Here is a 57,671-nt window from a genome sequence, read left to right on the forward strand (position 1 = left end):
GCCTACCTGCGCACCAACAACTTCATCGAAGACAGCAAACTCGCCCTGAGCAGCAACCGCCTCAGCGAAGCCCAATTCGGCATCAACCATGGCCGGCGTATTGGCGGCTCGTTCCTCAACATCGACCTGGGCATGCAGGACGGCATCGGCGCGTTCGACGCCCAGGCCAATCACAACCCACGCCCCGGCCAGGCCGATGCGCGCTACCGAAAATACACCGCCACAGTGAGCTACCTGTACCCGTTCAAAGCGTGGGGCGAGTCGTTCAGCTTCAGCAGCCTGATGACCGGCCAACGTAGCGAAGACGTGCTATTCAGCCCGCAGCGCATGAGCCTGGGCGGGCAATCTTCGATACGCGGTTACAAGGATCAAAGTCTGTCCGGCGACAGCGGCGGCTACTGGCGCAACGACCTGCGCTGGAGTAGGCCGGTGACCCTCGCGTGGTTGCAGCCAGTGTTCGCCGAGTACGGCACCAGCCTCGGCTATGACCAGGGCGTGATCCGCCGCGACCGCTACAACGCCGAACAGCACGGGCGCATGACCAGCAACTCCTTGGACCTGTTCGCGCGCGGCCAGAACGTCGCGGCCACGGTGACTTTTGCACACTCTTTGGAACGACCGGGGCCGATCACTGAGCGTGAAGCGCCGATCTATTTTCGACTGGATTTCTTTCTTTAAATTTTTACCGCCCCTCGGGCATCGAGACATGACATGGACGTTCGCCAGCTCGCCTTCCTTGCGCGCCAACCTTCTGCAGCCGTGAAAAGCCGTTCCAACTTCTTGGGCTTGCCCAAGCGCGGGCTTGCGTTGGTCTTGGCCAACGCCATGTTCTGGCAGCCATTGCTGGCCCAGGCGGACGGGATTGTGGTCAGTGCGCCGGGGACGACGCTCGGCCAGGCGGGCAACGGCGTGCCTATCGTCAACATTGCCGCGCCCAATGGCAGTGGGCTGTCGCATAACCAATTCCAGGATTACAACGTCGGTCAGCAGGGCGTGATCCTCAACAACGCGACCGGTCGGACCCAGTCGACCCAGTTGGGCGGGATCATCCTCGGTAACCAGAACCTCAATGGTACGGCTGCCAGCGTGATCCTCAACGAGGTCAACGGCGGCAGCCCCAGCCAGTTGCGCGGTTTCACCGAAGTGGCAGGGCAGTCGGCGCATGTCATCGTGGCCAACCCGTATGGGATTACCTGTAACGGCTGCGGGTTTATCAACACCCCGCAAGCCACGTTGACCACCGGTAAAGCGGTAATCGAAAACGGCCAGATCAGTCGCTACCAAGTCGATCAAGGCAGCGTGTCCATCGAAGGCGCAGGCCTGAACGCCAACAACATCGACCAGTTCGAAATCATCACCCGTTCGGCCAAGCTCAATGCCGAGATTCAAGCCAAGAACCTGACGATCATTGCCGGTGCCAACGACGTCGATGCCAAGACCCTCAAGGCCACCGCACGAGTGGCCGACCCAGCAACAGCCCCGCAACTGGCGATCGACTCTTCAGCCCTGGGCGGCATGTACGCCGGGGCGATCAAGCTGGTCAGCAGCGAAGCCGGTGTCGGGGTAAAACTCGATGGCAAGATGGCTGCCAGCGCAGGCGACATCCAGATCGACGCCAACGGCGACCTGACCGTTGCACAAGTCGCCGCCGACGGTGCAGTGAACATAGAGGCCGTCAGCGCCAACATCCAAGGGGCGGCATACGCCGGCACCACACTGGAGATGAAAACCCGAGGCGACCTGAGCAGCCAGAACAACCTTGTCGCCAAGGACCGCATAACCCTCACCAGCGGCGGCCAGTTGGTCAACAATGGCATCATCGAAAGCGGAGTCAATCCCGATAACACCCGCAACACCAACGCCGATATCAGCATCAGGGCGCAGAGCCTCAACAACGCCGGCAGGAACATCATTGCCAGCCGTGACCTCGACATCACCACCACCCAGACCCTGAACAACCAGGGCGGCACCCTCAGCGGACAGCGGCAGACCACCGTCACCGCCGGCACCTTCGACAACCAAAACAAGGGGCGGTTGCTCAGCACCGACCGTCTGACCTTGACCGCCGACAAGGCCGCGAACGACCGGGACGGTCTGATCTCCAGCAACGGCGACCTAGTGGTGAACGTCGGTGCATTGGGCAATCGCGGTGGGGAAATCTCCAGCCTGGCCGATGTCACCCTGAATGTCGCCAGCCTCGACAATACGTCCGGCTTGATCGCGGCTGACAGGGGGCTCAGCCTCACTGCCAGCGGCGCGATCAATAACCGTGACGGCACCTTGTCGGGTTCAACCCTGGCGACCTTGAAGGCCGTCAGCCTGGACAATACCCGCGGGCAGATTACCGGCGATCTGGGCTTGAGCATCGACCTCAGCGGTGCCTTGGATAACCATGCTGGGACCCTGGGTTCCGGCAAGGCCTTGACCCTGGCCGCCGCCAGCCTCGACAACCGCGCGGCGGGCACGGTGCTGGCGGCGGACGGCACGCTGAGTGCCACCGTTCACGGCGCGCTGGATAACCGCGAACAGGGCAAGCTGCGCGCCACGGGCAGCATCGAGCTGACCACCGGCAGCCTGGACAACCGCGGCGGCAGCCTGGCGGGCAAGGACCACCTGACCGTACGCGGAGGGTCGGCGGACAATCGTGGCGGCCTGATCCAGGCCGACAAAGACCTCAAGCTGCTGGTCGATCAACTGGACAACCGCGACAAGGGCAACCTTGTCGCCAAGGCGGCCGTCGGCTTCGAAGGCACCCGCCTGGACAATAGCGGTGGCCTGCTCAGCGCAGTCGGCCCGGTCAGTCTCAAGGCCAAGGAGGTTGCCAACACCCAGGGCCGTATTGCCGGCCAGGGTGACCTCGAAGCCAGCATCGACAGCCTCAGCCAGCAGGGCGGGGCGCTGGTGGCCCAGGGTTCCCTGCGGCTGACCGGCAAGAGCCTCGACAACCGCAATGGCGGCACGGTCGCCAGCACCCAGGGCCTGACCGTCAATGTCGAGCAGATCGACAACCGTACCGGCGAGCTGTCCAGCACCCACAGCAGCGTCAGTGTCAGCGGGCAGCGTCTGGACAACAGCGATGGCGGCAAGCTGCTGACCGAGACTGATCTTGGCGTCGCAGTGGCGCAAGTGATCAACCAGAACCAGGGCCGGCTGTTCGCCAGGGGCAGCGTCAACCTGAACGGCAAGACCCTGGATAACAGCGGCGGCAACATCTCCGCCCTGCAGGGCCTGGATATCCGCCTCGATGGCGCGCTGCTCAACAACACCGGCTCGCTCAGCAGCGAAGGTGCGCTGGGCCTTACGGTCGGCAGCCTGGACAACACGGCCGGCAAGCTCGGCAGTGCCGCCGACCTGTCGATCGACAGTCTCGGCGCGGTGCTCAACCAGGGCGGGTCGATCCTCACGGACCAGGGCCTGGTGCTTGCCAGCGGCAGTCTCGACAACAGCCAGAAAGGCCTGATCAGCGGCGAGGGTGCGACCCGCGTCACCACCGGCACCCTGGATAACCACCAGGGTGGCCGCCTGACCAGTGGCGACCGCCTTGACTTGACGGCAACCCAGGTCAACAACGGCGCTTCCGGGCGTATTGCCAGTGCCAAGGATCTGACGGCCAACGTCACCGGCCTCGACCAACAGGGCGGCGAACTGTTCAGCAAGACCCAACTGAACCTGGACCTGCACAACGGCCGCCTGGACAACAGTGGCGGCCTGATCAACGGCCCGCTGCTGGTGCTGAAGAACCTCGACGTGGTCGTCAACCAGGGCGGTGAAATCTCCAGTGCCCAAGCCTTTGCCCTGGCCGCGAAAAGCCTCGACAACAGCAACGGCAAGCTGCTGAGCAACCAGGGCCTGACCCTGCGTATCGATCAGGCGCTGGGCAACATTAAGGGCCTGGTGGCCGCGGCTTCTCTCGACAGTCGTAGCGCCAGCCTGGACAACAGCCAGGGCCTGATCAGCAGCCGCGGTGCGGTCGATCTCGGCGTAAGCGGGGCGTTCATCAACCAGGGCGGCACCCTGGTGGGCGATGGCGCTATCCTGTTGACGGCCAACAGCCTGGATAACAGCAACGGTGCCGTTTCCGGAAAAGCCGATGTCACAGCGAACATTGCTGCTCTGGATAACCGCAACGGCAAGCTGATCGCCAGCAGCGCGCTAGCCTTGAGCGGCGCCTCCGTGGATAACCGGCTGAACGGCCTGGTAGGGGCGACAAAAGCGCTGACACTCGATGTCGACGTTATCGACAACCGCGGCGGTGAACTCTCCAGCAGTGCCGATATTCGCCTGACCGGCAAGCGCCTGAACAACAGCGACAGCGGCAAGCTCCTTGCCGATACCACGCTGACCCTCGAAATGGCCGAAGTGCTCAACCGCAACCTGGGACTGCTCAAGGGCAAGACCGGCATCACGCTGGACGGCCAGGCCCTCGACAACACCGGCGGCCAACTATTCAGCGACCAGGACGCACGACTCACCCTCGGCGCTGACCTCGACAACAGCGCTGGCCTGATCAGCAGCGAAGGCCGGCTGGACGTCAGCAGCGTCGGGCTGACCAACACGGCCGGTAGTCTGTCGAGTGGCGGCGCGCTCAACGTCAAGGCCAACGGCACACTGGCCAACCAGGGTGGACGCCTGGTCAGCGACAGCAGCATCAACCTGAACAGTGCCAGTCTCGACAACACCCGGCTGGGAGTGATCAGCGGTAAAGGTGCGGTGACTGTCACTACCGGCGCCTACGACAATCGCACCGGCAGCCTGAGCAGCAGCGACAGCCTCGCCCTGACGGCAGGGCAGGTCAGCAACCAGAGCGGCCGCATCGGCAGCGACAAGGCCCTGGTCGCCAGCGTCACCGGCCTGGACCAGCAGGACGGCAAGCTCTTCAGCAACACGGCACTGACCCTGGACCTGAACAACGGCCAACTGAACAACCAGAACGGCCTGATCAACGCACCGTCATTGCGGCTCAACAACCTCAAGGGCGTGAACAACCAGGGCGGTGAAATCTCCAGTGCCCAGGCCTTCGTGCTGGCCGCCGACAGCCTGGACAACAGCAGCGGCAAACTGCTGAGCAACCAGGCCGTGACGCTGCGGATCAACCAGGCACTGAGCAACCTCAAGGGCCAGATCGCGGCCGCCGCGCTCGATATCCGCAGCGCCAGCCTCGACAACAGCGGCGGTACCGTCACCAGCCGGGGCGACCTCGACCTGACCACCAGCGGTCAACTGAACAACCGCGACCAGGGCCTGATAAACGCCGCCCAAGCCCTGAACGTCAGCGCCGCCGACCTCGACAACAGGGGCGGTACCCTGCTGGGTGCCAGCACCGTGACCCTCAACGCCATGGCCCTGAACAACAGCGCCAAGGGCCTGATCAACAGCCAGGCCGGCCTGACGATCAACGCCAGCCGCCTGGACTCCGGCAATGGCGGCGAAGTCTCGGCCAAGGGCGATATCGACCTGAGCCTCGGCGCCCTGGCCCAGAACGGCGGCCGCCTGCTCGGCGACCAAGCCATCCGCCTCGACCTGGCGGGGGGTGATCTCGACAACCGCAACGGCCTGCTCAAGGCCAAGGGCCCCCTGACCCTCAATCATCTGCGTGACCTGAACAACCAGGGCGGCGAGCTGTCCAGCAGCCAGAGCTTCAACCTCACCGCACGGACCCTGGACAATAGCGGCGGTAAGCTGATCAGCAGCAACCAGTTGGGCGTGGCCGGAGACAGCCTGGTCAACCAGGGCGGCCTGATTTCCGGCTGGCAGGGGCTGGCCGTCAACGGCGCGAGCCTGGACAACCGCAACAGCGGCACGCTGTCCAGTCGCAGCGGCAATCTTGATGTCAACGTCAGCGGTGCATTGCTCAACAGCAATGCCGGTGCGCTGGTCAGCCAGCAAGCCCTGACCGTCAACGCGGCCAGCCTCGACAACAGCGCCGGCATTCTTTCCAGTGGCGCGGCCCAGCGCCTGACCGTCAGCGGTTTGTTGAACAACGCCCAGGGCGGCTCCATCGACAGCGCCGCCACCCTGACACTGCAAGCTATGAGCCTGAACAACAGCGGCAGCATCAGCGCACAACAGGCCCTGGATTTCACCGGCACTACCCTGGACAACCGTAACGGTACCCTGAGCGGCAAGGCCGCAGTCAGCCTCGACCTGCTCGGCGCCTTGACCAACAGCAACGGCCAGCTCGCCAGCGGCGGACCACTGGTGATCAGCCGCAGCAGCCAGATCGACAACCAGGGCGGCCAACTCGTCAGCCAAGGGGGGCTGAGCCTGCTCACCGGCAGCCTGGATAACCGCAATCGCGGTACCGTCGCAGCCAATGACAACCTGGTGATCAGCAGCAGCGGTGCCGTGCAGAACAACAGTGACGGCCTGATCTACAGCCAGAACGCTGGCGTCCGCGTCGACGCCGCGAGCCTCGCCAACGGCAAGGGCTCCCTGCAAGGGCAAGGTGCACTCAACCTGACGGTCAGCGGCGATATCGACAACCAGAGCGGTAAGCTGATTAGCCAGAATGGCGACCTCAGTGTCAGCGCGGCCAGCCTCGACAACCGTGGCGGCACCCTGGCCAGCCTCAAGGGCGCTTTCGAAGCCCATGTCGTCGGCGTGCTGAAAAACGGCTATGACCTGGCCAACAATCGCCAGGGCGGCATCATCCAGGCCCAGCGCCTCAACCTCAGGGCCCTTGGCGGGATCGACAACTACGGTGGGCGGATCGCGGCGCAAAGCGGCGATGCCCTGATCACCACCGCCGACTTCGACAACCGCAACGGCGGCCTGTACGCCCAGGGCCTGGTACAGGTCAGCGGCAACAACTTCGACAACAGCGGCGACAACGACGGACAGATCGCAGGCCAGCGCATCGACCTCAGCCTCAACGGCGCGCTGAACAACCGCCTGGGCGTTATTGAAAGCGACAGCAGTTTGAGCGTGCGTGCGGCCAGCCTCGATAACCAGACCGGCCAGATCCGTGCACTGGGCTCCGGCGGCAAGACCGACTTCCAGATCGGCGGCCTGTTCGATAACCGCAACGGCAAGCTGGAAACCGCCAACAGCGACCTGACCCTCAATGCCAGCAGCTTCCAGAATATGGGCGGCAGTCTGCTGCATGTGGGTAACGGCACCTTTGATATCAGCACCGCCAATATCACCAACGCTGGCGGCAGCCTGTTAACCCGTGGCGGCCTGACCTTGACGGCGGACAACTGGACCAACAGCAGCGTGATCCAGGCCGGGCGCCTGACGGTGAACGTCAACACCCTCAACCAGACGGCGGGCGGACAACTGCTGGCCTCGGACAGCCTGACCGGCAACGGTGGCAATTGGAACAACGATGGGCTGATCGCCAGTGACGGCACGGCCAACCTGACCCTGGCCGGCACCTATGGTGGTAACGGGCGCTACAGCAGCGTCGGCACCCTGGGCTTGAGCGCGGCCCAGGTAACCCTGGGCACTGCCACGAGCATTGCCGGTGGCGGGGATACCACGATCAATGCCGGTGGCCTGAGCAACGCCGGGCGCCTGACGTCCGGCGGTTCCATGACGGTCACCGCCAATAGTATCGGCAACACCGGCACGCTGGGGGCGACCCAGGACCTGACGCTGAAGACGCCCACCCTGGTGAACGATCACGGCCTGATCTTCAGCGGCCGAAACATGGGCTTGCTGGTCAATGACTTCACCAACGACAACGGGGATGTCTACAGCATCGGCAACCTGAACATCTCGGGACTCAATGGCGGTCGCGCCAACAGCGCGACCAACCTGGCGTCCTCGATCAATGTCGACGGGGATTTCTCGCTGTCGGCGAACAGCTTCAACAACAAGACCGAAGGGGTTATCGGCAAAGAGCGGCTGGTGTCGGGCGATATCACGTTTAACGGCAGCACGTTCTATATCGCCGAAAACTACACCTCGGAGTCGACCATCAGCGGCACGCGAGCGAGCCTGGCGGTGGCCGGAAACATTGATGGCGATGTCGGCCGCTTTTCCAACACCGCCTCGACGATTTCTGCTGGCAAGAATATTCGCTTGAACGTGGATACCTTCGAGAACCTGGGGTTGGAGGCCGGCAACTTCGCCCGTAACCGGGTCTATACCGGCGTGCGCAATATCTTCACTAACAAAACTTACGCGAACGAAGCGCTGGACGCCTACGCGCGAAGATATTCCCAGTACGTCTACCGATACACCAAGACCGTGCATGAGCCCGACAAAGGCGGGACTCACACCGAGCTCAACGATTACGGCAAACAAAAAACCACAACCGTGAACACCAAATTCGGTCAGGGACCGGATGTGGCCATTCCCGCCGGCATCCTGGCCGGCACCCTGAGCAGCGATAACAAAGTGTTTACCGCCGGGGGTGGCAGTGTCGCTTCGGTGGTCCAGGCCGGGCAGGCGATACAGATCAACGCCAAGAACACCATCGACAACAGCAACCTGCACGCCAATACCCAGTTCTCCGGGACGACGAAGACCGGGACCGGTACCCAGGTCGGCAGCGCGGCCAAGCCGACGGTCGTCTACCTGAACCCACAACTGCCGCCGAACCTGTCCCAGCAGCGGGTGGACCCCGTGGCGTCGCGGGGTTTCAGCCTGCCGGACGGACAAAACGGTCTGTTCCGCCTGAGCGGCCAGGGCGGTTCTGCGGCCCAGGCAAGCCAAACCAGTGCCGGGCCACAGAGCTGGAGCATGGGCAGCGCGACAGTCAGCAGTGCCCAGCGCCAACAGGGCGCGGATGACGTCCAGGCGCGCAACCTGCAGTTCAGCGATGCGGCGCGGATCGCCGCGAGCACTCTTCAACTCGAACAAAGTACCCGCCAGGCCACGGGCGCTGGGGTGTCCGGCAGCGTGATCAGTGTCAGTGCGCCCGGCGATTCCGGCAGTGTCCAGTTGCCGGGGCAGGCGGGCGTGGTTTCCACGGTGGGCAGCCAGGTCATCAATCGCGTGCAGGGCCTGCCGGACACTTCGGGCAGGTCCAACCCGCAGAAGTACCTGATCGAAACCAACCCGGTACTGACCGACCTCAAGCAGTTCATGAGTTCGGACTACCTGCTGGCGAACCTCGGTTACAACCCCGATCAAAGCGCCAAACGCCTGGGCGACGGTTTCTATGAGCAGAAGCTGATCCAGCAGGCGGTGGTCGAGCGTACCGGGCAGCGTTTCATCGACGGCCAGACCTCCGACGAAGCGCTTTACAAGTACCTGATGGACAACGCCATCAAGAGCAAGCAGCAGCTTGACCTGTCGGTTGGGGTCAGCCTGACCTCCCAGCAGGTCGCGGCGCTGACCCACGATATCGTCTGGCTCGAAGAGCATGAAGTGAATGGTGAGAAAGTCCTGGTGCCGGTGCTCTACCTGGCCCAGGCGACCAATCGCCTGGCGCCGAACGGGGCGCTGATCCAGGGCGGGGATGTGACGCTGATTGCCGGTCAGGATCTGCAGAATGCCGGGACATTGCGTGCAACGAACAATCTGAGCGCGATGGCGGGTAACAATATCGTCAACAGCGGCCTTATCGAGGCCGGCAATCGTCTGGATCTGCTGGCCAGCAACAATATCGTCAACAAGGCCGGGGGGATCATCTCCGGTCGCGATGTCAGCATGGTCGCGATCGGCGGTGATGTGGTCAGTGAGCGCACTGCCTCGACCACGGGTTACAGCATCAAGGGATACACCCAGACCCAGGACTATGTCGACAGCGCTGCACGCATCGAGGCAGCAAACGACCTGAGCATCAGCGCCGGGCGTGATATCACCAGCGCCGGCAGCGTGATGTACAGCGGCCGTGATACGACCCTTACTGCCGGTCGTGACGTCAACATTGTCTCTGCCGAGCAACACCGTAGCGAAGCCGGCCGGGGACAAAGCAGCGGCGTTAGCCAATATGGCTCCGACCTGATGGTCGGCCGTGACGTATCGGTAAGCGCCGGTCGTGATATCTCGGTGATTGGCAGCGATATCGACGCCATGCGGGATATCAGCATGAAGGCCGCCGAGAACCTGACCTTGAGTTCTGCAGCTGACGAAAGCCATTCCTACTCCAAGTCCAAGAAGCTCAAGACGCAAGAGGATCACGTCAAGCAGATCGCCAGTAACGTGACGGCGGGTGGTGATGTCGTGTTCAGTGCGGGTAAGGACATGACGCTGGTATCCAGCCGGATCAATGCTGGAGACGAGGCGTATCTGGTAGCGGGTGGGCAACTGGATCTGCTCGCAGCACAGGACAGTGACTATTCGCTCTACGACAAGAAAAAGAAGGGCAGTTTCGGCAAATTGCAGACCCGCCACGATGAAGTGACCCAAGTGACAAATGTGGGGAGCGAGATCAAGACCGGGGGAGACCTGACGCTAAAGAGTGGAGATGACCAGCGTTACCAGGTTGCAAAGCTTGAGAGCGGTAAGAATCTCACGCTGGACAGTGGTGGCAGCATTACTTTCGAGGGGGTGAAGGACCTTCATGATGAGAGCCATACCAAAACCAACAACAATGCTTTCTGGAACTCATCCAAAGGTAAGGGCCATACCGACGAAACACTTCGCCAGAGCCAACTGACGGCGGCTGGAGCAATCACCATCAAGGCTGTCGAAGGCCTGAAAATCGATGTCAGGGAGGTCAATCAGCAGACGGTCAGTCAGACCATCGACGCGATGGTCAAGGCTGATCCGAAGTTGGCATGGCTCCAGGAAGCCGAGAAGCGCGGTGACGTGGATTGGCGGCAAGTGAAGGAGATTCACGAATCCTTCAAGTACAACACCTCGGGACTGGGGCCTGCATCGCAGTTGATCATCGCGATTGCGCTGGCTGCGGTGATGGGGCCGATGATGGCCGGCTGGAGCACCATGGCCCAGGCGGGCGCCGTCAGCGTTGCGACCAAGGCGACCGTCAGCACCATCGATAACCGGGGCAACCTCGGTGCGATTTTAAAGGATGTCACGTCCAAGGACAGCCTTAAGGGTTATGGCGTTTCGATCGCGACGGCGGGTGTGGCGCAAGGGCTCAACTACAGCCCCGGCAGCATGGGTTTCGATCTTCAAAGTGCACAGACTGTTGCCTTGAAGGTGACCGCGGATGCGGTGATCAAGACCGCGGTGTATGGCGGTAGCTTCCAGGACAACCTGGCCAGCTCGGCGATGGGTACTGCCGCCAGTATTGGTGGGGCAATCGGGGCCGGGAAAATCGGTGATCAGGGACTGCCCGAAGGTGGATTGGAAAAGATCCTGTTGCACGCGGGTCTTGGTGGCCTGCTGTCCAAGGCCATGGGCGGTGATTTCCGCACGGGTGCCATTGCCGGTGGCGCCAACGAGCTTTTAGTCGGGCTGTTGGGCGACCAGCTCCTGCCGGAAAACCTGGTAAAGGGCTCCCCTGAATATATCCGGGCCGAAGCGAACCTGATGGCGCTCTCGCAGATTGCCGGTGTGCTGGGGGCGGTAGCATCCGGTGGTGATTCCGCCATTGCGTCCTCGGTGGCTGCGAATGCCACCCAGTACAATTTCCTGGGAAATCATTCGCAAGCCGTGCGTGATCGAGCGCGTAACGAGTATGAGGAAACTGGAAGCCTCGACGCCGCCAGGAAGTTGTCCACGCTTGAGGGCGCTGATCATCGTAGCGATGATTTGCTGGCCAAGTTCCATAACGACCCCACCTCCCTATCCGCTGCGGAAACAAGTGAGCTGAAGGCCTATCTTCAAGTCTATGCCTACGAGACGCAGCTCAAGTATGGCCCTGAAGTTGCCGCGTCCAGCGTCAAGATGCTGATAGAGAATGGACCGGTTCCTATCCGTGATTATCCGTTTGCGGGCACGACCGAGGCGAAAATCGCCTATGCCGATGCGTTGCGTGCAGTGGACGGTGTCTCTGTACTGAATCCGTTCTGGAGCCGAGAGCAAACGGCCAACGAGATGGTGTACAGGGATGCGCAAGGTTATTTGCGCATCAGCAACGAACAGCAGGGCCTGGCAAACATCGGGACGCCGGCGATTTACGCACTGTCAGGTCCGTTGGGTTCGGCTATTCGTATCGCCGCAGCTGCCAATGGAGTATTGCAGGCGGGTTACGGGGGTAAACAGGTCATCGATGGCGATACCTGGAACGGTCTCGGGAACATCGTCGTCGGAGCCCTGGGGGCCGCGAGCGTCAAGTTTCCTGGTGGTGCGACCGGCGTTGCAAGCAACGAGCTCAAGGGCGTTGTGGCGAGCGAGCTGCGCGGTCCTTGCTGTTTCGCGGCAGGCACGATGGTTGCGACCCCGTCAGGGGATCGCGCCATCGATACGCTCAAGGTCGGCGAAATCGTCTGGAGTAAACCTGAACACGGCGGTGAACCGTTTGCCGCGGCCATCCTGGCAACCCATGTGCGCACGGATCAACCGATCTATCGCCTGAAGCTGGAGAGTATTCGTAAAGACGGTGCGGCGGAGGGCGAAACGCTGTTGGTGACCCCGTCGCACCCATTCTACGTTCCAGCCCAACACGATTTTGTCCCAGCCATCAATCTCAAGCCTGGCGACTTGCTGCAGTCGCTGGGAGACGGCGCCAGCGAAAACGTCTCGACTCGGGTCCAGTCCCTGGAGCTGTTCCAGCCGGTGGGTAAAACGTTCAACCTGACAGTTGATATCGGGCATACGTTCTATGTTGGCAAGCTGAAGACCTGGGTCCACAACACTGGGCCATGCAAATTGCCCCAGATTACCCTCAATCGCCAAAATGGCATTGAGTTTGAACGGCAAGTCATCAGTGCCTTTGATGATATGGGCGGGGTGAAAAATACCAGCCTGGTAACTGTCGAGCTGGCTAACGGCGCAAAAGTAACAACGATTCCTGATATGTGGGGGAAGAACGTAGGGGGGATGTTGGAGATCAAGAATGTACTCAATCTTTCAATGTCCAACCAGTTGCGTGCGCAGGTCAAGGTCGCACTCGATACCAGCCAACCCTTGAATATTGTGGTCAGCTCCAGAACAAATGGTATTTCGAGGGAGGTGATGCGCCAGGTGGAGAGCACGGGGGGGGAGGTTTATAGATACAATCCTGTCACGCGTGAATTGACGAGATTTTGAAGACATATGAAGCCTTACGTGCAGATCGCAATCAGGACGAAGTCTGAAACTATTGGATGGGGCGTTGGAGAGGCGTTCATTGCGTCGTTAAGCCGGGATGGGGGCGTACTGGTTCCAGAGCAGGTGTCGCACAACGCGGATAAGTTCGTGGAGTCTTTCATGGGCATGGCCGCGAGTGAGGCGTGCTGGGCGTCCAAGGCGGCCATACGGATTAATGGCGCATTGTCGGACTTCTACCAAGACTTTGCCTGGCGGAGAAAAAAAAAGGTTAAAGGCTCTGGGAGCGTTGTTCATACTGCGCGCAACGCCCGGGGGCAGGTGGTTCCAGGCGCAATCAGCTATCGCTCGGCCAGTAGCGAGAGAGTCGATTGGTATTCACTCTTCAAAACATGGTGTGAAATTTTTCCTCCTCAACTTGGAATGCTGCACCTTTTCAGTGAACCCGAACTCGGCCCTCATGAGAAAAATAATAGTTTTCAGATCGGCTCATTCAAGTCAGCTTTGAACCCGGACGTGCCGAATATGGGTTGGGCCATGTTCTACGGCGATGAGTTCGCTGAAGAGGTCGATTTTGAGCGGATTGCTGCAGCAGGCTTTCCTATTGAAAAGCTTAATAAGGGCTATCTTGTAACGGTCACAGAGAATATCCAGGATGTGGCAAGTAACTTCTCACTGTTCTCAAAACGTCGGGGTGAGCTTAAGCGTCTGTTTCGAGAAGATTTTTTCTTGATAAAAACTGAGCCATCCATTGATTGATCGCTGCGTGTCCGTTACGCAAAGCGGCACAACCAGCTGCTCAGGCTGCAGGTGAATGGGGCTCCATGGTTTGTAGAAAGGCTGATCAGACCAACAGCCTGCCCGACAACGCCTAAAGACTCTCAGGATCGCCAAAAAACATTTTTACTGGGCTCTAGGGCGGTAGTTACAGCCTGAAAAAAACGAATTATGCCCCCAGTTATGCCCCCATTCACACCGGGCGTACGAGCGATCGCGAACGGCGTTTGCCGACACGGACCTGGGTGGCCGTGGCTGGTATTCAGTGCGCCTCCATATACTGGATGAGCAACCCGAATGGGGCAAATCCGTGGTCGCTCGGAAGAGGGTTCTGAGTTGATATCCCTAAGCGGACTTTTCGGGTCTGTCTCTCTGCATCTATCCAGAAATTGGCTCGCGAGATGCTCATGCTCTGCGCGATGTTGCAATACGCGGTTGCCAGGGGGATCGATCCGCGTGTCCATCGCCACCAGGCGCCTAGACACGGAATCAGCATTGAGACGGTGCCGCTGATCTCCGATATTCGGAGGCGCTTTTACAGGCTGCTGTGGAGGGCGCAGGGACCATTCTGACGCCTGATTGGCAGGCCGGGGCGGCGGTGCGCGATGGCACGCTTGTACAAATATTGAGGCAATGGGAAGGCCCGGCACCGGGTGGGATCTATGCCGTGATGCCCCCGGGGCGATTGGTTCCGACGAAGACAAGGGTGTTTGTCGATCAAATTACCCATGCGATTCAGGCGGCCTGGGAGCAGTAAAAAGAGATCACCAATTAACAAAATAAAATTGTGTTTGTGAAAAATTTATATTGATTTTTTTTAGGTTGGTTCGGCTTTAGCATAAATCCACCTTCAAAAAACGTCGGGCAGCGACCACGGTGTCCGGCATCACAAACCAATAAAAATTGTTATCGGAGTCCTGATGAGTCTTTCTCCTTTCCACCTCGCAATCCCTGTGTATGACCTGGCAGCTACGCGCACCTTTTACGGTGAGGTATTCGGCCTTGCCGAAGGCCGCTCAAGCGACCAGTGGGTAGACTTCGATTTCTACGGCCATCAACTGGTCATCCATGAGCACCCTAAGACTGCTTCGCAGGAAAGCGTGCACAGCAACCCGGTAGACGGCCACGACGTACCGGTTCCGCACTTCGGCATCATCCTGGAGTGGGCACAATGGGAAGCCCTGGCCGAGCGCTTGAAAGCACGCGCAACCAAGTTTGTGATCGAACCCTACATTCGCTTTAAAGGCCAGGTCGGCGAGCAAGCCACCATGTTCCTGTTCGACCCGTGCGGCAACGCGCTGGAGTTCAAAGCGTTCAAGGATATGAGCCAGCTCTTCGCAAAATAATAAAAATCTGGAGCACGTTAAAGCGTGCTCCAGAAAACATAAATGAGCTGGAAGCTCATGAATCTAGCTACTGCCGTCACGCAGTCCTTTCATTCCAACAAAAAGGCTAGACATGAAACGTATCCCCTTAGTTTGGCAAATCGTTGCCGGGCTGTTGCTTGGCGTGCTCGTGGGTTGGTATTTCAATACCCACCCGGAAAATCAAGTTTGGGTCAGTACCGAAATCCTTAAACCGCTCGGTGATATCTTCATCAAGATGATGAAAATGGTCGTCGTGCCGATTGTTTTCTGCTGCATGATCCTCGGCATTGCTGGGGGCGGTGATAACAAATCGTTCGGTCGCATGGGCGCAAAGTCGTTGATCTACTTCTTTGCAATCACCAGCCTCGCCATCGTGCTCGGCTTGTGTTTCGCCAACATGTTCGAGCCGGGTAAAGGCACCGAAATCGCGGGCATCGCGCACAACGCAGCAGCCGTGCATATGGAGCCGTCGAAAGGCGCGCTGATCATCCTGCAGAACATCGTGCCCGATAACGTGATTGTCGCGATGTCGGAAGGGAAGTTGCTGTCGGTGCTGTTCTTTGCGGTGCTGCTGGGCATGGCGTTGAACACGTTGCCCAAAGCCAAAAGTGCGCCGGTTGTAGCGGTTGTGCAGGGCTTCTCCGACGCCATGTTCAAGGTGGTGTCGTTTGTCATGGCCTACGCACCGATCGGTGTATTCGGCATGATCGGCGCCACTGTAGCGACCTTCGGATTTGCGTCGTTGCTGCCGTTGCTCAAGTTGATCGGTGTGGTGTACCTGGCGCTGATTACCTTTGCCCTGGTGATGCTCGGCGGTATCTGCTACCTGATCGGCGAAAACGTCTTCAAGTTGATCAAGTACTTCCGCGATGAGCTGATTCTGGCCTTCTCCAGTGCAGCTTCTGCGGCGGTCATGCCGCAGTTGATGACCAAGCTGGAAGCCTACGGCGTGCCTCGGCGCATCGTCAGCTTCGTGGTGCCGGTGGGTTATGCGTTTAACCTGGACGGTGCTTCGATCTTCCTGGGTGTGGCGACGATCTTCATTGCCCAACTCTATGGCATCGATCTTTCGTTGACTCAGCAAATTCTGCTGGTGGTCACGATGGTGCTGACGTCAAAGGGCGCTGCGGGTGTACCTGGGTTCGCCATCATCATTCTGTCGGCTACTTTGGCGTCTGCCGGGCTGCCGCTGGAAGGGGTCGCGTTGATTGCCGGGATCTTCCGGATCATCGACAGCGGCACTACCACCTTGAACGTACTGGGTAATGCAATTGCACCCCTGGTTATCGCCAAGTGGGAGAAAGCACCCTTGGAGCGAAAAAGCGCTGTAGGGGGCGAACAGAACGCTTAATCAGTGACACACAAGAGCCTTCCACGTTAACCGCGTCGAGGGCTCTTTTTTTGACTGATAAACCAATAAGAAGATGTTGCGTATTCATTCTTTTCAGGCGCTGGGGTGCTCGGTTCAGATAACGAATCGCGCCCTGTTAGTTGCCACTGTGCTGCCATTATTTATAAAAAAAACAGGTGGTCTATGTGCAAGAAATCAGTGTTCTATCGGACGCGTCGCTGCGTTGCACTATGGATGGTGTTGCTATTTATGGGAACTTATCAACTGGCGGTCGCCAGCCCACGCACGGCATTGACGCATTCTGCGGTGGCCGTACCTGACCAATTTGCTGCGGACACGGCAAACGCAATCTTTGCCAAAGGCGGGAATGCCGTGGATGCGGCTGTCGCCGTTGCCTTTTCCCTGGCCGTGACCTACCCCGAAGCCGGGAATATCGGCGGCGGCGGTTTCATGACCGTCTACTTCAAGGGCAAACCCTACTTTCTCGATTACCGCGAGCGTGCGCCGCTGAAAGCGACGCGAGACATGTTCGTCGACAGCTCGGGTAAAAAAGTGATTGCTGCCGACCAACCGCAAGGCAGTGTGATCGGCCACCGGTCGGTGGGCGTGCCGGGGACGGTCGCCGGTCTGTGGGAAGCGCACAAACGTTTCGGCAAGCTCAAATGGACGCAGCTGATCGAACCAGCCATTCACTATGCGCACCATGGTTTCGTCGTCGATGAAGCACTGGCCAGTATCGCTACGAGCGAAAATGAAAAACGCTTTGCCGGTAAAACCAACTTCGCTGAACATTTCGGCAAGCTGCAGGCAGGCACTACCTTCAAGCAGCCTGAACTTGAGGCGGTTCTCAAGCGCATCGCCGCGCAGGGACCGAAAGGTTTTTACGCTGGTAAAACCGCTGCGCTGATCGTGACCGATATGAGTGCCAATGGCGGGCTGATCAGCACGCAGGACCTGGCCGACTACAAAGCCGTGTGGCGAGATCCCATACAAGCGAACTGGAATGGCTTTCAGATTGTCACCGCTCCACCGCCCAGCTCCGGCGGGGTCGCGCTCGTGCAACTGTTGAAGATGAAAGAGATGCGCCGCGAGGACTTCCAGGGCGTGCCGCTCAATTCCGCGCGCTATATGCACCTGGTGGCGGAGATCGAGAAGCGGGTGTTTGCCGATCGGGCGCAGTACCTGGGCGATCCCGATTTTTACACGGTGCCGGTGCATGAGTTGATCGACGAGCACTACCTGGCGGGTCGGGCGTCGCAGGTCAATTTGTCGGTCCCTTCGGACACCGATAAGGTCGTCGCCGGCCTGAATATTGAATCGCCGGAAAAACCCCAGACCACGCACTTCTCAATCGTCGATAAATGGGGCAATGCCGTTTCCAACACCTACACGCTCAATGGCTTTTTCGGCTCCGGTGTAGTCGCGGAAAAAACCGGCATTTTGCTCAATGACGAGATGGATGACTTTTCGGCACTGGCGGGGGTGCCCAATCAGATGGGCGTCGTGGGCACTGATACCAATGCTATCGAACCCGGAAAGCGGCCATTGTCTTCGATGACTCCGACGATTTTCCTGAAGGACGGCAAGGTCGCCCTGGTCATTGGTACACCGGGTGGTTCGCGGATTTTTACGTCTATCTTCCAAGTTGTCAGTAACGTGTATGACTTCCACCTGGGGCTGAAAGACGCGGTGGGTGCGATGCGTTTTCACCACCAACTACTGCCTGCCAACACGATCTTCTGGGAGCCCTACGCGCCGATTTCCGGGCAACTGGCGGCGGACCTTGACGTCGCTGGCTACTACCTGGCTAACCAGGGCTTCAACGGTGATATTCAGGCAATCCGCGTTGAGCATGGGGTGCCTGAACCCGTATCTGATCCCAGGGGGAGGGGCGTCACGTCCATCGCCAAGTAGCGGGTCAATCCGCTCGTCTGGCTTACGAGCATTTGGCCAGAGGCACTCGGTAAGGGGGGGCATCCAGGTGGATCGAGATCCACCGGAGCCCACGCCCCAGTGCTAGTTCTTTATCCTGCGCTGAGGCGTTCGCCTGCCTGACAAGAATCTAAAGTTGGGCGAGCGATTCAAATGAATTTGCATCAATCTCAGCGCGCCTGAATGCCAGGATTGCATGCTCATGCACCGCTCCCCACTCCCGCATCGCGCTGATCAGTGGGGCAAGCGTGTTGCCTAATGCTGTTAGGGAATACTCGACCTTGGGCGGGACCTCTCGATAGATTTCGCGATGGATAACCTTATCTGTCTCCAGCTCTCTGAGTTGTAGTGTGAGCATTCTCTGGGTCACATCTGGCATCAGCCGACGCAATTCGTTGAACCGCTTCGTTCCTGACATCAGATGGAACAGTATGAGCGATTTCCATTTGCCGCCGATGACATCCACCGTAAAGGCGACAGGACAGGCAAACGCTTCAACTTCACTCTGTGGGGTGCATTTCTTCAAAGGGATCTCCTAGGTATAAAAAATGTACCTACAGCACAAAAATGTGCGTACTTACGCGAATCGGATGTGCACATTATCATTATTCCATATCGATCACTATGGAATTAGTTAGATGAGTTTGCTGCTGTCCCCTCATGAAATTAAAGGCCTTGAACTGAAAAACCGCGTGGTCATGTCGCCCATGTGCATGCACATGGCTGCCGATGATGGCTTTGTCACTGAGTGGCACCGAGTGCATTACGGTGCTCGCGCCTTGGGCCAGGCGGGGCTGATTTTCCCAGAAACGCTGGCAGTCCATGCCGACGGTCGTATCGGGGCCGGTGACCTCGGTATCTGGAGCGACGCACACATCGTCGGCTTGAAAGCGCTGACCGAACTGCTTCACAGCTTTGGTGCAAAAGCCGGTGCTCAGATCGGCCATGCGGGGCGCAACGCTGACCTGCCCAATCTCATTCACATCGCGCCATCGGCTATCCCGTTCACGGAAACCAGCCCCGTGCCTCGCGCACTCGCGGCTGAGGAAATTCCGGGGTTGGTAAAGCTCTACGGCGATGCCGCACGACGTGCCAGTGAAGCGGGCTTTGATGTGCTTGAGATCCATGCCGCACATGGTTATTTGCTGAGTGAGTTCCTCTCACCACTCGCCAATACCCGCGACGACGAATATGGCGGTGATGCCAAGCGTCGCTATCGCTTCCTGCGCGAAGTACTGGAGGAAGTCAAAACCCATTGGGGCGATCGCCCTCTGTTTGTTCGTATCTCCAGCTCTGATTACGCCGAAGGCGGGAATACCCCCGAGTCGTTCCTTGAATACGGTCGCTGGATGAAAGAGCAGGGCGTCGATCTGATCGACTGCAGCTCCGGCGGGATCAAGATGATCAAGGTGCAGACCTATCCTGGTTACCAAGTCCCGGCCGCTGAGTTGCTGCGCAAAGAATTGCATATTGCGACGGGTGCGGTGGGTGTCATCCAGAGTGGTCGTCAGGCCGAAGACATCCTGCAAAACGGCCGAGCTGACTTGGTGTTTGTCGGCCGGCAAATGCTGCGTGATCCGTTCTGGGTGCGCACTGCAGCAGATGATTTGAAAGAAATCATTGAGATTCCTGCTGCCTACACGCGTTACGGCTCTGTATGGCTTGATACCAAAGCCTGAACTTGTCCACGTCGAACGCGCGCCGCTGGGGCGCGCTAATCCTCAATCCTATGAAGCAGGAGTCAACCATGAGCAAACCTACTTACGTACACGAATATCAAGCCGTCACCGAGGTGCTGAACCAGTACATCGAGGGCTGCAAGCAAGCAAAAAGCAGCCTCATGAAGCCAGCTTTCAATGAGCAAGCGACCATGTTTAGCGTCGATGGCGACGGTAAGCTGGCCGGTGGCGCAATTCCAATCCTGTTCAAGGGGATTGATGAGGGTTTTCGCCCCTCTCCAGATGCACCGGCAGCTATCGTCCGCATTGAGATTGTCGGTACGGCGGCCAGCGCGCGCATCGACGCCAACGACATGTCAGGCATTTCTTTCACCGACTTTTTCCATCTGCTGAAAGTCGATGGCAAGTGGACGGTCGTCAGCAAGATCTTTCACACCCACGTCGCGCCTTGAACCTCTGTCGTCCTTGAGTCTGCTGTAGCTGATTGCTTCCTGGCACTCAGCCATACAAATGGAACCGTCATGAAAACCCTTACCTCCGCTCTCGCTTTTACGGTCGTTACTCTTGCGCCGGGTAGTGCCTCCGCCACCACATACCCGGGAGTTGAGCACAACACGGCGAAACTCTTGCAATCGCTTGAAGGTGTGCCGACGCTCGATTCCATGAAGCCGGTCGATGCCCGTGCCGCGCTTGCGGGCGCCCAGGCTGCCCCTCAAGTGGCCTTGCCAGCAGCTGATGTCAGTGAGAAGACGATCCGCGTCAACGGCAGCGATCTGAAGTTGACCATCGTGCGCCCGGTCGGTAGCCAACAAAAGACGCTGCCCGCGTTCATGTATTTCCATGGCGGCGGCTGGGTGTTGGGCGACTTCCCGACCCACGAACGACTGGTGCGTGACCTGGTGGTAGGCTCGGGTGCGGTGGCGGTCTTCGTCAACTACAGCCTCTCGCCAGAGGCAGCATATGGCGTCGCCACCGAGCAAGCCTATGCCGCGACAAAATGGGTCGCTGAACATGGCGAAGATATCAAGGTAGACGGCACTCGCCTCGCCGTAGCCGGCAATAGTGCTGGGGGGGAACATTACCGCCGTAGTTGCCCTGATGGCGAACGAGAAGGGTGGACCTGCACTGCGCTCGCAAGTGTTGCTGTGCCCAGTGACAGATTCCAATTTTGACACGCCGTCGTACAAGGAGTTTGCCAACGGCTATTTCCTGACGAAGGACATGATGGCCTGGTTCTGGGACAATTACGCACCCGACGCCGAGACACGCAAACAGATTTACGCTTCTCCACTGCAGGCCACGACCGAACAGTTGAAGGGCTTGCCCCCGACGCTGATCCAGACAGCCGAATTCGATGTCCTACGCGATGAAGCTGAAGCTTACGGCCGCAAGCTCGACGCTGCGGGTGTGCCTGTGAAGATGGTTCGCTACAACGGCATGATTCACGATTTCGGTCTGTCGAACGGCTTCAGCCATCTGCCGACGCCGCGCAGCGCGATTGCGCAGGCTTCTCAGGAACTCAAGATCAACCTGAGCAAGTAATTTCAAAAACAAAGACCCCGCAGGTCACGGTGAAACTGCGGGCTTCGTCATTGAAAACATATCGTCATCTCATTGCGCGGCTGCCTGCGCACAGCAGATTCCATGAGCGTCTACTGGGGCTTTGCGGTTGAGCATATTTCAATAATTACACTCCTTGTGAAGAGCGACTACATGAAAATTATATCGATTAAACAGTTGTTTTTTGTCGGCTTGATTTCGAGTATTGGCGCGCTGGCTCACGCAGACAACTCACCGAGCAGTCCGCAAGTAGTCAGTAGTAAAACAGTCAGCAAAGCTACATATCTAGAAGACTATCAAGCTATCACTAAGGTGCTTAATACGTATATTGAAGGTTGCAAACAGGCCAAGAGCAGTATCATGAAACCCGCTTTCAATGAACATGCGACGATGTACAGCGTCGGCGCCGATGGCAAGCTGGAAGGCGGGGCGATTCCAATCCTGTTCGAGGGGATTGACAAGGGTTTCCGCCCATCTCCGGATGCGCAAGCTGCTATTACTCGTATTGAAATCGTCGGTAATGCCGCGAGTGCTCGCATTGACGCCACCGGCATGTCCGGCCTCTCTTTCACCGACTTCTTCCATCTGCTGAAAGTAGAGGGCAAGTGGACGGTTGTTAGCAAGGTTTTCCAAACGCATGAGACGCCTTAACGAGTAAGGGCCGTGCTGAAGTACGAGGTTGAAATCAAAGATGAACTTCACGAAGTACGCGTCAGCACTCATCTAGTTCTTTTTCACTGCATGCTCGATAATCAGTTGAGCCAGTAGTTTCACTGGATCAGTTAGGCCGCGGCGTGCGCGGTGCACCAAACCAATATCGCGATGGAATGTACGTTGTTTCAGATCGATTGCACGTATCTGCGGAGGCCATTCTTCATGGGTGGCCGTTTCTGGTACCAGAGCGACTCCGACACCGTTTGCAACCAGTTTGACGATTGCATCCAGCTCATCGAGTTCGCAGACTTCATGTAAAGAAAAATGAGTTTGTCGTAGAAATCGATCGACTTGACGTCCGCCGAAGGATGAACGGTCATAGCGGATAAAGGGTTGGGTTGATACCAACTCAGCCCAATCCTCGCCTGGCATATCAATCGGGACAATCAGCCGATACGGTTCGCGCGCCAGAGTTGTCCAGCGTAGATCGCTGTGAAGAGAGAAGGGTGGACGGATAATCGCCGCCATATCGATTTCACCTGAATCGACCTGGTTTACCAATTCCATTGACAGCCCGGGAAGGACTCTCGTCCTGCACTGTGGGGATCGTTGGTGAAATTCTGCCAAGGCTTCAGGTAAGAAGGAGCGCTGAACCGAGGCAATCGCGCCAATGGTCACCAAAACATTGGCGGGAAGGCCCACTGGTGTCGTGCCCAGATCCTTGAACTGACGTACCAGTTCCTGGCCCTGCAGCAAAACCTGTCGACCCATTTGGTTGAGTTGGGCGGAGCGTCCAATACGGTCGAACAACTCCACACCTAGCTCTGCCTCAAGGCGCTGCATTTGGGCGCTGACGGCGGCTTGGGTTAGGCCGATTTTGCTGCCGGCAGCGGCAAACGTACCTTCTCTCGCCACGGCGATAAGTGTTTTCAGTTCTTTTATCATCCACAAATAATAATTATGTTTCGCGGGTAAATACATTTATATTTTTGTGGCTCAAGCGTTGCGTAAATCTGCTTGCGGCACAGGTGTACAAGCGGCAGGCGCTGCACCAGGCGCCTGCCGCTTGAGCGTTTTTTTTGCTAGCATGCGCCGCATTATGAAGAAACCTGTCCAAGATATGCGCCAGCACATCATCGATGTCGCCAGGTCGCTGATGACCCAAAAAGGTTACACCGCCGTCGGCCTTACCGAGTTGCTCACGGCCGCGGGTGTACCGAAAGGGTCGTTCTACCACTACTTCCGATCCAAGGATGAGTTTGGCCAAGCGCTGCTCGAAGAGTACTTTGAGGAGTACCTCACCAGGGTCGATGTGCAACTGGCCAGTGAGGGCTCCGGCGCTGAACGTCTGCTGATCTATCTACGCTATTGGGCCGAGACTCAGGCGTTTGATCACACCGATCAAAAATGCCTGGTAGTCAAATTGGGTGCGGAAGTGTGCGACCTGTCCGAAAACATGCGCGGTGTGCTTGAGAAGGGTACCGCCCTGATCATCGAGCGGATGAGTCGTTGTGTTGAGCAGGGTAAAGCGGATGGCTCCATAAGAGCATCCGTTGATTCAGCAATACTGGCTGAAGCGCTTTACCAGATGTGGTTGGGCGCCTCGTTGCTGGTCAAAGTCAACAAAACACGTGAGCCTTTTGACGCTGCGCTTGATATGAGCCGACGCTTGTTGGCTTAGTGTCGATCGGCAGGCTTGGTCATGCTGCTCGATGGCACCACATGAATGCCAGGCTCCTGACTGATCGCGGCTTCAAGCAATGCCCGCGCAATCAGCGCCGGGGGATTGAGACGCCAGCGTTCAGGTAACAGCGGCGATGCAAGTTTGAGCATCCGGATCAGTGCACGCTCGGCATGGCGCACCTCCTCACGCTTGCCTCCGATGACACCCGGCCGCACATACGTCAGCGATTCAAACCCCACCCTCGCCAGATCCTGTTCCAGGCGGCCTTTGACCTGGTTATAGAAAAACGAAGATCCCGCATCTGCGCCGATAGCCGAATTGAGCACGTAGGTCGGCGTTCCATGCGCGCGTGCGAGCCTGGCCACTGCCAATGGATAGGTGTGGTCGACTCGCTCGAAGGCTGCCCTGGAGCCAGCTGTTTTAAGCGTGGTACCCAGCGTGCAGATCACAGCATCTGCTTGCCAGCGATCAGCCTGTTCGTCCAAGTGATCAAAATCGATGGGCGTGGCGATGAGTTTAGGGTGCGCCGCCAAAGTCTTGCGTGTTGGCGCGTAGACCTTGCCGACGCGCGGATCCGACAGGGCCAGATCCAGTACATGGCTGCCAACCAGCCCGCTTGCGCCGACCAGTAGCAGCTTGAATGTTGTGGGTTCGTTCATGCTTGAGTGCTATTCGGCACAAAACTCTGGATAGCCTCGTTGACCGGTGTGCTGCCTTGGGTCAGTTCGATAATGACGCGACTGACGCCGGGCTGTTCGATGATCTGCAACAAGGCTGCGGCGACATCGTCGCGCGGCACGTCGCCATAGGGGATAGCCAGGCCAGCGTGGACCTTGCCACTGCCGGGTGAGTCCAGCAAGGTGCCGGGGCGCAGAATGACCCAATCTAGATCGCTTGCGGCCAAGTGCACATCGGCGCGTTTTTTCACGGCCATGTAGTTTTCGAAGGTCTCGGAAACCGATTTGCCACGCGATGCCTCTGGAAACGCCGACACAAGAATAAAGCGCTGAATGCCCGCCAACTCAGCCGCGGCTACGGACAGCTCAAGGCCGTGACCGTCGATGGCATCCGTCATCTGCTCGCCGCCTTTGCCGCCGGCACCCGCCGCGAATACCACGGTATCACTGCCCGCCATCAGCTTGGCCAGAGCCTCTGTGTCGAGGTCAAGCAAGTTACCCGCCACGGGGATGGCGCCGAGTGCTTCGAGTCCCTCGGCCTGTTCCGCATGACGGTATAACGAATGTGGTTGATGGCCTCGGTCTGCCAGTTGTCGAGCAAGGCTTCGGGCCACTTTACCCGAACCACCGACGATAAAAACTGAGTGCATAGTTCCTCCAGATCAGGCGATGTTTCAAAAATGTCCCCCTCAAGCGAACCTGCAAACGCGCTCGGCGAATGCACGCTGAGGGTTATTCTATATTGGTCACTACAGAAACTGTCAAGCGCCTGGGAGATTTGGCCCCGGGCACGTGCCTTGTCTTCAATCGGCGCAAGAGGCCAAAAAAATCAGCCCGGAATAAACAAATAAAATTGATTTTTTGCATCCATATATATTGTTTTAATTGTCTGCTGGAGGCCGCTAGCATTGATGCACTATCAACAAAAGCTCAAAGAGTGGCCCCATGCAATTGCTCGGAAATTTGCTGAAAGCGGTTAAACCCTCGCCAACGCTGGTAATCACGCGCAAGGCGGCAGAGTTACGCCGCAATGGGGCCGATATCATCAGCCTGTCAACCGGCGAGCCGGACTTTCCAACCCCCGATCACATCAATGCGGCTGCCAAGGCGGCGATTGATGCAGGCCAGACCCGCTACACCGATGTAGACGGCACTCCAGAACTCAAAGCGGCGATCGTTCGAAAGTTTCAGCGTGAAAACGGCATCACCTACGCGAAAGACGAAATCAGCGTCGGCACCGGCGGGAAGCAAGTGCTGATCAATGCGCTGCAGGCCACCCTTAACCCCGGGGATGAAGTCATCATTCCTGCGCCTTACTGGGTGTCCTATCCGGACATGGTGCGCCTGGCGGGGGGCACGCCCGTGGAAATCCGCTGCGCGGCCCATCAGCATTTCAAGATCACCGCTGAGCAACTCCAGCAAGCCATCACGCCGCGTACCAAGTGGCTGATTTTGAATTCGCCAAGCAACCCGACGGGTGCGGGTTATAGCGCGGCAGAGCTTGATCGGTTGGGCGCCGTATTGTTGGAGCATCCGCAGGTCTACGTGCTGACGGATGATATGTACGAGCACCTGTGTTACGACGGTTGGGTGTTTTCCACGCTGGCTTCGCAGGTGCCGGCGTTACATGGTCGCGTGCTGACCGTGAATGGCGTTTCAAAGGCCTATTCTATGACGGGCTGGCGCATTGGTTATGCGGGCGGTCCTAAACCTTTAATTGCTGCCATGGCCACCATTCAATCGCAGACCACGAGCAACCCCTGCGCAATATCCCAGGCGGCTGCCGTGGCAGCGCTGGACGGGCCTATCGATTTTCTGGCTGAGCGCAATGAAGTGTTTCGTCAGCGCAGGGATCTTTGTCTGGACGCTTTTAACACCACTCCCGGCCTGGTATGTCGCCGTCCGGAGGGCGCTTTTTATCTCTTCCCTTCATGCTCGGGGCTGTACGGGCGCAAAACGCCTGCAGGAGCGGTGCTGACTAATGACGTGGATGTCTGCCAGTACCTGCTCGAAGCCGCACAGGTGGCGGTGGTACCGGGGAGTGCGTTTGGGTTGGAGGGTTATTTCCGCATCTCCTTTGCGACCTCCACGGTGCTGCTGGAGCAGGCATGCGCGCGCATCAAGGCTGCGTGTAAACAGCTTGCTTGAATGCAGCGCGTGGTTTGGCGGAGTTGGTTCCAGTCAAGCTGACAGGGAAGGGCTCAGCATCGCTACGGCTGTTGCGCCTATGCCTTGCAGGTCTTCCCTGCTGGCAGCGTCATGTGCCTGCAGGGACATGCCTTCGAGCAATGTATTCAAGGCAGCGGCGAGCAGGCGAGTGTTGGTTTCCGGTTTGAGCTGACCTTGTTCCACTGCGCGATCCAAGCGCTGCTGTAAGTAGTCACGGCCTTCCTGGCGCAAGGCCTTTAGGGTCGCGGTGACTTCACCGGCATCGTCGGAGACATTGACTGCCGCGAGGACGACCATACAGCCGCAGGGCGCCTCGGGTTCGGTCAAGATCGACGCGGAGGTGTGGAAGAACTCGCTGATGGCAAGCACTATGTCGGGCTCGGTGTCCATGCGCTCCCACGTGGCATCCCAGAACGTCGCTTCGTAGTAGGCAACCGCTTCGAGAAACAACTTGGCTTTGTTGCCGAACGCCGCATACAGGCTGGGAGGGCTGACGCCCATGGCTGAACACAATTCCGCCACAGAGGCCGGCTCGTAGCCACGCCTCCAAAACACTGCCAGCGCCTGCAGCAGAGCCTGGTCTCGATCAAACGCGCGCGGGCGTCCTTTTGCGCGTGGAACAGAGATTGGGGTGGAGTTGGTCATTGAGTGCAGCACCTTGGGGGCGTATCGCCAGACGAGCATGCCTGGAAGAAAGTTCTGCCCAATGATACACAAAATGAAATTTTCGGTTGCGTAGCGTAATTCTGAGCTTTCAGTTCGGCCGTGACGGGTGCCCAAGGGCCGGTACGTCGTATCGCTCAAGCACGTGGCCAATACCGCTCAATAGCGGTATCACATGCTTCGCAATATCATCGGCGACTGCGGTGGACACCATCTCTGCGTTTCGGCGAAAAAACAGTGGGTCCTGAAAAACCAGCCTGAGTTTGGACAGGCTGTTGCTGACCGCAGGTTGCCCAATGTTCAACCGCTCGGACGCCCTGGTGACACTTTTTTCCTGATACAGCGCAGCGAAGATCACCAGGCAATTGAGGTTGAATTGCGCAAGGCACTCGGTGTTGAACGTTGACGTGGGGGGAGGGGTGTTCATGAGCTTTACCCTGTCATTTGTCTTCGTTCGCCGTTGGTCGTAGAACGTGAGCCTATTCTAAAATTTACTAGACGACCGGTCTAGTTTTAATTAGGGTGGCTGCATTATGAAAAAGCATCATTCTGAAACACGCCAACACATCCTGGATGTCGCCAGGACGTTGATGACTCACAAAGGCTACACCAGCGTAGGGTTAGCTGAGGTGGTAGCGGCTGCGAGCGTGCCTAAAGGTTCGTTCTACCACTACTTCAAATCCAAGGAAGAATTTGGTCAGGCATTGCTTGAGCAGTATTTTTCCGACTACCTCGCAACAGTCGACACGCTGTTGATGGGTTCTGCACCCGCCGCGCAAAGGCTGCTGAGTTACTTCCAGTATTGGGCGCAAACCCAGTGCTCTGATTTGCCTACCGACAAGTGCCTGGTGGTCAAGTTAGGCGCCGAGGTCTGTGACCTCTCGGAGGGCATGCGCCTGGTGCTCGACCGAGGCACGCAGGCTATCCACGCAAAGCTTGAGCGCTGTATTGAGCAGGGGCTTGTCGATGGCTCGATCACGTCCACAGCGCCAAGCGCGACGCTTGCGCAATCGCTCTATCAGGTTTGGCTCGGCGCTTCGTTGATGATGAAGATCGGCAAGCGCGACGACGCCTTTGAAACATCCCTGACTCTGGCAAAGCGACTTTTGTCGTAGTTATTTTTTACCAACTTACTAGACGACCGGTCTATTTAATTGAGGTCTATCATGACAGACAACGCCACTCGTACCGACTTATTCACCCCCATCAACCTGGGCGCGATGAAACTCGCCAACCGTATTTTGATGGCGCCTGTCACCCGTAGCCGCTATGCCGAAGATGGCATCCCCAACGAGCTGCACGCTGAGTATTACGCCCAACGCGCCACCGCGGGCTTGATCGTCGCCGAGGCCACCAATATTTCCGCGCAAGGCCGCGGTTACGCGGCCACCCCCGGCATCTGGAGCGAGGAGCAGGTTGCGGGCTGGAAGAAAGTCACGGACGCCGTGCATGCCGCCGGCGGGAAGATCGTCAGCCAGCTATGGCATGTGGGACGGTTCTCCAGTGTCGAGTTGCAACCTGACGGTGCCGCACCGGTCGCACCTTCCGCGATCAAGGCTGAAGGCGACACCTATACCACCAACGGCTTCGTCCCGGTGTCGATGCCACGGGCGCTTGAAACCGAAGAGATCCCGGGGATCATCGAGCAGTACAAACGTGCTGCCGAGAATGCCAAACGCGCGGGTTTTGATGGTGTAGAGGTTCACTCGGCCAACAGCTACCTGCTGGACCAGTTCCTGCGGGACTCGACCAACCATCGCACCGACCAGTACGGCGGTTCTATCGAGAACCGTGCGCGCCTGACCCTGGAAGTGACCGAAGCAATCGTCAAGATCTGGGGCAACGACCGGGTTGGCATCCGTTTGTCGCCGGTGACGCCTGACGCCGGCAACACGCGGCCCGACAGCAATGTGATGGCGATGTATGGCTACCTGATCCAGCAACTGAACGCATTCGATCTGGCTTACCTGCACTTCGTTGAAGGCGCGACCGCCACCTCGCGTGAAGTGCCGGAAGGCGTGGACATGGACGCATTGAGCGCGCAGTTCAACGGGCCCTTCATCGGCAACAACAACTACGACCTGGACATGGCTATCGAGCGCCGCGCCCAAGGCAAGATCGACGCCGTAGCGTTTGGTCGCCTGTTTATCTCCAACCCGGACCTGGTTGAGCGCTTGCGTCGTGGGGCCGAACTGACCATCGCACCGCGCGAGTCGTATTACGGCGGCGGCGCCAAAGGCTACACCGACTGGCCTGTCGGCAACTACTGATCCGCTTATATCCGCGATAACCCCAAAAACTGCCCGCACAGACGGGCAGTCACCAACGAGAGGAACGCCCATGAACTATCTGCAGAATAAAACCGCGATCATCACTGGCGCATCGTCCGGCCTGGGTGCTGCATCGGCACGTGCCTTGTCCGAGAAAGGCGTTCGAATTGTCGCAGCAGCCCTGGACCAGCAGGGCCTGGACGCCATCGTCAGCGAACTGAAAGGAAAGGGCGGTGAAGCGGTAGGTCGCGTCAGCGACGTTACCAACCCTGAGGATATGAAAGCGCTCGCGCAATTCGCCCAAGACTCTTTCGGTTCGGTGGATATCCTGATCAACAACGCAGGCTTGATGCTGTTTTCCAACTGGGTCGACCTGGCCACCGATGATTGGGAAAAGATGATCAACGTGAACATCAAAGGCTACCTGCATGGTATCGCGGCGGTGTTGCCGTTCATGCTGAAACAGAAGTCGGGCCAGATCCTGAATATGGATTCGGTCGCCGGTCACCAGGTTGGGCCTGCTGCGGGTATCTACAGCGCCACCAAATTCTTCGTGCAGGCCATGACTGAGTCGATGCGCAAAGAGCTGGGTGTGCAGCACGGCATCCGTGTCAACACGGTCAGCCCGGGTGTGATCAACACCGGTTGGGCCGATAAAGTCACCGACCCGGCAGGCCGTAAAGCGGCTCAAGAGCTGAATAAAATTGCTATCTCGCCGGACGATATTGGTCGCGCAGTGGTGTATGCACTGAATCAGCCTGAAAACGTCACCGTCAACGACCTGATCATTTCGCCGACCCGTCAGGATTGGTAGGTCATAAGCGTTGAAATCACCCAGCCCAGGCACCGGCGCAACGCCGTGTGCCTGGGCGCTATAGGATCCGTCCTGTGCTCCCGAGTAAAAGCACTGAGACCCTTCAATGTTCAATGACATTCGTATTTTGATTGTCGACGGTGGCGCTGGCGAAGAGCCTGCGTGACGCTGGAAGGATGGTTGGCGCGGGCGTTTTATGCATCGCTGTACCGCATACCGCAAGTCGCGCGCTATGGCCTGGTACCCTATGCATTACTGATGTCGGGTAACCATCTGGGGCCAGGCACCGAGCCTCGGTTGACACTGCATTAGATCACTGATGGAGTTAGCGCTTCTCCGATCGCATAAAAGTGGCCGCCTGCGATGTAGTGCAGGCTACGAAAGTCCGGGTGCGCACGCTCAAAGTGCCAATGGCCGTCGCTGAATACCCGTGTGTCGGCCCAGGCAGCGACGACTTCACCGATAAACAGGTCGTAGGTCGACTGGTTGTGAGGTTCGGGCAATAGTTTGCACGCAAGCCAGGCCGAGCAGCCGGCCACGAATGGCACGTCATGGCCGCTGATACTGAATAGCTCGACGCCGCTATGAGCCAGCTTCTGTGGATCTTCCTGCAGGCTGACGCTGCCGACATCGCGGGTCAATTGCAGCTGTGCCACGGTGGGAACCTGAATCACAAAGAGGCCGCTACGCTCTACCAGTTCGCGGGTTTTGGCGATCTTGTCCAGCACCACAGTGACTTTGGGCGGTGAGAAATCCAATGCACAGGCCCATGCCGCGGCCATCACATTTCGAGTCTCCTCGTGTTGAGCAGAAACCAGCACGGTGGGACCGTGGTTGATCAGCCGATAGGCTTTTTCAAGCGGCACTTCGGCAATGTGGTCGTGCATCGTAACTCCAGAAAAATTGAACCCCGCATCCATTGCTGGAGCGGGGTAGGGCACATTCACGCGGTGGCGGTTTGGTTCAGGTAAACCTGGAGGCTTTCATGCCCGCCGACAATGAGCGACTCGATGGTCGAGGTCCATTGCCCCGCTGGGTCAGGCTCGCGCGTATCGAAGGTCGCAGACCACAGAATCACGGTTTCGTCCTTGCCAGTCAACGGGATCAGGCGCACGGTCAACACGTAGTTGTCGACGGGCAATGGCGCTTCAACGAAACGGTAGGAGAACTGCAGATTTACCGCGTCTATCGACAACAACTGCTCGCGCAGAATGGCGCCATCCTGCAACGTCAGCCTACGGATGCAACCGACCAGACCGTCCGGCTGACCGTCTTCGATGACGCTCTGCGGGATCGCCGGGTGCCACTGGCTGATTTTCCCGAAGCGCTTGAGTACATCCCAAACGCGCTCGGCGCCGCCGTCTACAACGGCGCTGTATTCAACTTTTGCCATGATTTATCACCTTAAGAAACAGCATTACGTTCAGGCTGCTCGGGTCAGCCTTCAAACTGGTGATAAACCTTAGCGATCACCTTCCAGGTGCCGTCGATTTTGATCAGTGTCAGGTAATCGTTGTAGTCGGCACCGATCGCGTCCTTTTCCATATCCACCCGTACCACGGCGGTGGTTGGGGTGATCGCCAGCACGTCCAGGCGGGTACTGATATCCGGGGCCGTGCCATTGGTACGGACGAAGTCGAACAGGTTGCTGATCGGGCCGCCCAACAGTTTGCCGTTGGTGAAGCCGTACATCACTGCTTCCTTGTGGAAGGCCTGCTCCAGCACTTCCGGGCTGCCGGCACGCAGGCCGTCAGCGTATTGCTGGGCCACGGCGACAACGGCGTTGTAGTCCTGGGTGGGTACAGCTTTGATGTTTTTGCTCATGGTCAAACCCCTTTGCATGGTTTTGGCGCCAACAGGGCGCGGTTCAAACGGCTGGGTTAAGGAGCAACGTGGGTGTGGTAGATCTTGCTGATGACGGTCCACTTTCCGTCAACCTTCAGCAAGTTGAAGAAATCGGTGAAGCAGAAGCCGGAGATGTCGTTGGTATCGATACGTGCGCTGGCAGCGGTGCCTACGATATCGACGTTGACGATGGCGCCTTTGGCTTCCGGTGAGGGACGGAAGGCGCTGTCGATGATGTCGAACAGACCCTGGATCGGGCCTCCGGTCAGCTTGCCTTCGCCATCTACACCAAAGATGGTGGCCTGCTCGCTGAAGGCAGGTTTCATGAGGCTGCTTTTGGCTTGCTTGCCACCTTCGTTGTAGTGGTTCAGCACCGTGACGATGGCGTTGTAGTCTTCGACGTAAGTTGGGTTGCTCATGGTGTAACTCCTAGTTTGAAGAAGGTTGAAGAAGGGCTTGGTTGATCGCTTTGCGTGCATATCTGGCGACGGTCAGTAAGGCTATCAATGCAACGACCAGACCCGTCCAAGTCATCATTTGAGTCGATCGATTGGTCGTTACCTCGCCACTGATTATCTGTGCGACATCAGCCGCCAGAGAGCCCAAGTACGCATACAGAAATGTTCCAGGAAGCAGGCCGATCCAAGTCGCCAGGAGGAAATCTCGACGGGCGATTCGGCTGGCTCCGAGTCCATAGCTCAGCGGAGCGAACGGCACGATGGACGCTAGGCGCAAGAGAAAAACAATTCGAAAACCTCCTGACTCGATTGCGTGGTCGACCGCCGCTGATGTGGGGCTGTTCGCCAGGCGTCGTTTGACCCAAGGGCGCAGAAGCGATCTGCCCAAGGCAAACGCGACCGCTGCAGCCAGCAAGCCAGCGGGCGAGATGAGTAGCGTTCCCCCCATCGGGCCGTACAAAAAACCGGCGAGCGCCGTGAGCATTGAGGCGGGTACGAAGGCGACAGTGCCCACCACAAATATCGCGGCATACAGCGCAATCCCGACGACTGCGAGCGAGCGAATAATCTCGGTCCACTGGGCGACGCTGTGTACGGCCAGGTCTATCACGTTGCCTACCCGATTCATTCAGTTTGTGGGAATGCTTCCCGTCCAGCGCATCACTGAAAGCCATTTAATTAGCGATCGCTACATATCGCGTGTATTTTATAGTGGTCACTACAGTTGGTGTCAAGACATTTGCTTTCGGTGTTGGTGGGGGCGAAGTAGGCGTTCGACGGTGCTTTGCAACCAATGCCTGATGCCCTGGGGGAGAACACCATGACGCCAAGGTTTTACGCACAGGACACCTGTTTCTACAGCTCCATGGGCAACTACAGTTTTGAGGACAGGTGCGAGATGACTAAGGCGGTGGGTTATGACGCCACCTATCTTTCAATCTGCGATGGACGCAACTGGGCAACTGCCCAGCAATTGAACAGCGTCAAGGACGCGTTACGACATTGAGGTAGCGGGCATCTATGTGGTGCTCAACCTGCGCCTTGGCGCAGAGGCGGAGCAGAACGCGGGCATTTATCAGATGCTGAAAGTGGCACCGCCACGCTCCACCGTCGAATTGGTGATTAAAACCGCGGGGGATTTCGCGCGTTCGGACCCAGTGGGCGATGAGCCTGTGGTGCGTTTGTTGGCCGAAGCCTTGTCTATCGCACAGCAGAGCAATATAGGCATCCTGATCTACTCGCATTTGCTGCACTGGAGCGAAAAGCACGACGACGCCCTGCGCATTTGTGAGCGACTCAATCACCCCAACCTGAGCCGCTGATTCACGCCAGTATCAATATGATCACCTTCGGCCACGCGGAGTTTGCCCAGCTAATCCTGGAGGTGTTTGCCCTTTTGCAAGGCCGGGCTTCGCTGCGCGGCCTCAACCGCAAGAAACTCATCGTGCACTTCGTCCCTGGGCTGATACTTAAAGGGCGTCAAAGCACGCAGCACCGGGATAATCATCTCACTGGAGCCGGTCTACGCCATGGCCTACGCGTGGTGGTTGTTCCTGGAGCGCCGTCATATCGGATGTTGACAGGAGCGGTGTTGATGGTGCTGGCTACTGTGTTGTCGGCACAGAGTGCGGGGGGGATTCGCGCAGGACCAATAGCGGAGCGGCTACTTGACTCACCTATGGTGATCTCGCCACGTCCTGTGATAATCAGGATAGGGCAGATCACAGGTGCTCCCTGTTTTCTAAAAGCTCTCAGGATTCCCACTGATATGTTGAAAGCCTCAGGCCGGTCTATCGATTCGCAGAGACTCCGATCGGAACTGCCCTTATCAATAGCCTGTTTGGCCTTAGGCTGGGGGCATCCTTTTCGAAGCATCCAATGCATGCCCTCAAATGTGCCCCCAATGTAGCAATCCACTGGAAGTGAATGGAGCTCCATGGTTTGTGGAAAGGCAGAAATGATCAGCTAAACAGCCTGTCCGACGACGCCTAAAGACTCTCAGGGTCGCCAAAAAACATCTGAATCCGCGACCGCAACCACCGCTCTCCCGGATCATTATCCTGCGAGCCACGCCACGCCATGTGCAGCTCAAAGCTGCGTACCGGTAACGGCGGATCTTCCGCCCGCAACCCGCCCGCCGAGGTCAATGCTTCGGCCGCGTAGTCCGGCACTGTCGCCAGGATGTCCGTGCCCGCCAGCAACGTGCCGAGGCCGTTGAACTGTGGCACGGCCAAGACCACATGGCGTTTACGGTCGAGTTTTTCCAGCTCCTCATCAATGAAGCCGCTCAGGTCGCCGGCAAAGGACACGAGCGCGTGAGGGCGAGCGCAGAAGTCGTCCAGGCTCAGAGGGCCCGGCACGCTGTCGGCGCGCAGCAGTTTCGGCAGGCTGCGACGCAGGACTTTGCGTTTGGCGTTGGCCGGCAGGTCGGCGGTGTAGCTGACGCCGATGGAGATTTCGCCGGAGGCCAGCAGGCCGGGCATCAGGATGTAGTTCACGCGGCGTACCACCAACACGATGCCGGGTGCCTCGGCGCGCAGGCGCTTGAGCAGTTGCGGCAGCAGGGCGAATTCGACGTCGTCGGACAGGCCGATGCGGAATACCGCGGTGCTGGTGGCGGGGTCGAATTCGGCGGCGCGACTCACGGCGGTGGAAATTGAGTCCAGGGCCGGGGAGAGCAGGGCGAAGATTTCTACCGCTCGGGCTGAAGGCTCCATGCTGCGCCCCGTGCGCACGAACAGGGGGTCATCAAACAGCCCGCGCAGGCGTGACAAGGCCGCGCTGATCGCCGGCTGGCCGAGGAACAACTTCTCGGCAGCACGGGTCACACTGCGCTCGTGCATCAAGGTTTCGAATACGATCAAGAGGTTAAGGTCGACACGACGCAGGTCGTTACGGTTCATCTTGTGTCCTGGAAGAGTCAGCAAACTTGACGAGAGCGGCCGTATAGGAAGAATGACCGGCATGAATCTTACGGGCAAAGGCTGTTACTCTGCACAAGAAAATTGAGTTTTCTTACAAGAGCTGAGGTCTATTCCTCAGTTGCGGAATCAATGACAAGCATGTCGACTATTAATGGCGACCGGTGGTCTTACCCGGAAAGCCCAGATAGAGTTCATGGCATTAGAGGTTACTTTGACGAGGTTTGCGATGTCCCGCACGATCCGTTTTCACAAGTTTGGTCCGGCCGAGGTGCTCAAATGCGAAGAGCATGCAGCCGCGCAGCCCGCACCGGGCGAAGTGCAGGTGCGTGTCGAAGCGATTGGCATCAGCTGGTATGACATTCTGTGGCGCCAGAACCTGGCGTCTTCCCATGCACGCTTACCGTCCGGCCTTGGCCATGAGATGGCCGGGGTTGTGGTCGCCTTAGGCGATGGCGTGGATGACTTGGCGGTGGGCGATAAGGTGGCCAGTTTTCCGGCCGAGAGCCCTAATGATTATCCGGTGTATGGCGAACAAATCGTCCTGCCCCGTTCGGCCCTGACCCGTTATCCGGATGTCCTGAGCCCTATCGAAGCCAGCGTGCATTACACGCCGCTGTTGATCGCCTACTTTGCCTATGTGGATCTGGCACGCGTCAAACCGGGGCAATTTGCGCTGGTAACTGACGCCAGCCACTGCGCCGGCCCGTCCTTTGTGCAACTGGGTAAAGCCTTGGGGGTACGGGTAATTGCCGCCACCAAGGACAGCGCGGAGCGTGAGTACCTGCTGTCCCTCGGTGCCGAAAAGGTCATTGTTACCGAAGAGCAGGACCTGCTGATGCAAATCAACAAGTTCACCGATAACCGCGGCGTAGACGTGGTGTTCGATGGTTTGGGCGGCCCGCAAATGTCGTTGCTCGGCGACGTATTGGCACCCCGTGGCAGCCTGGTACTTTATGGCCTGCAGGGCGGTAACCAGACACCGTTCCCGGCGTGTGCGGCGTTCCAGAAGAACATTCAGTTCTTTGTGCACTGCATCGGTAACTTCACCGGCAAACCTGAACTGGGCATTATCCAGGACCAGGTGGCCTTGCAGCGAGCCCTGCGGGATATCAATCAACTGACCGCCGACCGCGTGCTGGTGCCACTGAAAACCACGGTGTTTCCTTTCAATCAGTTCGTCGAAGCGCACCGTTACATGGATGAATGCCCGTGCCGCGAACGTGTCGCGTTGCAGGTCGAAGCTGTTTAGTGTGTAGGAATGTTCTCTAACAAACACTGCTTGCCCCTGGCACATGGGGCAAATGCGCCATTTGGCAGGGCTGAACCTGCATAGCCCATCAGGTGCCTGCCCGGCACGCTAACCCCTGAATCGTGACTTTTTAGCTGACGCCGCCCTGAATTCCAGCGCGGCGTCTTCGTGTGCGCGTAGTTAATGTGTGGCCCGTTATTCATCTGCACTGCTTTTCGCCCAATTTCTGTATCTATTAATCATTATTCCAACACTGATAATTGCGCCTTCACTTTCATCTCAAGGACTGAGCAATGATTGATTATCTGACACTACTGTCGCGAGTACCTGTAACTAATTGCGCGTCAGGCGCGCGGCCACAAGGAAACAGGTGGGCGCCTGAAAAGTATCAATCCAATAAGTGGGAAAGTTGGTTGAGTTACAGGTCGGACGTTTCTTTTAATAATTGGTTAACGGTGTGTAAGCGCTTGTCGGAAAGCTCCTAGGAGTGCAAGCGAATCCATTTGACCCCAGTAAATCCGGTGGCTTACGCGCTTGCAGGCCTTGGGTGCTGCCCGAGGATACCTGTGTCGCTTTGTTGCGCAGTGCTAGTGTCTAGTCATCGGCGTACAAGGTTGTGCGCAAATTTCTTACACACGCAATAGGTCGAGCAAACACGCTCAGCGGTTGCTTGAAACCAATATTTCAACTCAGGTAGTCAGCAATGAGCACTATTCACGAGCAGGCCATGAATTATGTTTACCAACAAGTGCTGCAGCGTTTGATCGGGCACTTCGCTCGCGTAGAACGAACGGCACTCCAGTTGTTGGTCCAACGTATCGTTGTGGCAGCGGGAGGCATGGAGCAAGTGGGGGACTACAAGGTGTTGATTGCCCATGGTGGCGGCGCCGTCAGCAGCTATACGTTGGCGCTGTTACGTGCTGCACAGTTGACCATTGCTGGCCGAGCACCCCGGACCTTTCAGTTGCGCGTTGCAACATTGCGACACGCAGGCATGACCGAGGGGACGCTCAACGGCCTCAATCAGGGCTATGGCCGCCTGTTTCTCCACGATGATCCAAGGGTTGAGCTACTCATGGTGGAAAACCAGGAGGTATTGCCCTTCAACCCTCTGCGACCCGCGTCTACGGTTGGGCGCGAAACCAGCCAACGCAATAGGCTGATGGTCGGCCACATGAGCTCAGGTGACTGTCGCACGACCCTGTGCAGTGATACTTACCTTGCCCTGGGGGATTTCTACCAGCGCGTCACCACGTGGAGCGGCGGCGTGCACGCGGTGGTCAGCGGTGACTCGCCGCGCAAGCAAGGTCAGTATCTTGCCTGGCTCAAGGGCATGGCAGCCGGCGCGGGTGTCGCCATGCCGGAGACCTGGCCATCGTCGCTCACAGGTTTGTTTGCACGCATGGACGAGTTGAGCGTCGGTTACTACCGCGATGTGTATGGCGAGCACTATGCGGCAAGTGACAACCCCAGCAAGTCCGGTCACCGTCACTTGGCCTATATTGGCATTGCGGATTTGCTCAGCGACGCAGACCTCTCATCCTCGTCCATGCTCTCCGAGTTCATGGCCTTTACCCCTGATCCGCTGGGGTTTCATTTCAGCCATCCGAACTATTCCAACCCCCTGTTGATGGCCCATTTGCGTGGGTTGCAGGCCCAATCCCTGCGAGACCTGGATTATGAGGCCGGCGTTCAGGGCTTTATCCAGCAGGCGACCCACTACCTGCGCCGCATGCACGTGCCCGAAACGTTGCTCATCGAAGCGGGCAGCCGTGAAGGGCGCACCCTAGCGAGCACGTACGCCCAGCAGTTCTTTGGCCTGGACGAAACTCAATTGATTTGCCTGCTGTTCTCGCCGTTTATTCATCATGGAGAGCGGCTGGAAGGCTACTTGCGCCAATGCCATCCGGGCATGCTGGTGGCCCTGCCTGAACTGCACAAGGTCCTGCAGGGCAAGCCATCCGCCGATATGCTGCAACAGTGGGTCACCGACACCAGCGGCTTACCAATGCCATTGCTGCAGCAGCTTTACCGCAAGCGTCCATCGGTTACCGCGAGTGGCAAACTGCACGATGCTGGCGCTCTGTCCGGCGACAGCGCGCAGGCCTGTCAATTGTCCGGGCGATGACACTGCACGGCGAACGGCAGGCGGATTTCGCGTATCAGGCGGTTTACCGCTACCTGATCACGTTGATCAACGAAGTCAGCACCGATACTCGGGTAAAACTACCATCCCTGCGGCAATTGGCCGGGCGCCTGAACGTATCGATCTCCACTATCCAGTACGCCTACGCATTGCTGGAGAAGGAGGGTAGGGTGTATTCGGTAGCCAAGTCGGGTTACTACGCCTGGCCTCTCTCGGCAAACTCGCTGACGTGGGCCGGTGGCGATCTGCTTGACCGACTCTATGCTGCGGCGCGGCGGCCGGGCATGGCGGTGCTCAGCGGGGATGAGCCCGCGCTGCTGGCCTCTTTGGATGGAACCCTGTTGCGCCTGGAGCGGGAGTTGGTGCGCCACTACCCGGCCCAGGCGCAACCCTGGTCCCAGCCGTGTGGCGTATGGGAGCTGCGTGCGGCACTGGCGGCACGCTACACCTCGTCACCCACGCGCTGCTGGCATGCCGATGACGTCTACCTGGGGGCCGATCTGCGCGGTGTCCTGGACATCCTTATCGACGTACTGGGCCTGAGGGGGACTGCGGTGATTGTGGAATCCCCCTGCGACTGGCTGATCCTGCGCCTGCTCCAGGATGCCGGGGTGCGCATTATCGAATTGCCCTGGACGCCGGAAGGGTGCCTGGATCTGGCAACCCTTGAGCAACAGCTGTGCGATGAGTCGGTGCATCTGGTATTGCTATCGTCTGTGGTCAGCCTGCCCTCTGGGGTCGCCCTCTCTGACCGCGACCGCGTGGCCGTCGCGCAACTGCTCGATCAGTACGGTTGCTGGCTACTGGAAAACGATACCTTTGGCGAGCTGGGTTTCAAGGAGCCGCAGGCGACGTTACGCGAGCTGGTGAACCCTGAACGACTGGTGGTGTTTTCCTCTTTCGAGAAAATACTCGGCGCGGAAGCCCCCTATGGCTACCTGCTGTCCCGGCGCATGAGCAGCGAACTGCAGCGCCAGTTCCTGTTGCGTTCCTTTCGCTTATCGTCGATCCGCCAGCGCGCGATTGCGCGACTTTATCAAAGCGGACGAGTCGACCAGCACCTGCGCGAACTGCGCTTGCAATTACGCGAGCAGGCGGAGGAAATGAGCCAGCGCCTCGACCGGCACCTGGGGGATCAAGTGGCGTACCGCGTGCCGGCCGCCGGGGCGGTGTTCTGGTTGGCTTCCACACGGACGGTAGACATGCGCCATGTGTTCCAGCAATTGCTTGCCCAGCAGGTGGTGATTGCCCCCGGCGAGCTGTTCAGCGTCAGCGGCCTGCACCAGCAGAATTTGCGCTTGAGCAACACCTTTCATGGGCAACCCAACTTGGATATCGCTCTGACCGCCATCAGTGAGGCACTGCGTCAGGCCCAGATTGGATGATTGTGCGAAGTTTCTCTGCCTGCTATAGGATCGATACCGTCGCGCAGCAGTCCAACTCTCAGTAAACTGCCATTTTTTTCCGAATCCTTCTTTCCGAGGTTTATGCATGACAATCAGTCCTTTTGCGGGCAAACCGGCGCCAGCCCAGTTGCTGGTGGATATCCCGCGACTGGTTACGGCCTACTACACCGGCCAGCCTGATGCAGCAATCTCCACCCAGCGCGTGGCGTTCGGTACGTCCGGCCACCGTGGCAGCTCGTTCGAGCTGAGCTTCAACGAGTGGCACGTGCTGGCTATCAGCCAAGCCATCTGCCTGTATCGCGAAGCCCAGGGCATCAACGGCCCGTTGTTTGTTGGCCTGGACACCCACGCACTGTCGACACCTGCCGGCGCCAGCGCCCTGGAAGTGTTGGCCGCCAATGGCGTGCACGTGATGCTGGCGGAGGGCGATGAGTACACACCGACCCCGGCGATTTCCCACGCCATCATCTGTTACAACCGTGGCCGCACCAGCGGCCTGGCCGACGGCATCGTCATCACGCCGTCGCACAACCCGCCGCAGAGTGGCGGCTACAAGTACAACCCGCCCAATGGCGGCCCGGCCGACACCCATGTCACTAAGTGGATCGAAGCCAAGGCCAATGAGCTGCTGGCCAACAAACTGGCCGGGGTCAAACGCATGACCCACGCCCAGGCACTCAAGGCCGACACCACCCATCGCCATGACTACCTCAACAGCTACGTGGCTGACTTGGTCAATGTGATCGACATGGACGCCATCCGCAGCGCAGACCTGCGCCTGGGCGTGGATCCGCTGGGCGGAGCAGGGGTGCGCTACTGGTCGGCGATTGCCGAGCACTACCGCCTGAACCTGGAGGTCGTGAACACCGAAGTCGACGCCACGTTCCGCTTCATGAGCGTCGACTGGGACGGCCAGATCCGCATGGACCCGTCTTCCAGCTACGCCATGCAAGGTCTGATCGGCCTCAAGGAACGTTTCGACGTGGCATTCGCCTGCGACCCGGACCACGATCGTCACGGCATCGTTACCCCGTCCGGCGGCCTGTTGGCACCGAACAACTACCTGGCCGTGTCCATCGACTACCTGTTCCAGAACCGTCCTGACTGGCGCGCTGACGCAGCCGTGGGCAAGACCGTGGTCAGCAGCGGCCTCATCGATCGGGTGGCAGCGCGTATTGGCCGTCGCCTGTACGAAGTGCCGGTCGGCTTCAAGTGGTTTGCCGATGGCCTGTTTGAAGGTTCACTGGGCTTTGGCGGCGAAGAAAGCGCCGGCGCGTCGTTCCTGCGCAAGGACGGCACGGTCTGGAGCACTGACAAGGACGGCTTGATCCCGGCGCTGCTGGCCGCAGAAATGACCTCGCGCAAAGGCCAGGACCCCAGCCAGATCTACCGTGGCCTGACCGATGCCCTGGGCGAACCGTTCGCGATCCGTGTCGACGCCAAGGCCACCCCGGCGCAGAAAGCCTTGCTGGGCAAGCTGTCACCGGACCAAGTGACCTCCACCCAGTTGGCCGGGGAAAGCATCCAGCAGATCCTCAGCCACGCGCCGGGCAACAACCAGGCAATCGGCGGGTTGAAGGTGATGACCGAAAACGGCTGGTTTGCCGCACGGCCGTCGGGGACCGAGGATATCTACAAGATTTACGCCGAGAGCTTCATTGGCGAAGATCACCTCAAGCAGTTGGTGGAAGAGGCGCAGGTGCTGGTAGACGGTGCTATCAGCGCTAACTGAAAACCCGCTGTATACAATGGGGGGGCGGTTTTTCGTGGCGAGGGAGCTTGCTCCCGCTCGATAGCGCAGTTGGATTCGGCTTTTGGGGGCGCTTCGCACCCCAGCGGGAGCAAGCTCCCTCGCCACAAAAGCCGGCCCCTACAAGGTCAGGCCAAGTCGACTAGGACAATCTCGCTGTCTTCAATCGCCGTCACCCGCAACACCTGCTCATCCTCCACCGCAACACCGTCTCGAGCTTGTGCACGCAAGCCATTGACTTCAATCACACCGGTCGCCGGCACCAGGTAGGCACGGCGCCCGCTGTCCAGCCGGTATTCAGCACTTTCCCCCGCTTTCAGGTTCGCTGCCACCAAGCGTGCATCCGCACGAATGCGCAGGCTCTCGCTGTCCCCGGCCTTGCCGCTGGCCAGGGTCACAAAACCTTCGCGATCGCCTTTCGGAAACGGCTTGGCGCCCCAGGCAGGTGGGAGCCCGGCTTCGTTTGGAATGATCCAGATCTGGAAGATCTTGGTCGGCGCCGCTTCCAGGTTGTACTCGCTGTGGGCGATCCCCGTGCCTGCGCTCATCACCTGCACATCACCGGCCTCGGTGCGGCCTTTATTGCCGAGGTTGTCGGCGTGGCTGATCGCACCTTCACGTACGTAGGTGATGATCTCCATATCGCGGTGAGCGTGCTGCGGGAAACCGGTGCCGGGGGCGATGATGTCGTCGTTCCAGACCCGCAGGTTGCCCCAGTGCATGCGCTTGGGGTCGTGGTATTCGGCGAATGAGAAATGGTGATGGGCGTCAAGCCAGCCATGATGGGCGCCGCCCAAGGATGTGAAAGGTCGAAGTTCAAGCATGATCGTCTCCTGTTGATGGCGCCTATGATCCGGCAGGTCATGATCGATAAAAAGCGTAAAAAATGCCTAATTCCTATCAGTGGATTAGATTGGTTGATGGCGTTTTGACTTTCAGTTCATCGCCTAACTGCATGACAGCAAAGCAATTGGCTGGAACTGAGCGTCGATTCCGGCGACCATGGCGCACTTGCAAAAACCCAACTCGTCGCAGGAGTCCGTGTGTCGCAACAAAAGCCTGATCTTCCTCCCGAACTGCGCCCCCTGGCCGAGATGCCTCTGTTCAAACGCCTGGCCGCGCGCCTGTTCGGCCATGGCCTGACCCGTTTGCGCGCCCAGCACCGGTTTTCCTGGTTGCACGGGCAGGCTGACGGTTTTCGCAGCGGGCACGAGGCGGGCGTAGAGTACGGCTATCGCGAAGGTAAGGCCGACGGCCTCGAGCAGGGCCGGCAGGTTCTGCTGATCCGTGACTTCCGCCCGGAGGAGCACCGTGCGCCGGGGGTGGATGACAGCCTGTTCGATGATTGGCGCCTGCCCCTCACCGCCGAGCTGAAAAAGCGCATCAAGGCTGACGTCGCGCGATTGCTACCGGCCCACGCCCAGCCGAGCACGGCGCAATGGAAGATGATTTTCAGCGATACGCCCTCTACATCCGTGATTGCCGGAGCCGGTGCGGGTAAATCAACGTCGTTGGTGCTGCGTATTTTGCTGCTGACCCATTACCTGGGTTTTGAGCTGAGCTCGATGACGGTGGTGACCTTTACCCGTGAGTCACGCAAAGACTTCATCAGCAAGCTCATGCAGATTTTCAGTGTGTGGGGCCAACCCATTGATATGAAAGAAGCGCAGGGCGTGGTGCGTACCTTTCACTCGCGCATCCTGCCCATGGTGCGTAGCCTGCCGGGCTTTGAGCGTCTGCAAGCGTTCGAGAACCTGAACACCGGTTTTGAAGACGCTGACAGCAACCCGTTCGACCTGCGCATCAACGAAGCCCAGCGCCAACAAATGAATGCCTGCTATCACCGGCTGCACGGGCAGCACACGCGCTTTCGTGAACTGATTGCGCCGCTGGCGCGCCATGGCCTGCAGCTCAAGGAGCTGGAGCGCGATCACCCCGATGTGCAAAAACGGGTGGCGGTGACCGAGCTGGCGGCCAAGCGCGACGAAGAGCTCTGCGATGTGATCGAAGACTTGTGGTTTCGTGCGGGCGCCTGGCCGATCAAGGGCATTGAGCCCAACCGCCGGGCCCTGGAGATCAATGGCGCGCAGTTTCACTGCCATGGCTATATTCCCGAACTGGACGCCTGGGTAGTGCTGGGCTTCGATTCACGGGAAAACGCCCAGATCAACCGGCCCAACTCAAAACTGTCTGTACGGGCAGAATGGGCGGTTAAGCGCACATTGTTTCAAGCTTTCTGTCGTAAGCCTTTGATATGGCTTGATAGTTACGAATCTTCGAAGCGGCTTTTGAGCAGCCTGGCTGGGGATGCCACCGCCGGGCCAGGCTTTGATTACAAGGTCAAAGGCGAGTTGGCCTCGGCGCCGTTGCTGGACAGTTTTGTAATGGCCGCCGGGTTTATCGAAAACCTGGGGCTGGATGTACCCACGGCAGTTGGGCAGATGAGCTTCGCCAAGGATGATCCGGACCGCTATTTCTTCGAAGCCCTGAGCATCTTCTGGAAAGCCTTGGAAGATCACCTGCTCGACCAATCGCCGCCGATCATGACGTATAACCGCATGTTTTCACTGTTCGGCGAAAATACCCCGGAAAATCTCAAGCTGCTCAGCGATCCACTGTTGCGGCCGCTGTCGCACCTGATGATCGATGAATTCCAGGACGTTTCGCCGCAAATCGTCTCATGGCTACGCGCCAGCCTGCGTGAGATCCGCAGCCGTGGCCCGGCCATGCACGTCGGTCGCGGCGCCCAGCGCTCGTCGCTGCTGTGCGTGGGGGATGACTGGCAGTCGATCTACGGTTGGCGCGGGAGTTCGCCCAAATACTTCATGGCGTTCAATCAGGAATTTCCGTCACCCGCCACCACCCGCGTGATGCTGGGTGAGAACTACCGCAGCCATCAGCACATCATCGATGCCGCCGAGCATATCGTGCGGGCCGCACCGGCTATTCCTGGCAAGAAGGCCAAGGCCAGCGGGGCGCCCAAGGCGCTGGTGCCGGTCAAGGTACTGGAGCGGGACGATGCGGCATTGGGACGGCAGTTGGCGGAGCATTACCAACGCGGCGAATCGGTATTAATGCTTTATCGAAAAAGCAGCGATAAGCTACTGATTCAAGAGCATATTCAGCCTGTAGTTAATCTGGATTCTAGCTTGCCGCCACCGGCGCGCAGGCTCAAGCAACTGACCTATCACAGTGCCAAGGGCCTGCAGGCTGACGCGGTGTTTTTGCTTGGGGATTGCCAGCACGTGACCAGCTCGCCCTACAAGAACCAGGTGTACCGCATGGCTGGCCTGGGCAAGGACGGCGACAGCGAGCCGTATGACACCGCGCAAAAAGACGAAGTGCTGCGCCTGGCCTACGTGGGCATTACCCGCGCGGTGAGCCATTGCTATTGGTATGTGGAAAAGCCCGAAGGCCAGGCGGTGAACGTGCCCAAGGCGTCGGAGCGGGTGGATGGCAGGAAAGCGTTCTTTGATGATCAACGCGGCTAGCGAGTGAATGGCATTGAACGATGGGAGGGGGCTTGCCACCTCCCAGAGGGGATATGTGTTGTTTGAACGATTGAATTCAGGCCCGCAATGACAGCGGCGGTACAAACGACTCCAATTCATCCTCCACCGCTTCGATAATCCGCTCTACGTCAGCCGCGTTCATCACCGTGGCGCAGGGGATGCCCGCGATGGCAATCAGTGTCTCGCCACTGGCGCGGTCGAACAGGCGGGCGATCATACTGCCGGGCGCGTCCATGCTGGCTTCAAAACCCATCGGATGAAAATGCCAGCGCATCAGCTGGCAGGCGTTGGGGAACGTCACTTTGTTCATGTTGCCCACCTTGTTCATTGAGCGCTTCCTTTAGCTCGCGGCAGGGGGCCATGACCTTCACTGGTCGTGGCATCGAAGAACTTAAAAATAGCATTCGTTCGAGACCGGAACGTGAATTTTTTGACCCCGTTCAGCGGTTGTTTCCACTTGGGTTGATGTGGGTCATGACCTGCGTACATTTTAGCAAAAGGCCATCATCCTTGAGGGGCCAATAAGCCGTTGAAGGCTCCGGCAAAATTCGGCAATCTCCACGGTTGTTTAACCGCCTTCGAGCCTTCCATGCCACACATCGCCCCAGACGATGACTCCCAGCAATCCCAAGCCACGCGTGAGTTGGTGCTGCGCCACCACCTGTGTTGGCGCCATCGGGACTTGGAAGGCGTGATGTCCTACTACCACCCGGACATCCAGTACCACGACTTTTTCCAGAACCGTGTCGTCGGTTCCGCCGAATTGCGCGACTACCTGCAAGCCAGCATGCCCCGCGAGGCCGATGAGGCGATCGAGCACACCGACCGCATCCGCGCCGACGGCGATACCGCGTTCATCCAGTACCGCATTACCTTGCGCGGCGGCCAGGGCCTGGTGTCGTTCCGTACCAGCGAGGCCATCACCGTGCGCGACGGGTTGATCTGGCGGGTCAACGAATACGCCTCCCTGGTGCATGAGCAGCCGGCCCAGGCTGCGCGGCCTTCGGTCAGCCGCCTGGGCCTGTCGCCCCAGCAATTGGGGCATATGGCCAATGACCTGCAGCAGTATTTCGAACACAAGCAACCCTACCTGGACCCTGAATTGGATCTGCAGCGGGTTGCCAAGGAGTGTGGCTACAGCCGCAATCAGATTTCCTACCTGCTGAACCAAGTGCTGGGACAAAGCTTCTATCGCTATGTGAACCAGGCGAGGCTCCAGCATTTGCTGGCCGCATTGGACAGGGCCACTGCGCCGATCAAGGTTGACGACCTGGCGTTTGCCGCCGGCTTCAACTCGCTGTCGGCGTTCTACAGCGCCTTCCGCCAGCACACAGGCCAATCGCCCAAGGCCTACGTCAAACAAATTTCCCTGCGTGCACGCGCGCAAGACAGTCCTTAACGCCGCGCTCTAGGATCGCCCCTATCGAAACGAGGTAGGGGAACCTGGCATGCCGGCATGGCGCACTATCAGTTTATGGATGGACCAACTGGACGACCCGCTGCACGCGCGGCCCGCCCTGGAGCATGACCTGGACGTCGACGTGGCCATTATCGGCGCCGGTTACACCGGGCTGTGGACCGCTTACTACCTGAAACGCCAGGCCCCTGAGCTGAAAATCGCCATCGTCGAAGCGCAGACTGCCGGTTTCGGCGCCTCCGGCCGCAACGGTGGCTGGCTGATGGGCAACCTGCTGGGTGAGGACCGCTTGCTCGCCGGCTTGAACCCTGAACAACGGCGCGCCTCGTTTGACCTGTTGCACGCCATCCCTGACGAAGTCGCCCAAGTGCTGGCGCGTGAAGGCATCGACTGCGATTACCGCAAGGGCGGCGCCCTATACTGCGCGGCGCGTTACCCCGAGCAGGAAGGCAGCCTGCGCCGCTATCTGGACACACTCTACGCTCAGGGCCTGACCGAAGCCGACTACCGCTGGCTCGGCCCGCAGCAACTGGCCGAACAGGTCCGCATCGCCAAGCCCTACGGCGGCATTTATGCGCCCCACGTCGCGACCATCAACCCGGCCAAGCTGGTGCGCGGCCTGGCGCGGGTGGTTGAGCGCCTGGGCGTGACCCTTTACGAAAACAGCCCGGTCACCCACTGGCAGTCCGGCAGCCTGCGCACCGCCAAGGCCACTGTCCGGGCCGCCTGGGTGGTGCCGGCGGTGGAGGGCTACGCCAACACCTTGCCACTGCTGGGTCGCTACCAACTGCCGGTGCAAAGCCTGATCGTCGCCACGGAGCCCTTGCCGGCCAGTACCTGGGATGAGATCGGCCTGAGCCACGGCCAGGCCTTTGGCGAAAGCAGTCGCCAGGTCACCTACGGCCAGCGCACGGCGGACAACCGCCTGGTGTTCGGTGCGCGCGGCGGCTACCAGTTCGCCGGGAAACTGCGCCACAACTTCGACTTGACCGACAGCGAGGTGGAACTGCGTCGCTACCTGTTCGGTGAGCTTTTCCCCCAGCTCAAGAACGTGCGGATTACCCATTCCTGGGGCGGCAACCTCGGCATGTCGCGCCAGTTCCGCCCGCACATGCTTTGCGATCACAAGACCGGCATTGCGCTGTCCGGGGGGTATGGCGGGGAGGGCGTCGGCGCCTCCCACCTGGGCGGCCGCACCCTGGCCGACCTGATCCTGGGCCACGACACCCCGCGGGTTCACCAGCCCTGGGTGATTCGCGAACGCGGCCTGGAAGCGCTCAAACCCTGGGAGCCCGAGCCCTGCCGCTGGCTGGGCTACAACGCGATCATTCGCAGTTTTGTCCACGAAGACCAGGTGTTGGCCGACCCCACTACCGCCCCTTGGCGCCGCAAGCTGGCGACCGGCGTGGCCGGGTTCATGGAAGGCTTCATGCACTAAGACGTTTCACTCACACGGGAAAACCCATGAGCATCACTCAATTCAAAGACACGCTGAACGCCCACCTGCCGGACTCGTCGCCCGTCGCGGTGCCCCTGGGTGAGCCCATCGCCGTGGCCTCGACCCTGAGTGTCGAGCGCAGCGACGGCGTCGAGACCGGCATCTGGGAATGCACCCCAGGGCGCTGGCGTCGGCAGATCAAATCCCAGGAGTTTTGCCACTTTATCCAGGGCCGCTGCACCTTCACCCCGGACAACGGTGAAATTGTCCACATACAAGCCGGCGATGCACTGATGTTGCCGGCCAACAGCACCGGCATCTGGGACATCCAGGAGACCGTGCGCAAGACCTACGTATTGATTCTGTAACGCTTTGATCCTTGATCGCCTGCCATAAAAACAGCCCTAAAACCGCCAGGAAATCGAACCATGAAAGCCATTGCCCTGTTGCCCTTGATGTTGGTGGCCTCTGTCAGCCAGGCCGCCGAGACGGTGAAAATCTACAACTGGTCGGACTACATTGCACCGAACACCACCCAGAACTTCCAGAAAGAAACCGGCATCGGTTTCACCTACGACGTGTACGACAGCAATGAAACCCTCGATGGCAAGTTGATGACCGGTAAATCCGGCTACGACGTGGTCTTCCCGTCGAACCATTTCATGGCCCGGCAGATCCAGGGCGGCGCATTGAAGAAGCTCGACAAGCGCCAGTTACCCAACTGGAAGAACCTCAACCCGGTGCTGCTCAAAGCCCTGGAGAACAATGATCCTGGCAATGCCCATGGCTTCCCGTACCTGTGGGGCAGCACCGGCATTGGCTACAACATCGACAAGGTCAAGGCGGTACTGGGCGACAACGCGCCTGTCGATTCCTGGGACTTAATCTTCAAGCCCGAGAACATGGCCAAGCTGCAGAAGTGCGGGGTGGCGATTCTGGATAACGGCCCCGAACTGTTACCGGCCGCACTCAACTACCTGGGTTTGCCGCACCACAGCAAAAAGGCTGAGGATTATAAGAAGGCGCAAGACCTGTTGATGAACGTGCGACCCTACGTGGCGTACTTCCACTCCTCGAAATACACCGCAGACCTGGCCAACGGCGACATCTGCGTGGCGGTCGGCTTCTCCGGCGACATCCTGCAGGCTGAAAGCCGTGCCAAGGAAGCCAAGAATGGCGTGAACATCGGCTACAACATTCCCAAGGAAGGCGCCGCGATCTGGTTCGACATGGTGGCCATGCCTGCCGACGCGCCTAATGAGAAAGCCGGCTATGCGTTCATGAACTACCTGCTACGCCCGGAAGTGATGGCCGACATCACCAACTACGTGCACTACGCCAACGGCAACCAGGCCGCCGACAGCCTGGTAGACCCGGCGATCAAGGCCGACACCAAGATCTACCCAAGCCCCGAGATGATGGGCAAGCTGTTCGCACTGGAAGCCATGCCACTGAATATCGACCGCGTGCGCACGCGGGTGTGGAACACCATTCGCACCGGCCGCTGAGGCCTGATGTAAACGGACCGCTGTTGGGGTGAGCCCGCTTGTTGTGGTTAGCCGGCTTGGTGTGGTGAACCCGTTTGTTGTGGTGAGCGGGCTTGCCCCGCGCTGGGGCGCGAAGCGGCCCCAATAAGGTCGCCGCGGTTATCCAGATAAACCGCGGTGCTTGGCCTTGGGGCTGCTTCGCAGCCCAGCGCGGGGCAAGCCCGCTCACCACACGAAGCCCATTCACCACACCAAGCCGGATCACTACACCAAGCCGGATCACCACACCAAACCCACTCACCACACCAAGCCCGTTCGACCTACCGGCCCACAAACGGGTCAGGGATTCTCCAGATCATGCCCCAACGACTGGATAAACAACGAAAACAGCTCCGGCTGTGACGAGATATCCAGCTTCGCGTACAAGTGCCGACGGTGCACTTTCACGGTGTCCGGCGAGATATTCAGGCGTTCGGCCATGGCCTTGGACGAGAACCCGCGCAGCACCAGGCGGGCGATTTCCAGTTCGCGGTCCGAGAGCACGCCACAGCCGAACTGGCTCAATGCATCCCTGATCTGGCTGTCCATCGCCGGTGCTCGCTGGGTGCTTTGCTGCCAGTGCTGTTGCATCAGCGGTAATACCCAGGCGGCCATGGTTGTCATCAGCCCGGTCTCTTCAACACTGAAGCGCCGCTGCCTGCCCAATGACAGCGACAACGTCCCCGCGCCGGGCAATTGCAGAATCAATTGCACCTCGTCCTCCAGCACGTTGTCGTGGAAGTAATTGAGGAAGTACTCACTCTGGCGGAAATGATCCGGCGCCACTTCCTCCAGGCGGTACACGCCGCTGGCGTAACCCTCGCGACACGCCTGGAAAAACGGGTCGAGCAAATACAAGCCATTGAGGTACACCAGCATCGACGCCGGTTTGCTGCTGGGTTGGGCGTCGTATTCTTCCAGGGCCTGGGGCGGTCCTTCCAGGGGGTAGAAGATCGCCAGGGCGTTATCGAAAGGCAGGCACTGGTGCAACAGCAGCACCAGCTGTTTCCAGAAACGCTCGGTGCCGATGTGTGCGACGGTGCGGCCCAGGCCGGCGTGCATCCCAACCTCCCGAAACAGGCTCATGTGACAGGCTCCCGCCAGCAAAAGATCGGGCAAGGGTTCGGCTTTTGCCGGGTCGCGTCAAGGGGAGTACGCCAATAGGGGAATTGGCGGGCATAGGCCCAATGTTTATCTTCGCCATCATTGAGCGGGAAACATATCCCGTGACTCTCAGACTTTTCGTATCTGCCTCACACCAAGAACAACGAAAGAGGATAACGATATGAGCACTTCCCCCACGCCCAACAGCGTGCTGAAACCCACCTTGAGTGTCTTCGATGTAGTGGCCATCACCGTGTCGGCGGTGACGCCGGCCAGTTCCGTATTCGTGATCGCGCCCTTTGCCATCCAGCAGGCCGGCAGCGGCGTGTTCCTGGCGTTTGTGATGGCCGGGTTGCTCGCACTGATGTTTGCCTTTTGTTACGCCGAACTCGGCCGCGCCCACAACAGCGCAGGGGGTGAGTATGTGTACGCCAAGCGCGTGTTCGGTGGCATGGCGGGCTATGCGACGTTTCTGACGGTGCTGGTGATGTTGCTGTTTATCCCACCGGTACTGGCCACCGGCGCGGCGACCTACCTGAATAACGCCCTCGGCACCCGGTTCGACTCGCAGACCGTCGCCTTGGTGATCGTCGTGTGCAGTTACGCCCTGGGCATCCTCAATATCAAACTCAATGCCTGGATCACCGGTACCTGCCTGTTGCTGGAAATCGCCGCGTTGCTGGTGATCGTGGTGATCGGCTTCGGCAACCCGGTGCAACCGGCCAGCGTGCTGTTCCAACCGCAGATCGTCGAAAACGGCGTGCTGCACCTGGCGCCGTGGGCCCTGGTGATCGGCGCGGTGGGTATCGGCCTGTTTTCCTATAACGGCTATGGCCCGGCGGTGTTGCTGGCCGAAGACATGAAATGCGGCGGCAAAGGCGTGCACAAGGCGGTGCTGTGGTCACTGGGGTTGGTGGTGATCATCGAGCTGGTGCCAATCACCGCACTGTTGATCGGCGCACCGTCCCTGAGCGCGATGATCAGCAGCCCGGACCCCATCGGCTACCTGTTGAGCAGCCATGGCAATGAAACCTTATCACGGCTAGTCAGCGCCGGAATCTTCCTGTCGGTGTTCAACGCGATTGTGGCGATCGTGATCCAGATCGGCCGCGTGGTGTTCAGCAGCGGGCGCGATGCGCTGTGGACGCCGAGCATCAACACGCTGTTCACACGCATTCACCCACGCTGGGATTCGCCCTGGTTGGCTACGCTGTTCCTGGCGATTCCTTCGGCGCTGCTGAGTTTCAGCTCCAACCTGGCCGACCTGACCTCATTCAGCGTGCTGCTGATCATGCTGGTGTACCTGATGGTGGCGTTGAGCGCCTTGATGAGCCGGGTATTGCTGCGTGATCGCGAGCATCCCTATCGCATGCCGCTGTGGCCGTTGCCGGCGGTGCTCGCGGTACTCGGCGCCGGTTACCTGTTGGTCACCCTGGTGGCCGCCGCTTCGGTGCGGGACATCATGATCATCATCGGCCTGCTGGCGCTGTCGGTGATCCTGTATTGCATCAGTGGCCGGTCGAGTCCGGTCTTCCAGAAATTGTAAGGAGTGGTTATGCGCGCACGTCAATTGGGGGTTACGTTAGGGCTGGGCACGCCTGGAGAATGGAACGCCATCACCGATGTGCCCGGTGTGCGGGTTGGCCACAGCACGCTGAACACACGTATCGATGGCAAGCACGTGCGCACCGGCGTCAGCGTGATCCAGCCGCGTGCAGGGGAGTCACGCCAACAACCGTGCTTTGCCGGGTACCACGTGCTCAATGGCAACGGTGATGCCACCGGCCTTGAATGGGTCAGCGAGGCGGGGTTGCTGACCACGCCGCTGGCCATCACCAATACCCACAGCATCGGCATGGTGCGCGACAGCCTGATCGCCCTTGAGCGCGAGCGCCTGGCGGACCCGGCGGTGTACTGGTGCATGCCGGTGGTGATGGAGACCTATGACGGCCTGCTCAACGATATCTGGGGCCAGCACGTGGGCCCCGAGCATGTGCGCGAAGCCGTGGACAACGCCGCCACCGGTCCGGTGCAGGAAGGCGCGGTCGGGGGCGGCACCGGCATGATCTGCCATGAGTTCAAGGGCGGCATCGGCACCGCATCGCGGCGCTTATCGGCGGAGCAGGGCGGTTGGACCGTCGGCGTGCTGGTGCAGGCCAACCATGGCAAGCGCCAGGAACTGCGGGTGGATGGCTACCCGGTGGGGCGCCGGTTGATGGACATTCCGTCGCCCTTCGCCGAGCAAGGCACGCCGGGCATGGGCTCGATCGTGGTGATCCTCGCCACCGATGCGCCGCTGTTGCCGCACCAATGCCAGCGCCTGGCGCAACGCGCGTCGATCGGTATTGCGCGTACCGGCGGCGGTACCGAGGATTCCAGCGGTGACCTGTTCCTGGCCTTTGCCACCGGCAACCAGGATTTGCCAGCGGCGGATTACGGACGCAAGGGCCTGCCTTTCAGCAGCGCGTTGCAGATGGTCAACAACGACCATATTTCGCCGCTGTTCAGCGCCGCGGCCGAGGCTGTGGAAGAGGCAATCATCAATGCGATCCTGGCCGGAGAGGACATGCTCACCGATCAAGGTGTGCTGGTACCCGGCCTGAGCGGTGACACGCTGTTGTCGGTATTACACAAAACAGGCTGGAGGGTGTCCCGGTAATAGGGGGCACGCGAAGTTATTAATACAAGTAATGGCCGTTTAATGTTGCTAATGACACCCTGGCAATATAATGGATCCAATTATTAACAGCGCCAGACAACTTAGGCCGCGTTAGCGCTATTTAATATTTAAATAACCCAAGGTTGTTTTTGTCGGACAAAGTCAACCCCGCCCAACAAACACGGCGCGCAAATTACTTAAGTTGTTTGCGCGCCCGAATCTAATGCTGGAAAAGATGTAGACGAAAGATTTCAAGTTGTGTCAGTTTTCTTACGCCTTCAAAAGAGGCGAGTGATAGGACGATCTCGCCCGCGGGGTGCCTATCGATCAAAGACTGAAGCACTTGCAAACAAGGAAGTACGTTTATGTCAAAAGTAAAAGACAAGGCTATCGTGTCGGCGGCGCAAGCCAGCACCGCTTACTCGCAAATCGATAGCTTCAGCCATCTGTATGACCGTGGCGGCAACCTCACGATCAATGGCAAACCCTCCTACACCGTTGACCAGGCAGCCACCCAGCTGCTGCGCGACGGCGCCGCGTACCGGGACTTTGACGGCAACGGCAAGATCGACCTGACCTACACGTTCCTGACCTCGGCCTCTTCGAGCACCATGAACAAACATGGCATCTCGGGTTTCAGCCAGTTCAACGCACAGCAGAAAGCACAGGCCGTATTGGCCATGCAGTCCTGGGCGGACGTGGCCAACATCACCTTCACCGAGAAAGCCAGTGGCGGTGACGCCCACATGACGTTCGGCAACTACAGCGGCGGCCAGGACGGCGCGGCGGCCTTCGCCTACCTGCCCGGCACCGGTGCAGGCTACGACGGCACGTCGTGGTACCTGACCAACAACAGCTACACGCCGAACAAAACCCCGGACCTGAACAACTACGGCCGGCAGACCCTGACCCACGAAATCGGTCATACCTTGGGCCTGGCCCACCCGGGCGACTACAACGCCGGGAATGGCAACCCAACCTACAACGACGCGACCTATGGACAGGACACGCGCGGCTACAGCCTCATGAGCTACTGGAGCGAAAGCAACACCAACCAGAACTTCAGCAAAGGCGGGGTCGAGGCCTACGCGTCCGGCCCGCTGATCGACGACATCGCGGCGATCCAGAAGCTCTACGGCGCCAACTACAACACCCGCGCCGGTGACACCACCTACGGCTTCAACTCCAACACCGGGCGTGATTTCCTCAGCGCCAAGTCGAATGCCGACAAGCTGGTGTTCTCGGTGTGGGACGGTGGTGGCAACGACACCCTGGACTTCTCCGGCTTCACCCAGAACCAGAAGATCAACCTCAATGAAGCCTCATTCTCCGACGTTGGCGGCCTGGTGGGCAACGTGTCCATCGCCAAGGGCGTGACCATCGAGAACGCCTTCGGTGGTGCGGGCAATGACCTGATCATCGGGAACAACGCGGCCAACATCATCAAAGGTGGCGCCGGCAACGACCTCATCTACGGCGGTGGCGGTGCGGACCAGCTGTGGGGCGGCGCGGGCAACGACACCTTTGTGTTCGGTGCCAGTTCCGACTCCAAGCCTGGGGCGTCTGACAAGATCTTTGACTTTACCTCGGGTTCGGACAAGATCGACCTGTCCGGCATCACCAAGGGTGCAGGCCTGACCTTCGTCAATGCCTTCACCGGGCATGCCGGCGACGCGGTACTGACCTACGCCGCAGGCACCAACCTGGGCACCTTGGCAGTGGACTTCTCCGGTCACGGCGTGGCGGACTTCCTCGTCACCACCGTTGGCCAGGCTGCGGTCAGCGACATCGTGGCGTGATGCACGGGCGCGGCGCTTCGGCGCCGCGCTTTACGGATGGAGCATGAAGATGCAGCGTTTTTTCAATAGGATCGCCTGCGTATTGCAGGTGATGTTCGTGTCGGCAGGAGCCCACGCAATGGCGAGCAGTCTTGTATTACCCACCACCGCCCAGTTGGCAGGGCATTGGCAGTTGCACCAGCAGGACCAGGTGTGCGCGCTGGACCTGCTGGAGCAGGCCAACGCGTTGGGCGGCGACGTGGCGTGTGTCGAACAATGGTTGGGCGCCAAGCCCCTGACCTGGACGCCAACGCCGGACGGCATCTGGCTGATGAACGCCGAAGGCAGTGGCATTACCCACCTTAACCGGCAAAAAGAAGGCGAATATAAAGGACGCACGCCCACCGGCCTTGAAGTGGTATTGCAACGTACACCTTAGTTGCCGTTTTAAACCGATCACTTGATTTTATTAGTTGACCGCTCCGTCATTTGGGGTCGGGGCAACTATTGCGCGCAATTTGCTTCAAGGAAGATTAGAAACCATGGCGAAGTCCCATGCCGTCGCGCCGTTATTCAAGGCGCTGGGTGAATACAAGAGCATTTTGATCAGCGTCGGTTGTTTTACCGCCTTGATTAACCTGCTGATGCTGGTGCCGTCCATTTACATGCTGCAAGTGTATGACCGCGTGCTGTCCTCCCAGAATGAAACCACCCTGGTGATGTTGACGCTGATGGTCGTGGGCTTCTTTGCCTTTATTGGCCTGCTGGAGGTGATCCGCAGTTTTATCGTGATCCGTATTGGCAGCCAGTTGGAGCGGCGCTTCAACTTGCGTGTGTACAAGGCCGCATTTGAACGCAACCTGCAACGCGGCCAGGGGCATGCCGGGCAATCCCTGGGCGATTTGACGCATATCCGCCAATTCATCACGGGGCCTGCGCTGTTCGCATTTTTCGATGCGCCGTGGTTCCCCCTCTACCTGTTTGTGATCTTCCTGTTCAACGTGTGGCTGGGCGTGTTGGCCACGGCCGGTGCCGTGCTGCTGATCGGCCTGGCGTGCCTGAATGAATACCTGACAAAAAAGCCGTTGGGCGAGGCCAGCGGTTACTCCCAGCAATCTACGCAACTGGCCACCAGCCATTTGCACAACGCCGAGACCATCCAGGCCATGGGCATGCTGGGCGCGTTGCGCACGCGCTGGTTTGCCGTGCATTCGCAGTTTCTCGGCTTGCAGAACACCGCCAGCGATACCGGCTCGGTGATCACCTCCCTGAGCAAATCCCTGCGCCTGTGCCTGCAATCTTTGGTGCTGGGGCTGGGGGCGCTGTTGGTGATCAAGGGCGATATGACCGCCGGGATGATGATCGCCGGCTCGATCCTGATGGGCCGCGTACTCAGCCCCATCGACCAGTTGATTGCGGTATGGAAGCAATGGAGTTCGGCCAAATTGGCCTACCAGCAGCTGGATGACTTACTGCGCGAGTTTCCACCGGACGTGGAGCAGATGAAGCTGCCGGCGCCCAAAGGGCAGGTGAGTTTCGAACAGGTCAGTGCCGGCCCGCCGGGGCGGCGCGTGGCGACCCTGCATCAAGTCAGCTTCAATCTGGGGGCTGGTGAAGTGCTCGGTGTGCTGGGTGCGTCGGGCTCCGGCAAATCCACCCTGGCGCGTGTGCTGGTGGGGGTGTGGCCGACGCTGGCGGGCACCGTACGCCTGGATGGCGCGGACATTCACCGCTGGGACCGCGACGACCTCGGCCCGCACATCGGTTACCTGCCCCAGGACATCGAGCTGTTCAGCGGCAGCATTGCCGACA

At 59.0% G+C, this 57,671-nt stretch carries 46 protein-coding genes and 1 pseudogene (1 of these 47 running past the window's edge); 32 read left to right on the plus strand and 15 right to left on the minus strand.

Features of this window, described 5'->3' with window-relative positions; translation table 11 throughout:
* From BM403_RS20125 to ggt, 7 genes are all read left to right on the plus strand, one after another.
* Positions 1–678 (plus strand): ShlB/FhaC/HecB family hemolysin secretion/activation protein (locus tag BM403_RS20125; RefSeq protein WP_139237992.1); only part of this gene is annotated, 678 nt, incomplete at its 5' end.
* Positions 679–711: 33 nt separating this feature from the next.
* Positions 712–13,053 (plus strand): two-partner secretion domain-containing protein, encoded by a 12,342-nt coding sequence (locus BM403_RS20130; protein ID WP_093544375.1) that lies wholly within the window; start codon positions 712–714, stop codon positions 13,051–13,053.
* A gap of 18 nt (positions 13,054–13,071) precedes the next feature.
* The gene (locus BM403_RS20135) at positions 13,072–13,809 is read left to right on the plus strand and encodes a hypothetical protein (RefSeq protein WP_256577188.1); all 738 of its coding nucleotides are present in this window, start codon (positions 13,072–13,074) and stop codon (positions 13,807–13,809) included.
* Positions 13,810–14,374: 565 nt separating this feature from the next.
* Positions 14,375–14,584, plus strand: coding sequence for a type 2 periplasmic-binding domain-containing protein (locus BM403_RS20140; RefSeq protein ID WP_029612650.1), 210 nt, complete (start codon positions 14,375–14,377; stop codon positions 14,582–14,584).
* Between the two features lie 163 nt (positions 14,585–14,747).
* Complete coding sequence (locus BM403_RS20145; protein WP_093544378.1) at positions 14,748–15,173, plus strand: VOC family protein; 426 nt, start codon at positions 14,748–14,750, stop codon at positions 15,171–15,173.
* A 112-nt stretch (positions 15,174–15,285) separates the two neighbouring features.
* Positions 15,286–16,545 (plus strand): cation:dicarboxylate symporter family transporter, encoded by a 1,260-nt coding sequence (locus BM403_RS20150; RefSeq protein WP_064052499.1) that lies wholly within the window; start codon positions 15,286–15,288, stop codon positions 16,543–16,545.
* 249 nt (positions 16,546–16,794) lie between these two features.
* Positions 16,795–18,459 carry a gamma-glutamyltransferase gene (gene ggt, locus BM403_RS20155; RefSeq protein WP_256577189.1) on the plus strand — a complete coding sequence of 555 codons (1,665 nt, stop codon included), beginning with the start codon at positions 16,795–16,797 and terminating at the stop codon, positions 18,457–18,459.
* A gap of 148 nt (positions 18,460–18,607) precedes the next feature.
* On the opposite strand, the gene BM403_RS20160 is transcribed toward ggt, so the two are convergent.
* Positions 18,608–19,003: a winged helix-turn-helix transcriptional regulator gene (locus BM403_RS20160; protein WP_093544384.1), complete on the minus strand. Its 396-nt coding sequence runs from the start codon at positions 19,001–19,003 to the stop codon at positions 18,608–18,610.
* A gap of 112 nt (positions 19,004–19,115) precedes the next feature.
* Here BM403_RS20160 and namA point away from each other — a divergent pair, with 112 nt between their 5' ends.
* The 4 genes and pseudogenes from namA (at position 19,116) to BM403_RS20180 (ending at position 22,367) form a co-directional block, all read left to right on the plus strand.
* Complete coding sequence (gene namA / locus BM403_RS20165) at positions 19,116–20,156, plus strand: NADPH dehydrogenase NamA (RefSeq protein WP_093544387.1); 1,041 nt, start codon at positions 19,116–19,118, stop codon at positions 20,154–20,156.
* A gap of 68 nt (positions 20,157–20,224) precedes the next feature.
* Positions 20,225–20,608 (plus strand): nuclear transport factor 2 family protein, encoded by a 384-nt coding sequence (locus BM403_RS20170; RefSeq protein WP_010656571.1) that lies wholly within the window; start codon positions 20,225–20,227, stop codon positions 20,606–20,608.
* Between the two features lie 69 nt (positions 20,609–20,677).
* Positions 20,678–21,698: pseudogene (locus BM403_RS20175) on the plus strand (alpha/beta hydrolase).
* A 210-nt stretch (positions 21,699–21,908) separates the two neighbouring features.
* Entirely contained in the window at positions 21,909–22,367 is a 459-nt protein-coding gene (locus tag BM403_RS20180; protein ID WP_012724346.1) for a nuclear transport factor 2 family protein, read from the plus strand.
* Between the two features lie 72 nt (positions 22,368–22,439).
* On the opposite strand, the gene BM403_RS20185 is transcribed toward BM403_RS20180, so the two are convergent.
* Complete coding sequence (locus BM403_RS20185; RefSeq protein WP_010656568.1) at positions 22,440–23,315, minus strand: LysR family transcriptional regulator; 876 nt, start codon at positions 23,313–23,315, stop codon at positions 22,440–22,442.
* Positions 23,316–23,469: 154 nt separating this feature from the next.
* On the opposite strand from BM403_RS20185, the gene BM403_RS20190 reads away from it, so the two are divergent.
* A complete protein-coding gene (locus tag BM403_RS20190; RefSeq protein ID WP_029612645.1) occupies positions 23,470–24,051 on the plus strand; it encodes a TetR/AcrR family transcriptional regulator in 582 nt (193 codons plus the stop codon).
* On the opposite strand, the gene BM403_RS20195 is transcribed toward BM403_RS20190, so the two are convergent.
* Entirely contained in the window at positions 24,048–24,713 is a 666-nt protein-coding gene (locus BM403_RS20195) for an NAD-dependent epimerase/dehydratase family protein (RefSeq protein WP_012724344.1), read from the minus strand. The two genes, BM403_RS20190 and BM403_RS20195, sit on opposite strands and share 4 nt — an antisense overlap.
* A complete protein-coding gene (locus BM403_RS20200; protein WP_010656565.1) occupies positions 24,710–25,381 on the minus strand; it encodes an SDR family oxidoreductase in 672 nt (223 codons plus the stop codon). Before BM403_RS20200 ends, BM403_RS20195 begins: the two co-directional genes overlap by 4 nt.
* A 295-nt stretch (positions 25,382–25,676) precedes the next feature.
* Between BM403_RS20200 and BM403_RS20205 the strand changes: the two genes are divergently transcribed.
* Positions 25,677–26,879, plus strand: coding sequence for a pyridoxal phosphate-dependent aminotransferase (locus tag BM403_RS20205; protein WP_046036270.1), 1,203 nt, complete (start codon positions 25,677–25,679; stop codon positions 26,877–26,879).
* Between the two features lie 33 nt (positions 26,880–26,912).
* Here the strand turns inward: BM403_RS20205 and BM403_RS20210 are convergent, their stop codons facing one another.
* Both BM403_RS20210 and BM403_RS20215 read right to left on the minus strand, forming a co-directional pair.
* The gene (locus BM403_RS20210; RefSeq protein WP_010656563.1) at positions 26,913–27,545 is read right to left on the minus strand and encodes a TetR/AcrR family transcriptional regulator; all 633 of its coding nucleotides are present in this window, start codon (positions 27,543–27,545) and stop codon (positions 26,913–26,915) included.
* 109 nt (positions 27,546–27,654) lie between these two features.
* Positions 27,655–27,990 carry a LysR family transcriptional regulator gene (locus BM403_RS20215; RefSeq protein WP_093544390.1) on the minus strand — a complete coding sequence of 112 codons (336 nt, stop codon included), beginning with the start codon at positions 27,988–27,990 and terminating at the stop codon, positions 27,655–27,657.
* Between the two features lie 106 nt (positions 27,991–28,096).
* Here BM403_RS20215 and BM403_RS20220 point away from each other — a divergent pair, with 106 nt between their 5' ends.
* The 3 genes from BM403_RS20220 (at position 28,097) to BM403_RS20230 (ending at position 30,647) form a co-directional block, all read left to right on the plus strand.
* Positions 28,097–28,678 (plus strand): TetR/AcrR family transcriptional regulator, encoded by a 582-nt coding sequence (locus BM403_RS20220; RefSeq protein ID WP_010656561.1) that lies wholly within the window; start codon positions 28,097–28,099, stop codon positions 28,676–28,678.
* A gap of 51 nt (positions 28,679–28,729) precedes the next feature.
* Positions 28,730–29,833, plus strand: coding sequence for an alkene reductase (locus tag BM403_RS20225; protein WP_093544392.1), 1,104 nt, complete (start codon positions 28,730–28,732; stop codon positions 29,831–29,833).
* A gap of 70 nt (positions 29,834–29,903) precedes the next feature.
* Positions 29,904–30,647: an SDR family oxidoreductase gene (locus BM403_RS20230; RefSeq protein ID WP_010656559.1), complete on the plus strand. Its 744-nt coding sequence runs from the start codon at positions 29,904–29,906 to the stop codon at positions 30,645–30,647.
* A 308-nt stretch (positions 30,648–30,955) separates the two neighbouring features.
* Here the strand turns inward: BM403_RS20230 and BM403_RS20235 are convergent, their stop codons facing one another.
* The 5 genes from BM403_RS20235 to BM403_RS20255 are packed head-to-tail and all read right to left on the minus strand — an operon-like array spanning position 30,956 to position 33,560.
* Complete coding sequence (locus tag BM403_RS20235; protein WP_046036273.1) at positions 30,956–31,534, minus strand: flavin reductase family protein; 579 nt, start codon at positions 31,532–31,534, stop codon at positions 30,956–30,958.
* A 56-nt stretch (positions 31,535–31,590) separates the two neighbouring features.
* A complete protein-coding gene (locus tag BM403_RS20240; protein WP_010656557.1) occupies positions 31,591–32,040 on the minus strand; it encodes an SRPBCC family protein in 450 nt (149 codons plus the stop codon).
* A 44-nt stretch (positions 32,041–32,084) separates the two neighbouring features.
* Positions 32,085–32,471: a nuclear transport factor 2 family protein gene (locus BM403_RS20245; protein WP_032885487.1), complete on the minus strand. Its 387-nt coding sequence runs from the start codon at positions 32,469–32,471 to the stop codon at positions 32,085–32,087.
* 56 nt (positions 32,472–32,527) lie between these two features.
* Entirely contained in the window at positions 32,528–32,911 is a 384-nt protein-coding gene (locus BM403_RS20250; RefSeq protein WP_010656555.1) for a nuclear transport factor 2 family protein, read from the minus strand.
* 10 nt (positions 32,912–32,921) lie between these two features.
* The gene (locus BM403_RS20255; RefSeq protein WP_093544660.1) at positions 32,922–33,560 is read right to left on the minus strand and encodes a TVP38/TMEM64 family protein; all 639 of its coding nucleotides are present in this window, start codon (positions 33,558–33,560) and stop codon (positions 32,922–32,924) included.
* A 183-nt stretch (positions 33,561–33,743) separates the two neighbouring features.
* Between BM403_RS20255 and BM403_RS31915 the strand changes: the two genes are divergently transcribed.
* Both BM403_RS31915 and BM403_RS31920 read left to right on the plus strand, forming a co-directional pair.
* Entirely contained in the window at positions 33,744–33,956 is a 213-nt protein-coding gene (locus BM403_RS31915) for a hypothetical protein (RefSeq protein ID WP_175538089.1), read from the plus strand.
* Positions 33,957–33,975: 19 nt separating this feature from the next.
* Positions 33,976–34,272, plus strand: coding sequence for a hypothetical protein (locus BM403_RS31920; RefSeq protein ID WP_175538090.1), 297 nt, complete (start codon positions 33,976–33,978; stop codon positions 34,270–34,272).
* A 666-nt stretch (positions 34,273–34,938) separates the two neighbouring features.
* On the opposite strand, the gene BM403_RS20275 is transcribed toward BM403_RS31920, so the two are convergent.
* On the minus strand, positions 34,939–35,853 hold the full coding sequence (locus tag BM403_RS20275) for a LysR family transcriptional regulator (RefSeq protein WP_012724335.1): 915 nt from the start codon (positions 35,851–35,853) through the stop codon (positions 34,939–34,941).
* A 247-nt stretch (positions 35,854–36,100) separates the two neighbouring features.
* Between BM403_RS20275 and BM403_RS20280 the strand changes: the two genes are divergently transcribed.
* The 4 genes from BM403_RS20280 (at position 36,101) to pgm (ending at position 42,407) form a co-directional block, all read left to right on the plus strand.
* Complete coding sequence (locus BM403_RS20280; RefSeq protein WP_012724334.1) at positions 36,101–37,123, plus strand: zinc-dependent alcohol dehydrogenase family protein; 1,023 nt, start codon at positions 36,101–36,103, stop codon at positions 37,121–37,123.
* Between the two features lie 703 nt (positions 37,124–37,826).
* The gene (locus BM403_RS20285; RefSeq protein ID WP_012724333.1) at positions 37,827–39,251 is read left to right on the plus strand and encodes a hypothetical protein; all 1,425 of its coding nucleotides are present in this window, start codon (positions 37,827–37,829) and stop codon (positions 39,249–39,251) included.
* Positions 39,248–40,654: an aminotransferase-like domain-containing protein gene (locus tag BM403_RS20290; protein ID WP_012724332.1), complete on the plus strand. Its 1,407-nt coding sequence runs from the start codon at positions 39,248–39,250 to the stop codon at positions 40,652–40,654. The genes BM403_RS20285 and BM403_RS20290 overlap by 4 nt, the downstream gene beginning before the upstream one ends.
* A gap of 106 nt (positions 40,655–40,760) precedes the next feature.
* The gene (pgm, locus tag BM403_RS20295) at positions 40,761–42,407 is read left to right on the plus strand and encodes a phosphoglucomutase (alpha-D-glucose-1,6-bisphosphate-dependent) (protein WP_012724331.1); all 1,647 of its coding nucleotides are present in this window, start codon (positions 40,761–40,763) and stop codon (positions 42,405–42,407) included.
* Positions 42,408–42,553: 146 nt separating this feature from the next.
* Here the strand turns inward: pgm and BM403_RS20300 are convergent, their stop codons facing one another.
* Positions 42,554–43,249, minus strand: coding sequence for a pirin family protein (locus tag BM403_RS20300; RefSeq protein WP_046036303.1), 696 nt, complete (start codon positions 43,247–43,249; stop codon positions 42,554–42,556).
* Positions 43,250–43,468: 219 nt separating this feature from the next.
* On the opposite strand from BM403_RS20300, the gene BM403_RS20305 reads away from it, so the two are divergent.
* The gene (locus BM403_RS20305; protein WP_093544395.1) at positions 43,469–45,916 is read left to right on the plus strand and encodes a UvrD-helicase domain-containing protein; all 2,448 of its coding nucleotides are present in this window, start codon (positions 43,469–43,471) and stop codon (positions 45,914–45,916) included.
* 76 nt (positions 45,917–45,992) lie between these two features.
* Here BM403_RS20305 and BM403_RS20310 read toward each other — a convergent pair whose 3' ends face one another.
* Positions 45,993–46,265 (minus strand): DUF1652 domain-containing protein, encoded by a 273-nt coding sequence (locus BM403_RS20310; protein WP_003217129.1) that lies wholly within the window; start codon positions 46,263–46,265, stop codon positions 45,993–45,995.
* A 261-nt stretch (positions 46,266–46,526) separates the two neighbouring features.
* Between BM403_RS20310 and BM403_RS20315 the strand changes: the two genes are divergently transcribed.
* The 4 genes from BM403_RS20315 to BM403_RS20330 are packed head-to-tail and all read left to right on the plus strand — an operon-like array spanning position 46,527 to position 50,300.
* Positions 46,527–47,336, plus strand: coding sequence for a helix-turn-helix transcriptional regulator (locus BM403_RS20315; RefSeq protein ID WP_093544398.1), 810 nt, complete (start codon positions 46,527–46,529; stop codon positions 47,334–47,336).
* 49 nt (positions 47,337–47,385) lie between these two features.
* Entirely contained in the window at positions 47,386–48,792 is a 1,407-nt protein-coding gene (locus tag BM403_RS20320) for an NAD(P)/FAD-dependent oxidoreductase (protein ID WP_093544401.1), read from the plus strand.
* A 26-nt stretch (positions 48,793–48,818) separates the two neighbouring features.
* A complete protein-coding gene (locus tag BM403_RS20325) occupies positions 48,819–49,160 on the plus strand; it encodes a cupin domain-containing protein (RefSeq protein ID WP_012724326.1) in 342 nt (113 codons plus the stop codon).
* Positions 49,161–49,220: 60 nt separating this feature from the next.
* Positions 49,221–50,300 carry a polyamine ABC transporter substrate-binding protein gene (locus BM403_RS20330; protein WP_093544404.1) on the plus strand — a complete coding sequence of 360 codons (1,080 nt, stop codon included), beginning with the start codon at positions 49,221–49,223 and terminating at the stop codon, positions 50,298–50,300.
* Between the two features lie 318 nt (positions 50,301–50,618).
* Here BM403_RS20330 and BM403_RS20335 read toward each other — a convergent pair whose 3' ends face one another.
* Complete coding sequence (locus BM403_RS20335; RefSeq protein ID WP_012724324.1) at positions 50,619–51,404, minus strand: helix-turn-helix transcriptional regulator; 786 nt, start codon at positions 51,402–51,404, stop codon at positions 50,619–50,621.
* 199 nt (positions 51,405–51,603) lie between these two features.
* Between BM403_RS20335 and BM403_RS20340 the strand changes: the two genes are divergently transcribed.
* From BM403_RS20340 to BM403_RS20360, 5 genes are all read left to right on the plus strand, one after another.
* Complete coding sequence (locus BM403_RS20340) at positions 51,604–52,968, plus strand: APC family permease (protein ID WP_012724323.1); 1,365 nt, start codon at positions 51,604–51,606, stop codon at positions 52,966–52,968.
* Positions 52,969–52,977: 9 nt separating this feature from the next.
* A complete protein-coding gene (locus BM403_RS20345) occupies positions 52,978–54,081 on the plus strand; it encodes a DmpA family aminopeptidase (protein ID WP_093544406.1) in 1,104 nt (367 codons plus the stop codon).
* Positions 54,082–54,446: 365 nt separating this feature from the next.
* Positions 54,447–55,880: a serralysin family metalloprotease gene (locus BM403_RS20350; protein WP_093544409.1), complete on the plus strand. Its 1,434-nt coding sequence runs from the start codon at positions 54,447–54,449 to the stop codon at positions 55,878–55,880.
* 49 nt (positions 55,881–55,929) lie between these two features.
* Positions 55,930–56,298 (plus strand): protease inhibitor Inh/omp19 family protein, encoded by a 369-nt coding sequence (locus BM403_RS20355; RefSeq protein WP_043205364.1) that lies wholly within the window; start codon positions 55,930–55,932, stop codon positions 56,296–56,298.
* A gap of 103 nt (positions 56,299–56,401) precedes the next feature.
* Positions 56,402–57,671: the 5' portion of a type I secretion system permease/ATPase gene (locus BM403_RS20360; RefSeq protein ID WP_093544412.1), read on the plus strand. The gene runs 482 nt beyond the window's last position; 1,270 of the gene's 1,752 nt are visible here — the first part of the coding sequence; its start codon is at positions 56,402–56,404; the stop codon falls past the right edge of the window.

It is taken from the genome of Pseudomonas sp. OV546, assembly GCF_900116845.1.
Classification (GTDB): Bacteria; Pseudomonadota; Gammaproteobacteria; order Pseudomonadales; family Pseudomonadaceae; genus Aquipseudomonas; species Aquipseudomonas petroselini.

What these genes read in the sequence shown, in the direction of transcription:
- BM403_RS20130 (WP_093544375.1), top strand. Translation starts at nt 712, where the DNA reads ATGGACGTTCGCCAGCTCGCCTTCCTTGCGCGCCAACCTTCTGCAGCC.
- BM403_RS20145 (WP_093544378.1), top strand. Translation starts at nt 14,748, where the DNA reads ATGAGTCTTTCTCCTTTCCACCTCGCAATCCCTGTGTATGACCTGGCA.
- BM403_RS20150 (WP_064052499.1), top strand. Translation starts at nt 15,286, where the DNA reads ATGAAACGTATCCCCTTAGTTTGGCAAATCGTTGCCGGGCTGTTGCTT.
- ggt (WP_256577189.1), top strand. Translation starts at nt 16,795, where the DNA reads ATGGGAACTTATCAACTGGCGGTCGCCAGCCCACGCACGGCATTGACG.
- namA (WP_093544387.1), top strand. Translation starts at nt 19,116, where the DNA reads ATGAGTTTGCTGCTGTCCCCTCATGAAATTAAAGGCCTTGAACTGAAA.
- BM403_RS20170 (WP_010656571.1), top strand. Translation starts at nt 20,225, where the DNA reads ATGAGCAAACCTACTTACGTACACGAATATCAAGCCGTCACCGAGGTG.
- BM403_RS20185 (WP_010656568.1), bottom strand. Translation starts at nt 23,315, where the DNA reads ATGATAAAAGAACTGAAAACACTTATCGCCGTGGCGAGAGAAGGTACG.
- BM403_RS20190 (WP_029612645.1), top strand. Translation starts at nt 23,470, where the DNA reads ATGAAGAAACCTGTCCAAGATATGCGCCAGCACATCATCGATGTCGCC.
- BM403_RS20195 (WP_012724344.1), bottom strand. Translation starts at nt 24,713, where the DNA reads ATGAACGAACCCACAACATTCAAGCTGCTACTGGTCGGCGCAAGCGGG.
- BM403_RS20200 (WP_010656565.1), bottom strand. Translation starts at nt 25,381, where the DNA reads ATGCACTCAGTTTTTATCGTCGGTGGTTCGGGTAAAGTGGCCCGAAGC.
- BM403_RS20205 (WP_046036270.1), top strand. Translation starts at nt 25,677, where the DNA reads ATGCAATTGCTCGGAAATTTGCTGAAAGCGGTTAAACCCTCGCCAACG.
- BM403_RS20210 (WP_010656563.1), bottom strand. Translation starts at nt 27,545, where the DNA reads ATGACCAACTCCACCCCAATCTCTGTTCCACGCGCAAAAGGACGCCCG.
- BM403_RS20215 (WP_093544390.1), bottom strand. Translation starts at nt 27,990, where the DNA reads ATGAACACCCCTCCCCCCACGTCAACGTTCAACACCGAGTGCCTTGCG.
- BM403_RS20220 (WP_010656561.1), top strand. Translation starts at nt 28,097, where the DNA reads ATGAAAAAGCATCATTCTGAAACACGCCAACACATCCTGGATGTCGCC.
- BM403_RS20225 (WP_093544392.1), top strand. Translation starts at nt 28,730, where the DNA reads ATGACAGACAACGCCACTCGTACCGACTTATTCACCCCCATCAACCTG.
- BM403_RS20230 (WP_010656559.1), top strand. Translation starts at nt 29,904, where the DNA reads ATGAACTATCTGCAGAATAAAACCGCGATCATCACTGGCGCATCGTCC.
- BM403_RS20235 (WP_046036273.1), bottom strand. Translation starts at nt 31,534, where the DNA reads ATGCACGACCACATTGCCGAAGTGCCGCTTGAAAAAGCCTATCGGCTG.
- BM403_RS20240 (WP_010656557.1), bottom strand. Translation starts at nt 32,040, where the DNA reads ATGGCAAAAGTTGAATACAGCGCCGTTGTAGACGGCGGCGCCGAGCGC.
- BM403_RS20245 (WP_032885487.1), bottom strand. Translation starts at nt 32,471, where the DNA reads ATGAGCAAAAACATCAAAGCTGTACCCACCCAGGACTACAACGCCGTT.
- BM403_RS20250 (WP_010656555.1), bottom strand. Translation starts at nt 32,911, where the DNA reads ATGAGCAACCCAACTTACGTCGAAGACTACAACGCCATCGTCACGGTG.
- BM403_RS31915 (WP_175538089.1), top strand. Translation starts at nt 33,744, where the DNA reads ATGCCTGATGCCCTGGGGGAGAACACCATGACGCCAAGGTTTTACGCA.
- BM403_RS20275 (WP_012724335.1), bottom strand. Translation starts at nt 35,853, where the DNA reads ATGAACCGTAACGACCTGCGTCGTGTCGACCTTAACCTCTTGATCGTA.
- BM403_RS20280 (WP_012724334.1), top strand. Translation starts at nt 36,101, where the DNA reads ATGTCCCGCACGATCCGTTTTCACAAGTTTGGTCCGGCCGAGGTGCTC.
- BM403_RS20285 (WP_012724333.1), top strand. Translation starts at nt 37,827, where the DNA reads ATGAGCACTATTCACGAGCAGGCCATGAATTATGTTTACCAACAAGTG.
- BM403_RS20290 (WP_012724332.1), top strand. Translation starts at nt 39,248, where the DNA reads ATGACACTGCACGGCGAACGGCAGGCGGATTTCGCGTATCAGGCGGTT.
- pgm (WP_012724331.1), top strand. Translation starts at nt 40,761, where the DNA reads ATGACAATCAGTCCTTTTGCGGGCAAACCGGCGCCAGCCCAGTTGCTG.
- BM403_RS20300 (WP_046036303.1), bottom strand. Translation starts at nt 43,249, where the DNA reads ATGCTTGAACTTCGACCTTTCACATCCTTGGGCGGCGCCCATCATGGC.
- BM403_RS20310 (WP_003217129.1), bottom strand. Translation starts at nt 46,265, where the DNA reads ATGAACAAGGTGGGCAACATGAACAAAGTGACGTTCCCCAACGCCTGC.
- BM403_RS20315 (WP_093544398.1), top strand. Translation starts at nt 46,527, where the DNA reads ATGCCACACATCGCCCCAGACGATGACTCCCAGCAATCCCAAGCCACG.
- BM403_RS20320 (WP_093544401.1), top strand. Translation starts at nt 47,386, where the DNA reads ATGCCGGCATGGCGCACTATCAGTTTATGGATGGACCAACTGGACGAC.
- BM403_RS20325 (WP_012724326.1), top strand. Translation starts at nt 48,819, where the DNA reads ATGAGCATCACTCAATTCAAAGACACGCTGAACGCCCACCTGCCGGAC.
- BM403_RS20330 (WP_093544404.1), top strand. Translation starts at nt 49,221, where the DNA reads ATGAAAGCCATTGCCCTGTTGCCCTTGATGTTGGTGGCCTCTGTCAGC.
- BM403_RS20335 (WP_012724324.1), bottom strand. Translation starts at nt 51,404, where the DNA reads ATGAGCCTGTTTCGGGAGGTTGGGATGCACGCCGGCCTGGGCCGCACC.
- BM403_RS20340 (WP_012724323.1), top strand. Translation starts at nt 51,604, where the DNA reads ATGAGCACTTCCCCCACGCCCAACAGCGTGCTGAAACCCACCTTGAGT.
- BM403_RS20345 (WP_093544406.1), top strand. Translation starts at nt 52,978, where the DNA reads ATGCGCGCACGTCAATTGGGGGTTACGTTAGGGCTGGGCACGCCTGGA.
- BM403_RS20350 (WP_093544409.1), top strand. Translation starts at nt 54,447, where the DNA reads ATGTCAAAAGTAAAAGACAAGGCTATCGTGTCGGCGGCGCAAGCCAGC.
- BM403_RS20355 (WP_043205364.1), top strand. Translation starts at nt 55,930, where the DNA reads ATGCAGCGTTTTTTCAATAGGATCGCCTGCGTATTGCAGGTGATGTTC.